The sequence below is a fragment of the Hyphomonas sp. ske169 genome (genome assembly GCF_056850855.1).
The window spans coordinates 282,127-339,797 of record NZ_CP096146.1 but is presented as its reverse complement, the minus strand read 5'-3'; the positions used below and the strand labels follow the sequence as shown (position 1 = coordinate 339,797).

Here is a 57,671-nt window from a genome sequence, read left to right as displayed (position 1 = left end):
CTGACGGGTGAACGACTCAAGGGCGCGGATGTTGCGGCGGCAAAAGTCGCGACCCATTTTTTGCCATCTGAACTTGTGCCCAATCTGAAAGCGCAGATATCCGAGGCGGATTTTTCAGGCGGCGCGGCAGAAATGCTCGGGGAAATTCTCTCACGGCTCACCCATGATGTGCCTGCAGGCAGCTATGAGGCCAATCGGGAGTTGATTGATGCCTGTTTCGCCCATGACCAAGCAGAAGAGATTGTGGCCGCACTGACGGCGAATGGATCCGAGTGGGCCGTAAAGCAAGCCGAGACCATCCGCTCCAAATCTCCGGAGACCGTCAAAGTCGCTTTGCGCCAAGTCCGCGATGGCGGGCGGTGTGAGACGTTTGAAGACAATATGCGAATGGAATACCGGATTGGCTGGCGGAAAGTGCAGTCGCCTGACTTTATCGAAGGCGTTCGCGCCGTAATCATTGATAAGGACCACGCGCCGAAATGGTCGCCGGGAACCTTGGAAGGGGTGAGCGAGGCAGATGTGGCGCGCTATTTCGAACCGCTGGGCGAAGATGAGTTGAGTTTTGACTGATTTACGTTCTGAATTGGAAGCTTGGTGCCGGTCCTATGTCGACGCATTTGAGCGCTATGATGCCAACGCCATCGCAGCCCATTGGACCTTTCCGGCGCTGACCACTCAAGCCGGGCGATCGTTCGCATTCCAATCAGAGGAGCACTTTGCGAAGAACACGTCACGATTGCTCGGCTTCTACCAGGCCCAACACGTTGAGCGCGTTCATCGAGAGGTGGACGATATTCTGATCATGGGCCCGAATGCGGTCTCGATGACCGTGAGCGACCAAATGATGGATGCTGCAGGTGCTGGGATCGCGTCCTGGCAAGCAGCCTATGTCCTTCAGCGCGTGGATGGCGGCTGGAAGGCTGTGGCGGCTGTGGCTGATGGTGAAGTCGATGCCTGGGCCGCGAGGGGAACACCTTTGGGTGGCTAAGTGGTTATTATGATGTGCTGGTAAGTAACCGGAATTCACGCTGAAACTCTCGGTTTCAGGTAAAACAGGTCGGATTCAGGGTAAAAAGTAACACTTTCGGCGCTTTTGTTAACCAAAAAGCGCTTCGAACAAGATCTGTTTAACGAAATATAAGTCTCGATCCTGTAAATCTACTCAAACTACAACAAAAGTTGAGTGGTGATGGTAATGACAATTTCTTATAACGCGGCTGAAGCCGTGAGCGAGCCTGTGAGCGTCGCTGAATCTTTCGTAAAGTCTCTTTCGCTTCTGGAGCAGGCACACCGCCGTCTTCATGATGTCGTCAAAGACGATCTTGAGCGGGGTGGCGAGCGTCACCTGACTGGTGTTCAAGCGCTTCTTCTTTATGAAATTGGTGAGCACGAAACACCAGCTTCTACCCTGCGTTCACGCGGTGCATTTGCTGGAACGAGCCTGTCTTACAACGTGAAGAAGCTTCAAGAAGGCGGTTACCTCGTACAATCGCGTTCAGAGCGCGACAAGCGTACGGTTCGTCTGAAGCTGACCGAGCGCGGTCACAAAGTTCGCCAGCGTGTGGTTGATCTGTTCGACCGTCAGTCTGCGGCGCTTGAGCCAACGGCCAGCGTTCGCCAGGACGATTTGAGCCAGTTGAACAAGACTGTATCCCGTCTCGAGCGTTTTTGGACAGATCAAATCCGCTTTCAACTGTAGATAAGTGTACTTTATCCCGAATATTATCTAAATATTCGGGATGTGGGGGAGAATACTTATCTTTTCCTGCGTGCTGCCCTGGCCTATGGCTGGGGCAGCGCCTTGGATTCAGGACGAAGGTGGCTGGTACACCCGTGTCTCCTTAGTGAGCGAAGAGGTTGAGGGCCTGCGAGGCTATCGCCGTGACGCTTATCTCGAATATGGCTGGACTGCGGACTGGACCCTCACGCTGAAAGGCGAAGAGGTTAGCTATTCAGAGGCTAATGGGTTTGACAGCAAAGGCTGGCGCGCGACCGCGCGGCGACTGCTCTACAGCTCAGATTCTATTAATCTATCTGCTGAGTTGGGTCTGCTTCAAGGCGCGGCGATTGGCGGGCGAAACGGCTGCGATCGCCTGGGGGTAGAGGCCCGCGGGGGGGTCTCTTGGTCCGGCACGTGGCGCAAACAAACAACTTTTGCTTTTGTAGAAGGCGCCGGTCGGTTTCACGATACCTGTGATCGCCAAAGACTTGAGGGCGGCTTTGGTGTTGAGTCCTACCCGACCGTCTGGACGATTACTCAAGTTTGGATCGAACGCGGCGCGCCGGATGCGCAATCGGACAAGATCCAAACCGAACTGCTTTGGCGGACCGATCTCGCAGACTGGTCCGCCGGATATCGTTACGAAGTTGGGAACACTTTCCAAGAGGAAGGTGTTTTCCTAGCCATCGCGAAACAGTTTTAGACCCGTTCGCCAGCGTTATTCTGCGGTATAGCCCGTTTCCGCCATGATATAGGCGATGACCGCGGTGCGGTCTTCAGGACGGCGAACGCCGGCAAAGCTCATTTTGTTGCCTGGAAGGAAATTGCGTGGGCTTTCAAGCCATTCCGCCAGAATCTCCGGAGTCCAAACTATGTCGGACTCCTCAACGGCTTTTGAATAAGTGAAGCCTTCGACTTCGCCGATGCCGCGTCCGAAAATGCCGTACAGATTGGGGCCGACCAGGTTCTGTCCGCCCTCATTCAGAGTGTGACAAGATTGGCAGAGTTTGAAGGTCCGGCGTCCTCGATTGTAATCTGCAGTTTGATACGGCTCAGGTAGCGCGGCAAACGCGTCTGTACCTTCAATCGCCTCCGCTTCAACTGGAGCGGTATTTTCCGAGGAAGCATCGGCAACTACCGGTTTTTCAACAGTTTTTTCTGGAGTTGCTTCGGTGTCGCTGCCACCACCTCCGCACGCTGTAAGGAGGAGGGCAGAGCTCGCAATGATGAGGCCGGGCTTCAAAAAAGTCATTTAAAAACGGTCCTTTAGGGGTAAATGCTGTTCTATAATGCCAGCATTCCCTAAGGGCGCAAGCGTCCATTCTGTCTCAGCCCGGCTTTTTATGAACGCGCCCATTTACGAGGCGGATCAGCCGCGATCACGGCCTTAAGGCGAATATTAACCATAGCCATGTATTCACGAAGTATAACAAAAAATACCGATGGTGGTTGAAAATGAGATGGGCGATGACGGGGTCTGCCGCGATAGCGGTGGCTCTTGCTGGGACGGCGTATGCCGGTCCCGAAAGCTCCGATGTATGGATCGGACTTTCAGACAATGTAAGCGGCTTTTTGCTGGACGAAGACACAGGCGAACTGTGGATGACAGGTCCGTGTTTAAAGTCTTTGAGTGCTGCGCAAGGCGTGGGCACGCAATGGTCTTCCAGAACGATTGAACTGGTCTCGATTGGGCGCGGCTATGCTCAGCTCGATCAGCATTTTGTGTTCGACTTGAGCGAAGGCGCTGCGCAAATTACGGTGACTTCTGCCGGGCGAGGTGGCGCGCAAGCGTTTCCAGCGCAGATTGATCGTGAATGCGAAACGGGCGGCCTATGTGCTAGCCTGATCGCCTCACAAAGGGCCTGTCAGGACTAATTCGCCGTAAAATGCGTCTTCCGTCCGGTCTTCTGTACGCAATTATTGCGGCTTACTCTGGTGCTCAGCTGAGCGCCGGAGCCCAGACTGTTGCGCCTGCGCCTCATGACGAGGTGGATGTTTTGGCCGCGCCAGTATTGGCTGTGCCGGAGCCAATCGAGTTTGAAGAAACGCCGGAGACCGCGGAAAGCGTTGAATATGTCGATCTGATCATTGAGGGCGCACTGACTTCTATCCGAAGTCGCGAAAGCGACGCAGGAGGGCGGCTCTACAACCTGACGGACATCTCCGAGCCATTGCTTAGCCGCATCGAGCTGCATGATACGCTGCTTGGCTATCACCGCCGCCAGGATGGCGTGCTGATGTCGATCAATATGGCCGATGGTAAGGTTCGTTCGAACAAGACGGTGCTTGGTAAGCTGCCTGGATTTGAGCCGCGCGAGACGGCTGATCCCTGGATCGACATCAATGCGGTGACCATTCTAACCGGCACCCATGCCTCTGAAGATGATCAGGGGCGCACCGTTCTGAAGCTTGATGAGCAGCTTTTGCCGAAATTCGGGCTTGAGCTCTGGGTGAATGGCGAGCCGATCGATACGTTTGGTGATGAACCTCGAACGGTCGGTCCGGTGCTGCTGGTGCCGCTCAAGCCGATCGTCGAAGCGCTTGGGCATGAGCTCACGGTTGAGAATGGAACGGTTACGGTTCGCCGCCAACAAGACCAAGCGGCGATTAGTTTGGAACTGGCGACCGGTTTGGTTTCCGTCAATACGACGCCGCGCGGGGTTGCGCAGGATATGCAGCTGGCTGATCGTGAAGAGCTGGTTTTGCCCGTCAGCGCGATTGAGAGCCTAACCGGCACCCACATCAAGCTCGTGCCGATGACCAGCCGCATTGAGGTCAGCCTAGACACGCGCCTGGATACAACGTCTTTGCCGGGCGCGGACATCGCCGAAGAGGCCAAAAACACCCCGCTGACGCTGGAGCAGTTGACCTATAATGTCAGCGACCGAGGCCCGGTGCGCGTCGAAACCGTCGGTCATTGGAGCAAATATAATTTCCGCACCCAAGTCGAAACTGCGGGCGGTTTGCAAAACCTCGCCAACAAACAGCCGGGTTGGGCGTCGGTAGACATCGCGTCGATGGACGGCTGGAGCGCGACGCTTGGCGATTATAATTCTGGCCTGCGTGAGCTAACCGGCGTTGGGGCTAATCGCGTGCGCGGTGCGGCTTGGCGCAAGCAGCGCGAAAGCGGGTCTGTCGTGGCGCTTGCTGCCGGTATGCCGCTGACGGGCGCGAGTGAAGACAGCGCTACTGTGTCTGTTCCTGAGTTTGGCGGGTTTGCTGCTGGCGGGCGCCTCATCTCCAAGGATCAGTCGCAGGATATTGGCGTTGCGGTCGGTCTGTCCGAAGATGGCGAGCGCGGTGCCCTGGTCGCCAATGGGCAGAAATCGTTTTACTTCGATAATCGCGAAAAGGGGCTGCAGTCGGCCTTTGTGTCAGGCGATGTCGGCGTATTTAGCGGTGAAGAGAGCGGCGTGGATCTGCAAGCACGCGGATCATTGAACTATGCGATCAATGAGCAGCTGGGGCTGACGGCTTCAGGCAGCTATGAAGGCGAAAAGTTTGCCTCTGGCATCAACCGTCCCTCATTTGATGGCGTGTTTGATCAGAGAAATGGCGCCCGGACCAATCTCGCGGTCGGTGCCAATTGGCGCGCAAAAGAAAAGATCGGCGCGTTTCACCGGGTCGCGATCAGCACCCGTGGTACGGTACGTCGGGAAAGTGGTGAGACGAGCAAAACAGCTACAGCGGTCAGCGCTGCGGTAAACGCTCAAATCGGCGAGCGCGGTCCTTTGGTTTCAGCGGTTGTTCAGCGTAGCAGCGATGATTCATCTGGAGAAACTCGCGAAACCGACTCCATCCGTGTGCGCGCGCTGCAGCGTTTCGATTATGGCTCGGTGACAGCGTCTTATGGGTACTCGGTGTCAGATGCGGCTGGAAAAGTGCAGCAATTTGTGGCGACGGCCCAAGGCAATGCGATCAAACGCAACTTGCCAAAGGGCGCGAGCGTCCAGGTTGTTCCAAACGCTGCCCTGAATTGGGATGGCGACAAAACCCGCGTTAATGCAGGCGCTTCTGTGATCGCTGACTCAGGGTTGGCGTTCGGCCAGCGTCTCAACGTCCAGTCGCGTCTTTCAAGCTTCGCTGATTTCACGGCCGAGGATGAGAATGCCCAAAACACCCGTTTCCTTGGGTCGGTTGAGGCGCGCTATCAAGTTTCGAAACACGCGCAACTAACTGCAATCTATACCGATGATTTCCAAGGTCGGTCGGATGTTTCGATTGGTCTGCGCGGTGCCATTCAGTTCAACCCGCCGCGCGTTCGCCGACTTCCGAGCGAGGGACGCGGTGTCCTAAATGGCCGAGTTTTCCTCGATCGAAACCGCGATGGGGTCCGCCAGGCCAATGAACCAGGCGTTCCTGGGGTTCGCGTGAAAGTCATCGGCACCAGAATGGGGCTAAACACCACGTCAGAAGGGTATTTTACGATCCAAAACATCCGTCAGGGCCTTTATGCGGTGACGGTTAGCCGAAAAAGCCTGCCGCTCGGCTATTTGGTGCCGGAAGATGCGCAACCTCGCGTCACTGTTGGCGATGGGCGGCGCACGGATGTCGATATTCCGCTCATTCTCTCTGGGCAGGTCCGTGGTTCGGTGTTCATCGACGACAATGCAAACGGCGAAACCGATCCTGGCGAACAGCGTCTTGAGGGGCAGTGGATTACGCTGATCCCAAAAGCGGGCGGCGAATCCTTAACCGTTCATTCGGCGGCGTTTGGACAATACGGCTTCGAGAGCGTGGAGCCCGGCGAGTATACCGCGCGGACGACCGTTGCTGGTCAGCCGGTTGATGTCGACATTGTCGTCGATTTGGAAACCCCGTTTGTCATCGCGCCGATTCCGGTTCCGCCGGGCTTTTCGGAGAAGGGCGGGGGGGTAGACCTTTCGGCCGGCGTTTTGGGAGCGCCATAAATTCAGGAACGAAAAAAGCCCGCTCGAAAAAGCGGGCTTTTGTGATTTCGTGGAGCCGATCGAGTGATTTACTCGTCGTCTTCTTTCAGGAGCTCGTCTTTAGAGACGGTCTCGTCTTTGACTTTCGCCACTTCAAGAATGTGGTCGACCACTTTTTCTTCATAGATCGGGGCGCGAAGTTGAGCCATTGCGTTCGGATCTTTCTGGAAGAATTCGATCACTTGGCGTTCTTGGCCCGGGAAGTTGCGGGCTTCGCGGATCAGCGCTTGCTGAACTTCTTGCTCTGAAATTTGAATGTCCGCGACGCGGCCGATTTCGGCCAAGACAAGACCGAGGCGTACGCGACGCTCGGCAATGGTGCGGTATTCTTCTTTTAGCTCGTCGTCAGACTTGCCTTTGTCCTCATCCGCTGTGCGACCAGCATCCATTTCAGCCTGAAGCTGCTGCCAGATTTGGTTGAATTCTTGATCAACCATTTTCGGTGGCAGTTCAAAATCGTGCTTCTCGTCAAGGATATCGAGCAGATTACGCTTGGCCTTCGCGCGAGACGCGCCGCCAAACTCATTTTGAATTTGCTCATTGACCAGCTCTTTGAGCTTGTCGAGATCGTCCAGGCCAAGGCCTTTGGCGAACTCATCGTCAATTTCTGGCGTTTTTGGCGCGCGAACTTCGTGAACTTTGACTTCGAAAACCGCGTCCTGACCGGCGAGATTTTCGGCCTGATAATTCTCAGGGAACGTCACTTCAACGTCTTTTTCGTCACCGGCTTTGACGCCAATCAACTGGTCTTCAAAACCGGGAATGAAGCTGTTTGAGCCAAGCACCAATGTGTGCTCTTCGGCTGCGCCACCGTCAAATGGCTCGCCGTTCAGCTTGCCAAGAAAGTCAATAACGACCGCGTCATCCTTGCGCGCTTTCGCTGTTTTGGCGCGCTTATCATATTTTGGATTCGCTTCCGCGATCTGGGTGAGGCGAGCTTCGACTTCTTCGTCAGTAATGTCAGCAACGGGCCGCTTTACCGAGATTTTCTTCACATCAACCGGCTCGAAATCCGGCATGACGTCGACATTCATTTCGTAGGCCAGATCCTCTTCGCCTTCGAGGACCTTTTCCATGTCGCTTTCCATCTTCATTTCCGGCTGCCCGGCAGGACGAACATCCGCGTCCTCGATGGTTTTTTGGCTGGTTTCTTGGACCAGCGCTTGAACGACCTCACCCATAATGTCTTTGCCAAACATCTTTCTGACGTGAGAGGCTGGAACCTTGCCAGGACGGAATCCTTTCAGGTTCATTTGCGGGCGGATTTCTTCGATCCGTTCGTCAAAGCGCTTTTGCAGGTCAGCTTTAGGGACGTTGACCTTATAAGTGCGGCTCAACCCATCAATGGTCTCAACGCTTTCCATACTGGTTATTCCTTGTTGCGGGTCGGGTTGGCAAATTTTAGCGAAAACCCGCGCCATGATTGGCGTTTTGTGATCTGAAACGGCGCTCTATAGGGCAGGGGAGCTTTTGTGTCCACGCTGTCTGTATGACCTTTTGCAGAGAAATGCAGAAGGAGGGGTTGAGGTGGCTTAAATCGCCCGCTAAATGCCCCCTTCTACCTGTGCGGATGTGGCGGAATTGGTAGACGCACTGGTTTTAGGTACCAGCGCCGCGAGGCGTGGGGGTTCAAGTCCCTCCATCCGCACCAAACTCACGTCGTGTGAGGGGTGTCTTTAGTAAAAATTTTGTCCCTAAATCTATGCATCGAGCAGCGTTCGGCGAGCGGCCTGGCGCATTAATCGATGCACCGAAGACAGCGAGTGCGGCTCAACCCAATCCGATATTGGCAGTTGAAACAGTCCGCCCGGCGCCACGCCAAATTCCCTTTTGACCATTCGATTAAAGCTCGCGCCAGACGAAAACCCCCAGCGTTCAGAGACTTGATGGATTTTGCCATAAGTGTGTGGTGTCAGCGCCAAGTCGGTGACCGCACGGTGCAGGCGTCGCCGACGAATATAGTTTCGAACGCCGTCCTCTGTTTCAAACATTCGATAGAGCGACGCGCGAGAGACTCCGAAATTATGCAATATGAGAGAAACGCAGAGATCGGGGTCATCCAAACGGAGTTCGACAAAGTCTTGGATCGCGCGTTTTAAGCTGTCTCTGGCCTGGGCTCTCGCGCTTTCATTGGCGGTTTGTGGTGACATGGCGAGTTCCACACAGCCGAGGAACCGATCTACGTCTTGCGGGTCGATGAAGGTCGCACCGTCGTCCAACGCCCCGAACAAAAAGTCCATTTCGCGCGTTAACAGTCGACCCAGGGAGCTGTTCGCAAGATAAACAAGCGCATGGCAGGCGTCGGAAGCCTGGTAATGAATGGCGCTGTGCGGCACAAAGATGCCTTCGCAGACATTGTCTTTGTGTAGCGCCGAAAAGGGTCGCGAAAAATCTAAGAGCGTTATGTTTCCCGGATGGCCTTCGATTGCGGTGCCGTCTGCGTCGAGCGCGGAAAAGCCTTGTTTAAGCCGATACACGTGAATAAGGCCGCCGATTTCTTCGACATGCCATCTCGAATGGTGATTCACCATGCCGCAATATTTCGACCGGCTGATGGTGATCGGCGCGACATGACAGGAGACGGTGCTGTACTCTTTTTCGGCGTCTTGTTGGTTGAGCGGGATAATTCCAAATAGGTTGCCGCAGGCGGCGATCCAGAAGTCCAGATTTCCGGAGCTCATCGATTTGTACACCGGAGAACCGGGAGCGATTTGGGCGTGATTGATTGCTTCCATGCGTTCGACCCCATGCCGACTCATGCGCTGTTTCACCAAATGAGCGGCGTCGTAATGCTAATCAGTTTACGTCGAGACCCGATGTGCTGTCGAGCACGCGTGATTATCCCAGCGTCTCATTTTAAGGCTGCTGCGTTTTTTTGCTGCCCGCGATTTGTGTGAATTGGGGGATGTTTTCTTCGCGAATCCTAGCGCTGTCAGGGTGCGCGCTTTCTTGTTGCAAATGGTTCTCAGCGACGTGACGCCTGGTCGCATCATAAGAGGGAAGAAAAGCCACTGAAAAAGGCTAGGATAAAGCAGCGAGTCTATGTTGCGCTGGATTCAAAAGCGTCTTATCCGGACGCAATCAAATGTCCGCCACACTCACTGGGAAGGTGCGCGAAATGTCTGAAGTTGAAAGCCTGGCATTAGATTATATGCCGGTCATCTTGTTTCTCGGCATCGGTCTAGCCGTGTCGGTACTGTTTATTGTCGGCAACGCGATCTTGGCGCCAAGCAATCCGGATCCGGAGAAAAACTCGGCTTACGAGTGCGGGTTTAACGCGTTCGACGATGCGCGGATGAAGTTTGATGTCCGATTCTATCTGGTCGCGATTCTGTTCATCATTTTTGATCTCGAAGTCGCGTTCTTGTTCCCATGGGCGGTAAGCCTCGGCGCAATTGGCGTGTTTGGCTTCTGGTCGATGGTGATTTTTCTCGGCGTGCTGACCATCGGCTTCATCTATGAGTGGCGTCGCGGCGCCCTCGAGTGGCATTAGGAGTTCTCAAGACATGTCAGGGGAATTCAAACCATACGCATTAAGCTCCGGTCGCGCCGGGATCGAAGGCGGATTCGATGTTCGGCAAGACGATCCGTTTTATGCGGGGCTGTCTGACGAGCTTGCGGACAAAGGGTTCTTCACAGCGAAAGCGGATGACCTCATCGCATGGGCGCGCACCGGCTCGCTGATGTGGATGACATTTGGTCTCGCCTGTTGTGCGATCGAGATGATGCAGGCGGGCAATCCGCGCTATGATCTTGAGCGGTTTGGAATGGCGCCACGTGGGTCGCCAAGGCAGTCAGACGTGATGATCGTCGCGGGCACGCTGACCAATAAAATGGCGCCAGCCTTGCGCAAAGTTTACGATCAAATGCCAGAGCCGCGTTATGTGATCTCCATGGGATCCTGCGCCAATGGCGGCGGTTATTATCATTATAGTTATAGCGTGGTGCGCGGCTGTGACCGGATCGTACCTGTCGACATCTATATTCCTGGCTGCCCGCCCACGGCTGAGGCGCTGGTTTATGGTCTTTTGCAGCTTCAGAAAAAAATCCGCCGTGAAGGCTCGATTGATCGCTAGAGGGCGTTGAACATGGTAGATCAAACCGAAGCGCTGACCGAGCTCGGCGAGCATATCGCCAGCAAAATGCCGGATGCGGTGCGCAAATTCGAAGTTCGGGTTGGCGAGCTGAATGTCTATGCAGAGCGCGATCAAATCGTCGCCTTGCTCGACTTCTTAAAGCGCGATTCAATGTGCATGTTTGAGATGGTCGTGGACGTTTGCGGCGTTGACTATCCTGAGCGCAGCCAGCGATTTGAAGTCGTCTATCACTTGCTGTCCATGCGCCTGAACCAGCGTATGCGCGTGAAAATTTCGACCGACGAAGACACACCTGTGCCAAGCATTGTTGGTCTGCATCGGGGCGCCGATTGGTTTGAACGCGAAGCCTTCGATATGTATGGCGTCGTGTTTTCCGGCCACCCGGATATGCGCCGGATCCTGACCGATTATGGCTTTGAAGGTTATCCGTTGCGCAAAGACTTCCCGCTAACCGGCTTCACCGAAGTTCGCTATGATGACCTTGAGAAGCGGATCGTGCATGAGCCGGTGCAGCTGACCCAAGAATATCGCAACTTTGATTTCCTCTCGCCGTGGGAGGGGATGACCTCAGAGATCCCGGGCGATGAAAAAGCGACCACCCAAGAGGAGGGCGCCTAATGGCTGATGATATGAAATCCGTGCCGGAGGAAGACCGAACCTTTACGCTGAACTTTGGTCCCCAGCACCCGGCTGCGCACGGCGTTTTGCGGATGGTGATGGATCTGGATGGCGAGTTGGTTGATCGGATCGATTGCCATATCGGCCTGCTCCATCGCGGCACTGAAAAACTACTCGAATACAAAACCTATCTGCAAGGCCTGCCTTATTTTGATCGGTTGCACTATTCCGCGCCGATGAACCAAGAGCATGCTTGGTGCTTGGCGATTGAGAAATTGATCGGGCTCGATGTGCCGCGCCGCGGCAGCTTCATTCGCGTGCTCTATTGCGAAATGGGCCGCATTCTCGAACACTTGCTGAATATCGGAACCTTCATTCTCGATGTTGGTGCGCTAACACCCATCACTTGGGCGTTCGAAGAGCGCGAAAAACTGATGGGTTTTTATGAGCGCGCTTGCGGAGCCCGCCTCCACGCCGCTTATTTCCGTCCCGGCGGCGTTCACCAAGACCTGCCCCAGGACCTGATTGATGACATCATGACCTGGTGTGAAGAGTTCCCGGCGGCCATGCATCGTCTCGAAAGTCTGATCACTGAGAACCGCATCTTCAAACAGCGCAATGTTGATATTGGCGTTGTGGATGAGAAGACGATCATGCAGTTCGGCTTCTCTGGCCCGATGGTTCGCGGTTCTGGGCTCGCATGGGACCTGCGCCGCAGTCAGCCTTATGAGATCTATTCAGAGATCCCCTCTTCCGTCTTCCCTGTTGTGGTCGGCAAAAATGGCGACAATTACGATCGTTATGTTGTGCGAATGGAAGAGATGTTGGTCTCTTGCGACATCATGAAATGGTGCATCGAGAATATGCCGAAAGGCCCTGTGCTCGCGCAAGGAACGAAAGTTTCGCCGCCGCGCCGGGCTGAGATGAAAAACAGCATGGAAGCGCTGATCCACCATTTCAAACTCTACACTGAAGGCTTCCACGTGCCGGAAGGCGAAGTCTATGCTGCGGTCGAAGCACCTGCCGGTGAGTTTGGGGTTTACCTCGTCTCTGACGGATCGAACCGTCCATATCGCGTGAAGCTGCGGGCACCGAGTTTCGCGCACTTGCAGGCGATGGATCACATGTGCAAAGGCCACCAGCTTGCCGATACGTCGGCGATCCTGGGCTCGCTTGATATCGTGTTTGGTGAGGTGGACCGCTAGTGCTGCCAATCCCAGCCTCTTCAGCCATTTACTTGGCTTATCTGACAGGCGCGTTCCTGGCGCTGCTCGGAATCGTGTTTGCGATTTCTCCGACGCGCGGTTTGGCGATGACCAAGCACCGTGCTGAGAATTTGCCGACCATTATGGCTGGTCGGTACTTCTTTATGGTTCTGGTCGCGGTTGGCGTCGCACTGACAGGAACGCTGCAACAAATCGCTTTTGTGTTTATGGGGCTTGCGGGTGTCGCATTCTTTGATGCGGCGACATATGCCCGCGCGAAGACCGCCGTCTTACCGCACATTCTCGCAGGCGTGGGGGCGTTGATCGTGGCCATCATCGCCTTGCAGGGGCAGGTCTGATGAGCGTTTTCCCTGAGCACCGCCTCTCTATCATCACGCTCGGGGTCCGCGATCGTGCCGCGATGACGGCGTTCTATGAGTCTGTGATCGGCTTTAAAAATGTCGGGCCTGAAGGCATGGCGATGTTTGATATGGGCGGATTTATTCTTGGGCTTTGGGAAGCGGATAAGCTGGCTGAGGATGCTGGCCAAGAGGCGCGTCCCGCCGAAGGGTTTCGGAATATGGCCCTCGCCGATAATGCCCGCTCGATCGAAGAGGTCGACGGTATTTTTGCTCGCTTGAAAGAGGCTGGTGTTGAGGTCACGACCCCACCGCATAAAGCCTTTTGGGGCGGATATTCTGGTTATTTTGCGGATCCTGAAGGCAATGCTTGGGAAGTCGCATTCAATCCATTTTGGAACTTTGACGAGGCAGGCCGCGTGGTTTTGCCAACCGGGGAGACAGCGTAATGGCGCTGAGACGATTTGATCTTGAAGCCGGTGGCGATAGTTTTGCCTTCAAGCCGGAAACCGAGCCAAATATCGCTTTTTGGCTGGGGAAATACCCTGAGGACAAAAAGCGCTCGGCGGTGATTCCGCTGCTCTGGCTGGCGCAAAAGGACAATGCCGGTTGGCTGTCAGAACCTGCCATGCGGGAAGTCGCTGATCGGCTGGAAATGCCCTATATCCGGGTCTACGAAGTTGCGACGTTCTACACGATGTTCCGCCTTCAACCGGTCGGCAAACATCACATCCAGCTTTGCGGCACGACCCCGTGCATGCTGCGCGGCGCGAATGATCTGAAAGAGGTTTGCTCTAAGAAAATTGGCAAGCCGATGCATGTCACCGATGATGGCCGGTTGAGCTGGGAAGAGGTCGAATGCCTCGGCGCTTGCGTGAATGCCCCGATGGCACAGATCAATGACTATTATTACGAAGACCTGACACCAGAGAGTTTTGGCGAGATCCTCGATAAGTTGAGCAATGGGGTCGATGTGCCGCCAGGGCCATTTGTGGACCGGCTGAATTCTGCGCCGGAAGGTGGTTTGACCAGCCTGACCGAAACGGACCTGTTCGATGGCTCTCGCAACGCGGTATCTGTTCTGCCGAACCTCCCGGCCGATGCGCCAGCGGAACCTGAGCCGGCCCCAGCGCCGGAGCCGAAGACCACGCTGATCAAAGATTCCAAGCCGGCGCCAAAAGCGGAAGACAAGCCTGAAATCCTTGAGATTGCCGCTGGCGAAGAAGATGATCTCAAGCGGATCAAAGGCATCGGCCCGGTCAATGAGAAGGCCCTGAACGAGCTCGGCATCTACAAATTCACGCAGATTGCGGCATGGACGCCTGCAAACGTCGATTGGGTCGAGGACTTTATGTCCTTCCCTGGACGGATTGAGCGCGAGGATTGGATCAACCAAGCCAAAACGCTCGCCGAAGGAGAAGAAACTGAATTCTCCAAACGCGTTGATGCGGGCGAGGTCGAGTCCTCGAAAGATGAGGGGGACGAATGATGGCCCTCGCTGAAAAACCAGACCCCCGCAAGAAATTGATGCTCGCTGGGGCGCTCGACGGAATCGTGATCCTCACAGGTGTCGGCCTGTTCGTCACTACGGGCAGCATGATGTGGATTATCGGCGCGGTCATCGCAGGCGCAGCGATCAGCGCGCCTTTGATCTTCTCCGCCATTCGCGAACTTAAGGAGCAAAGCAATGCTTCAGGATAAAGATCGTATTTTCACCAATCTCTATGGTGCGCATGATCCGGGCCTAGAAGGCGCCAAGCAGCGTGGCGCGTGGCATTTGACCCGCGAAATGCTCGCTCAAGAGCCAGATTGGTTGTGCAACCAGATTAAAGAAAGCGGCCTCCGCGGTCGCGGCGGGGCGGGCTTCCCGACTGGCTTGAAGTGGACCTTTATGCCGAAATCTGTCGGCGAACGACCGCACTATCTCGTTGTAAACGCTGATGAATCTGAGCCAGGCACGTGTAAGGACCGCGAGATTATGCGGCATGATCCACACCTCTTGATTGAAGGCTGCATGGTGGCGAGCCGGGCGATGCGCGCACACGCTTGTTATGTCTATCTGCGCGGCGAATATATCGCGGAGCGCGAGGCGCTCGAGAAGGCGGTTAAAGAAGCCTATGAAGCCAAACTGATCGGCAAAGACAACGTGAATGGCTGGGATTTCGATCTTTATGTCCACCACGGCGCTGGGGCTTACATTTGCGGCGAAGAAACCGCGCTTCTGGAAAGCCTAGAAGGCAAAAAAGGCCAACCGCGCCTGAAGCCGCCATTCCCGGCCAATGCAGGCCTTTATGGCTGCCCAACCACTGTGAACAATGTTGAGTCGATTGCGGTTGTGCCAACCATTCTGCGACGCGGCGCCAGCTGGTTCGCTGGCTTTGGTCGTCCAAACAATACCGGCACCAAGCTGTTCTGCGTCTCAGGGCATGTGAACAAGCCGTGCAATATCGAAGAAGAGATGTCGATCACGTTCCGGGATCTCATCGACACCCATTGCGGTGGTATTCGCGGCGGCTGGGACAATTTGAAAGCCGTAATCCCTGGCGGCTCATCTGTACCCATGGTGCCAGCTGAGCAGATCATGGACGCGCACATGGATTTCGATACTTTGCGCGACCTCCAGTCGGGTCTGGGGACAGCTGCGGTGATCGTTATGGATCAGTCGACCGATTTGATCCACGCGATTGCCCGGATCGCCTATTTCTACAAGCATGAAAGCTGCGGCCAGTGTACGCCGTGCCGGGAAGGCACCGGCTGGATGTGGCGGGTCCTTGAGCAAATGGTCAAAGGCGACGCCCATCACGACGATATCGACAAATTGCTCGATGTCTCGAAACAAGTTGAGGGGCACACAATCTGTGCACTTGGCGACGCCGCGGCCTGGCCTGTTCAAGGCCTCATTCGCCATTTCCGCCACGAAATCGAAGACCGGATCACGCAGTACCGCGCTCCACGCGCCCTCGTGCAAGGCCACACAGTGGCGGCGGAGTAAGAGATATGTCTGACGATCTTTTCAAACTGAATATTGACGGTGAAGAAGTCGAAGTGCCGCGCTCTTATACGCTCATGCAGGCGTGCGAAGAAGCCGGCGCTGAGATCCCGCGCTTCTGTTATCATGAGCGTCTGTCTGTGGCGGGCAATTGCCGGATGTGTCTGGTTCAGTGGCATGGCGCACCGAAGCCGATTGCGTCTTGTGCACAGACAGTGGGCGATATGCGGATGAACCCGGATGGGACTCCGCCAAATATCTCGACCAAAGGCGATTATGTCGAAAAAGCCCGCAATGGGGTGATGGAATTCTTGCTGATCAACCACCCGCTGGATTGCCCGATTTGTGACCAAGGCGGCGAATGTGATCTACAGGACCAAGCCGTCGCTTATGGCCGCGCCGATAGCCGCTATGAGCTGAACAAACGCGCGGTCGAGGACAAGAATATGGGGCCGCTGGTCAAGACGATCATGACCCGCTGTATCCAATGCACGCGCTGTGTGCGCTTCGCCGCAGAAGTCGCAGGCGTCGAAGAGATCGGTATGATCTCACGCGGGGAAAGCGCTGAAATCACGACCTATTTGGAAGAGAGCCTGACCTCTGAACTATCCGGCAATGTCATTGACCTGTGCCCGGTCGGCGCGCTGACTTCGAAGCCGTACGCCTATAATGCGCGGCCTTGGGAGCTTCGGAAGACTGAAAGTGTGGACGTGATGGATGCGATGGGCGCCAATATTCGCGTCGATGCAAAAGGCGATGCGGTGATGCGCATCATGCCGGTCATCAATGAAGCGGTGAATGAAGAGTGGCTGTCAGACAAGTCTCGCTTCATTTGGGACGGCCTGGCCCGCCAGCGCTTGGATAAGCCTTATGTTCGCCAAAACGGCAAGCTCACACCGGTGAACTGGGGGCAAGCCTTTGACGCCGCGAAGGAAGCGCTGTCTGTCGCGCCAGAAAAAATCGGTTTCGTCGCCGGTGACTTGATCGAAGTTGAGCAAGCAAAAGCCGCTTTGGATCTCGCCCGCGCGCTGGGTGTTCAAAACACGGACTGTCGTCCTGCGGGCGCTTCATATGGCGCTTCTGGCGTGCGAGAGCACTATCTCCTCAACGCGACGCTCGCAGCGGTCGAGGAGGTTGATGCGCTCTTCTTGATCGGCACAAATCCGCGGGTTGATGCTGCGGTTTGGAATGCCCGGATCCGAAAAGCCTGGCTGTGGAATGAGCTGAAAGTCTTCGTCGTCGGCGAAGCGGCAGACCTGACTTATGATTATACCCATCTCGGGACAGACCCGTCTGCGATCGCAGAGATTGCCAAACAAGCTGGGTTCAAAAAGCCAATGATCGTGGTCGGTGAAAACGCTCTGATCCGTGAAGACGGCGAGGCCATCCTCGCGGCGGCAAATGATGCGGCGCACGCGATCGATGCGATCAAAGAAGACTGGGCGGGCTTTGGTGTGCTGCACACGGCGGCTGGCCGCGTTGGCGCGATCGATACCGGCTTCATCCCGGGTGAGGGCGGTGCGGACACTGCGGCGATCCTGGGCGGCGGCATGGACACGATCGTCCTGCTTGGCGCAGATGAGGTCGACCTCACCAATACTGGCAACGCTAAGATCATCTATATTGGCAGCCACGGCGACGCAGGCGCGAGTAAGGCGGACATCGTCCTGCCGGCAGCCGCATACACCGAAATGGCAGCGACCTATGTAAACACCGAGGGACGCGTGCAGATGACGCGTCGCGCGGTGCAGCCGAAAGGCGAAGCGCGAGAAGGCTGGGCCATCTTGAGAGCGCTCTCCGATGTGGTTGGTAAGAAACTGCCCTACGATTCGGCCGACGAATTGAGAGCCGCACTCCGCGAAGCCAACCCGGTCTTTTCGGGTCTTGGATACGCGCCTGGGCATGAAGGCGCTGATGCGTTGAAAGAAAAAATCTCGTCAGGCGGCAGTTCAGTCAGCAACGCGCCATTCGCGGCGGCTATTGGTGATTTCTATATGACCAACCCCATCGCCCGCGCGTCAAAGACGATGGCCGAGTGTTCTCTACAGAAACAGGGTCTTGAAACCCCAGTGGCAGCGGAGTAGGGCGGCGCGATGAGTGGTTTGATCGAACAATATGGTGCGCTGACAGGCTGGCTTTTGGTGCTCGGTCAAATCGGCTTGTTCACGCTGGTCTTGTCGCTTTCGATTGCGTTCTTGCTTCTGCTCGACCGGAAGGTCTGGGCGGCGGTGATGATGCGCAAAGGCCCGAACGTTGTCGGTCCGTTCGGTCTGATGCAGAGCTTTGCGGATTTCGGAAAATTTCTTCTCAAAGAGATCATCATCCCTGCAGGTGCGAACAAAACAGTCTTCTTGCTCGCCCCGATCCTGACACTAACCCTCGCCTTCGCTGCGTGGGCCGCGATCCCCGTCGCTCCGGGCTGGGTGATCTCAGACATCAATGTCGGGATTTTGTACCTGTTCGCGATCTCATCGCTCGGTGTTTACGGCATCATTATGGGCGGCTGGGCGTCGAACTCGAAATATCCATTCTTGGGATCCCTGCGCAGCGCCGCGCAAATGGTCTCCTATGAAGTTTCTATCGGCCTGATCATCATTACCGTGATCTTGCTGGCGGGCTCTATGAACCTCACAGAGATTGTCGACGCGCAAGATGGTGGTCTGTTCACCTGGCACCTTTTGACGCTCGAACATGTGCTGGTCTTGCCGGTGATGGTTGTGGCGTTTGTGATGTTCTTCGTATCGGCTTTGGCCGAGACCAACCGGCCACCATTCGATCTGCCAGAAGCAGAATCTGAATTGGTCGCAGGCTATCAAGTTGAATATTCCTCAACGCCGTATTTGCTGTTCATGTTTGGAGAGTATCTGAACATCGTTCTGATGTGCGCGATGATGGCGCTGCTCTTCTTGGGCGGCTGGCATGGACCGGTTCCGCTCGGCGCCGATTTTGTGAACATGTTCCCAGCTTGGATCGTCAATCTTGGCCACTTGGCCTGGTTTATGGCCAAACTGGTCTTCTTCTTCTTTCTGTTCGCGCTCGTGAAAGCGGTTGTCCCGCGCTATCGCTATGACCAGCTGATGCGCTTGGGGTGGAAGATCTTCCTGCCGACCGCACTCGCAGCGGTCGTTATTGTTGGCGGATATGTTGTCTACGCTGGAGTTCAAGCATGATCTTTTCCAGCATTTTTGTCTTAGCACCTGTCGTGAAAGTGATTTACCCCGCCTGGTATCTGGTTGGGCATGTCGCCGTCACGTCAGCTTTCCTGGGAGCGCTATAAATGAGCCTCGTGCAAACCATTCGCGGCGCCTTGCTGACGGATTTCATGTCAGCCTTCGGCTTGGGTTTACGGGAAATGTTCCGCCGCAAAGCGACGGTGAATTATCCGTTTGAGAAAAACCCAGTCAGTCCGCGCTTTCGCGGCGAGCATGCTCTGCGCCGGTATCCAAATGGCGAAGAGCGTTGCATCGCTTGTAAGCTTTGCGAAGCGATTTGCCCGGCGCAAGCGATTACGATTGAAGCGGAACCTCGTGAAGACGGGTCGCGCCGCACAACGCGTTATGACATCGACATGGTCAAATGCATCTATTGCGGCTTCTGCCAGGAGGCTTGCCCAGTGGATGCAATCGTCGAGGGGCCGAATTTCGAATTCGCCACCGAGACGCGCGAAGAACTTTATTATGACAAAGAGAAACTTCTAGCGAACGGGGATCGTTGGGAGCGGCTCATTGCAAAGAATTTGGAACTGGACGCGCCGTACCGGTAGCGCCCATTAATGAGGGGCGGGTAACCGCCGGAAGGGAACTGGGGCTTAGCTCGTGGAACTGATCGCCTTCTATATTTTCGCGGCCATTGTGACCGTGTCGGCTCTGGCTGTGATTATGGCCAAGAACCCCGTGCACTCGGTGCTTTGGCTGATTTTGACCTTCTTCACAGCGGCGGGATTGTTCGTCCTGATCGGGGCTGAATTTATCGCCATGCTGTTGGTGGTGGTCTATGTCGGCGCGGTTGCCGTGCTCTTCTTGTTTGTTGTGATGATGCTCGATGTCGACTTTGTCGAACTCAAACAAGGGACGTTGCGATACTGGCCCTTTGCGACGCTGATCGGGCTCGCCTTTATCGCTGAAATTGCGCTCGCGAACTTTGCGCGTGAAGGCGGCAATACCGCGACATTTGACGCCGCACCTGGCGCGGACACAAATGCCGAGGCGATCGGGCAAGTCATGTACACCGATTACTTCCTGCTGTTCCAACTCGCCGGGCTTATCCTGCTCGTTGCGATGATTGGCGCGATTGTTCTGACGCTTCGTGAGCGTCCGGGCGTCAAGCGCCAGAACATTGCGAAGCAGACGTCGCGCCGCCGCGAAGATGCGATTGAAAAAGTCGCGGTTGAACCAGGCCGGGGGATCTAAACATGGACCTGACGATCAATCACTTCCTGACCATTTCGGCGATCCTATTCACGATCGGCGTGGTTGGCATTTTTGTGAACCGCAAGAACATTATCGTCATTCTGATGGCGATCGAATTGATCTTACTGTCGGTGAACATCAATCTGGTCGCTTTCGCCGTCTATTCGGGCACGATTTCAGGCCAGATTTTCGCTATGTTGGTGCTCACCGTTGCAGCCGCTGAGGCGGCTGTCGGGCTTGCCATCCTTGTCGTTTACTTCCGCAATCGCGGAGACATTGCGGTCGAAAGCGTCGACCTGATGAAAGGGTAAGGGGCACAGATGTTACCTGATACATTCATCGAGTTTATCGTTCTTGGGCCGGGCCTCGCGGCTTTGGTCGCAGGTCTATTGATGCGCTTTATTGGCGATCGCGGCGCAATGGTCATTACGACCGGCACCGTCGGCCTCGCCGGGATCTTGTCGCTCTATCAACTCTTCGTCTATGCCTCTGGCGCGGGCGGACATGGTCATGTCGAACATGCCGCGCTTGCAGCCGATACTGGCGGCGCAGCGAGCTATGTCGGCCAGCACGTGATTAAGCTGATGACATGGATGGATGTCGGCGGTTTCAAAGCCGATTGGGCGATCCGTGTGGATGCCATGTCCATCGTTATGATGGCGGTCATCACCAGCGTTTCCGGCCTCGTACACCTGTATAGCTGGGGCTATATGGAAGAAGATCCGCACCGGGCGCGCTTCTTCTCTTACTTGTCCCTGTTTACCTTCGCGATGTTGATGCTGGTGACCGCCGACAATTTCATCCAGCTCTTCTTCGGCTGGGAGGGCGTCGGCCTCGCCTCGTATCTTTTGATCGGCTTCTGGTATCAGAATAAAGCCCCGAACGATGCGGCGATCAAAGCGTTCGTCACTAACCGCGTTGGCGATTTTGGTCTCGCGCTTGGGATCATGGCGATCTTCCTGGTGTTTGGATCGGTTGAGTTCGAACCGGTTCTCACCGCCATCAAAGAGAACGCTGAAGTGGTGCCGCTCGCCTTTGCCGAGGCCGGCAATGTCCGCGACTTGGTGATCCCATTCTTGAACTGGAATGTGCCGGCGCTCGAATTGATCGGCATCCTGCTCTTCATCGGCGCGATGGGGAAATCAGCGCAATTCTTCCTCCATGTCTGGCTACCAGATGCGATGGAAGGCCCAACTCCTGTCTCCGCGTTGATCCACGCTGCGACTATGGTGACGGCAGGCGTCTACCTCGTATGTCTCGTCTCGCCGATTTACGAATATGCGCCTTTTGCCGCGTCAATCATTGCGCTGACCGGTGCCGTAACAGCGCTTTATGCGGCCACCGTCGGCATGGCGCAGAACGACATCAAGCGGGTCATTGCTTACTCAACCTGTTCGCAGCTGGGCTATATGTTCTTCGCTGCCGGAATTGGCGCATACGAAGCGGCGATGTTCCATTTGTTCACCCACGCTTTCTTTAAAGCGCTTCTCTTCCTCGGCGCGGGCTCAGTGATCCACGGCGCCCATCATGAGCAACACATGCGAAATATGGGCGGCTTCGCGAAATATATGCCGTTGACCTATGGCGCGATGATGATTGGAACGATTGCAATTATCGGCCTGGGTATCCCGCACGTTTGGGGACTTTCTGGCTTCTTCTCAAAAGATGCGATCATCGAAACGGCGTTCGCGGCCGGGATGAACGGCGTGCCGTTCGGCCAACTGGCCTTCTGGTTCGGGATTGTCGCCGCCTTGCTCACCAGCTTCTATTCATGGCGCCTAATCTACATGACCTTCCACGGCCCCCGCGCCGAGGTGCACCATGACGATGCGCAGGCGCACGATGACGAACACGCAGACGACCACGCTTCTGACCATGATCACGGGCACGATCATCACCATGGCGATCCACATGAATCGCCAATGGTCATGCTGATCCCGCTCGGGCTGTTGAGCATCGGCGCAGTGTTTGCGGGTTGGTATTTCTACGACGCCTTTGTCGGACATGACTATAAGGCCTTCTGGGACGGTGCGATTTACACCGCGAAAGAGAACACGGTGCTCAAGGACAAATATAATGTTCCTGAATGGGTGTTCTGGGCGCCGCTCTTTGTGACGGTGACCGGTTTCCTCATCGCGACCTTCACCTATCTGTTCAATCGCGGCGTCGGCAAACGGATTGCCGATGGCGGCGGACCATTGCACGCGCTGTTTGCCAATAAGTGGTACTTTGACGAGATCTATAATGCGACGCTGATCCGCGGATCGGCTTGGCTCGGCGATATCTTCAAAGCTGGCGATAAGAAAGTCATCGACGGCGCTGGGCCAGACGGCGTGGCCGCCTTGGTGCGTTGGGGATCTCGACGTCTTTCAGCAATGCACACCGGATACCTTTACCATTATGCGTTCGTGATCATTGGGGCAGCCTTGATCTTTGGCGCGATACTGTTCTGGCGCAGCGGAGGCGCGGGCTAATGGATTTCCCAATTCTCTCTGCGGTAACGTTTACCCCGCTTGCGGGCGCGATTCTAATCCTCTTGGTGCGGATGCTCACCGGAACAACGTTCCGGTCTGATGGCACTGAGGATAACCGCGCGCTTTATGCCGGATTAGGCTTTTCGATCGCGACGTTCATCATCTCGATTGTGATGTTCTTCAGCTTCGATACCCAAGGTACAGGCTATCAGCTCGTCGAAGAAGTCGATTGGTTCGCGAACATCAAATACAAGATGGGCGTCGATGGCATGTCGGTCTTGCTGATCTTGCTGACGACCTTGCTCACGCCAATTGCGTTGATCGCGAGTATCGGTTCGGTCAAGCACCGGCTGACTGAGTACACAGTTGCCTTCTTGGTGCTCGAGACTTTCATGATCGGCGTCTTCTGTGCGCTCGATCTGGTTGTGTTCTATGTTTTCTTCGAAGCTGGCCTGATCCCGATGTTTATCGTCATCGGTGTGTGGGGCGGGATCAATCGCATTTATGCGAGCTTCAAATTCTTCCTCTATACGCTGCTCGGTTCGCTCTTCATGCTGGCCGCAGTGGTCTATATGTACTTGGTCGCGGGCACGTCAGACATTGTGGTTCTGGAGCAGTTTGAGTTTGCCAAGTCGGCACAGATTTGGCTGTGGCTCGCTTTCTTCTCCTCGTTTGCGGTAAAGCTTCCGATGTGGCCAGTTCATACCTGGCTGCCCGACGCGCACGTACAAGCGCCGACGGCCGGTTCGGTCATCCTGGCGGCGGTACTCTTGAAAATGGGCGGCTACGGGTTCCTCCGGTTCAATCTACCAATGTTCCCGGATGCGAGTGTGTTCTTCCAGCCATTCGTCTTCACCATTTCCGTGATCGCGATTGTCTATGCCTCGCTCGTGGCGTGGCGTCAGACAGATATGAAAAAGCTGATCGCGTATTCCTCGGTCGCGCATATGGGCTTTGTGACGCTTGGCATCTTCTCCTTCACCGAAGTGGGCGTGCAAGGCGCGATCTTCCAAATGCTCAGCCACGGCCTGATCTCTGGCGCGCTCTTCTTGATTGTTGGCGTGGTCTATGACCGGATGCACACTCGCGAGATTTCAGCCTATGGTGGTCTCGTCCATCGAATGCCGGTCTATGCAACCTTCTTCATGTTGTTCACGATGGCAAATGTTGGACTGCCAGGCACCAGCGGATTTGTCGGGGAAATTCTGACCATGGTCGGCGCGTTCCAAGCCAATACTTGGGCGGCAGCAGGTGCGGCACTCGGCGTGATTTTCTCGGCCGTTCATATGCTCACGCTTTATCGCCGAACCGTATTTGGAAAAATCACCAATCCGGATCTCGAGACGATTGAAGATGTGAACACCAAAGAGTTGATTTGTTTGATCCCGCTCGCATTCGGCACGATCTTGCTTGGGATCTTACCGAACCTGATTTTCGACATTACGCGTGAATCATCGCTTCACGCCCTCGCTCAATTGGCGGGAGGATAGAGCTCATGTTTGATCTTGAATCGATTTTGAACGCGGTCGCCCCTGAGCTTCTTCTTGCTGCGGCGGGCCTTTTAGGCGTTACCGTTGGCGCGTTTCTGGGTGACCGGTTTAATGGCCTGTCCTTTAAGTTTGGTGCCGTGGTCTTATTCGCCGCTGCCGCGCTTGCTGGAAATTATTGGGAAGGCGGACGCGCATTTGAAGGCTTGGTTGAGACTTCAAGTTACGCCAATTTTGCGAAAACCGTTAGTTTCATCTGCGCCGGTATCGCGCTTTTGATGGCAGAGGGTTTCCTCAAGCGTCACGACACGATGCGCTATGAATATCCGCTGCTGGTGATCTTCGCCGCTTTGGGCATGGGCGTTATCCTGTCTGCGTCTGACTTCATGACGCTCTATCTTGGCGTTGAGACCCTCAGTCTGTCATCTTATGTGCTTGCCTCATTCCACCGCGACAGCCCGCGCTCAGCGGAAGCTGGGTTGAAATATTTTGTGCTGGGCGCGCTCGCCTCAGGCATCCTGCTTTATGGTATTTCGCTGGTTTACGGCTTTACCGGCAGCACCAGTTACGAAACCGTCGCCGACACAGACGCGTCGCTCGGCTTTATGTTCGGCATGGTCCTGATGATTACGGGGCTGGCTTTCAAGGTCTCAGCCGCGCCGATGCACGTCTGGACGCCGGATGTTTATGAAGGCTCGCCCAGCCCGGTTGTCGCGTTCTTCGCGACGGCACCAAAAATGGCCAGCATGGCTGTGTTTGCGATCATCCTGTTCACGGCCTTCCCGCAAGCGATGGCGTTTGACAATTGGCAGGTCATCGTCGGTATCATTGCTGCTGCCTCAATGATTATCGGGTCCTTTGGCGCGCTGCCGCAGAAGAATTTAAAACGGCTGCTCGGCTATTCTTCCATCGCCAATATGGGCTATGCGCTCGTCGCTGTGGCGGCTGGGGTTCAGTATGGCGCTGGATCGCTGCTGATCTTCATGACCGCCTATGTGATCGCCTCCCTCGGTCTGTTTGGTGGTGTGCTTTCAATGCGCCGCGAAGGCGGCATGGTTGAGAATACTGATGAGCTCGCCGGCCTTATTCGCCGTCAGCCAGGTCTTGCGACGGCGCTGACTGTGCTACTCGTCTCGGTGTCTGGTTTCCCGCTCGCCTTTGGGTTCTTGGGTAAACTGGCCGTGCTTGAAGCTGGTTGGAATGCGGGCTTGATGCCGTTGATCATTATTCTGATCCTAAGCTCAGTGATCGCGATGTATTACTATCTCCGCATCGTCAAAATCATGTGGTTCGATGAACAGGCTGCGGACTTTGAGCCAGTTGATGGCTGGGTTACGACAACGGTCTATGTCACCGCACTTGTCAGTATCGCGCTCCTCATCTTTGTCAGCCCATTCAGCGAGCTTGCAGCGTCGGCGGCTGAGAGCCTGATCTCGTGATCGAACGCGCACCAGTTTACTGGTATGATGATATTGATAGCACCAGCGAAGAAGCCAAACGGCGCGCCCGTCGCGGCGAGCTAAGCCCGGTTTGGATCGCTGCACGATCGCAATCGGCAGGTAAGGGCAGACTCGGCCGTAGCTGGGATTCGCCGGTTGGAAATCTGTTTTCGACGATTTTATTTCCAGAGCCAGACGGCCTCGCCATGGCGGCGCGGGTGCCGTTTGCGGCAGCGCTGGCGGTTAGAGAGGCTTGCGCGCGGGCGGTGCCCAGCCTTGAGGCGCAGCTGAAATGGCCAAATGACGTGCGGGTCCGTGGTCACAAACTTTGCGGCATTCTCACCGAGTCGGGCGAGACCAATAATACAGTCTGGATTGCTCTAGGTATCGGGATCAATGTGCAAACAGCGCCCGATGGCACCGGACAAGAAACAAGCTCCCTGGCGAAAGAAGGCGCCCCGTCTGGGCTGACGGCTGAAATGGTGCTTGAAGACCTCCGCGAGACGTTGAGCGCGCGCTTAGAGCAAGCGCGACAAGACTTTGAAGCCCTACTGACAGACTGGATGCGATACGCTGAAGGCCTCGGTCAGACCATACAGGCTGGGCCGGTTCAAAACCGGGTCGAAGGCGTATTTGAAAGCCTCGCGCCGGATGGAGGTTTAAACCTGCGTTTGCCTGATGGCGCGCTGCACACCATAAGGGCGGGTGATGTTGAACTGGTGAAACGGGTAAGCTGATGCTGTTAGTGATTGATGTCGGCAATACAAACACGGTGTTCGCGCTGCATAGCGGCACCGATTGGATCTCTAGCTGGCGGAGTGCGACCGACGCCACCCGTACGGCAGATGACTATGCGGTTTGGCTCGGAACGCTGATGCGGACGGAAGACCTCGAGCTGTCGCAAATAACTGGCTGTATCATTTCGTCTGTGGTGCCGCAGGCAAAGTTCAATTTCCGGAACCTGTCGCGTCGCTATTTCGATGCAGAACCAATTTTTGTCGGTGAACCCGAAACAAAACTTGGCGTGCCGATCCGGATCCGCCGCCCAGAACAAGTCGGCGCCGACCGCCTCGTCGCCGCTATTGGCGCCCACATACTGTACGAGGGCGCAAAGCTTGTGATTGATAGCGGCACGGCCACAACGTTTGATGTCGTTGGCCCAGATGGCGGCTTTGAGGGGGGGATCATTTCGCCCGGGATCAACTTGTCGATGCGCGCGCTACACGATGCGGCGGCGCAATTGCCGCGGATCGCCATCCAAAAGCCGCCGCAAGTGATTGGGCAGGACACGGTCTCGGCGATGCAATCCGGCGTCTTCTGGGGCTATGTCGATTTGATTGACGGGCTCGTAAACCGCGTGAAGGAAGAATATTCCGGACCGCTAAAAGTTATTGCAACTGGCGGGGTCGCGTCCCTATTTGAGGGCGCCAGCGACACCATCGACCATTTTGACCAACGCTTGATGGAAGTCGGCCTGCTCGAGGTCTATCGCCGGAACAAGAAAGACTGACGGTATATATGACCAAAAAAAGCGACGCAGAACTCGTTTTCCTGCCCCTCGGGGGATGCGGGGAAATCGGTATGAATCTGAATGCGTATGGCTATGGCCCGGCGCATAATCGGCGCTGGATCTTGATTGATGTAGGTGTCACTTTTGGCGGTGAAGATACGCCCGGCATTGATTTGATCACGCCAGATCCTGCTTTTCTAGAGGATCAAGGTGATCAGATTGATGCGATCTTCCTGACCCACGCCCACGAAGATCATATCGGCGCGATCGGGCTGATCTTGCCGCGCCTGCAAACCAAAGCGCCAATCTATGCGACACCGTTTACGGCGCACCTGGCGCAGGCCAAGTTGATTGAGCGCGGGCAGAAGAATACCAGCATTAATGTCTTACCGCTCGGGGCTGAAGTCGAAGCCGGGCCTTTCAAAGTCCGCTATATCACACTGACCCATTCGATCCCTGAGCCCAACGCGCTCGCCCTGGAGACGCCGCTTGGGACGATCCTGCACACCGGTGATTGGAAGATCGATCCGGAGCCTCAACTGGGTGACGAAACCGATATTGATGCGCTCTCGCGTCTCGGGGATGAGGGCGTGCTCGCTATGGTCTGCGACAGTACCAATGTGTTCGTGGACGGCGAAAGCGGGTCAGAAGGCACGGTCCGTGAAAACCTAATCAAACTGATCGGCAGCCTCACCGGTCGCATCGCAGTGACGACATTTGCGTCTAATGTGGCGCGGGTCGCGAGTGTGATCGAAGCGGCGCGCCAAGCTGGGCGAAGCGTCTGCTTGGTTGGGCGCAGCATGCACAAAATCACCGATGCGGCGATCGCAACCGGCGTGATTGGCGAATTACCTGATCTGATCAGCGAAGATCAGGCGGGCAGCCTGCCGGATGACAATCTGCTTTTCCTCTGCACCGGATCTCAAGGTGAACCACGCGCCGCGCTGGGGCGTATTTCGCGAGACGATCATCGCCATATCAGTCTCGGCGAAGGCGATACAGTGATCTTCTCGAGCCGGGTCATTCCCGGCAATGAGAAGGGCATCTATGACATGCAAAATGCCCTTGCTGAGAAGGGCGTGCGGATCATCACCGATCGGATGACAGAGGGGCCAATCCATGTCTCTGGTCATCCCGCGCGCGACGAGTTGCGCCAGATGTATCAATGGGTGCGACCTAAGATTTCCGTGCCTGTGCATGGTGAAAGACGCCACATCGTAGAACACGCCGCTTTTGCCAAAAGCTTGCAAGTGAGCGAAGCGGTCACCCCGCGCAATGGCGATCTTATCCGATTGGCGCCCGGCAAAGCGCAGATCATCGACAATGTCCCAAACGGCCGGTTGTATCTTGATGGCAGCCGTTTGGTGCCGGCCGAAAGCGAAGGCATTCGCGATCGCCGCGCATTGGCCAATTGGGGCTATGTCAGCGTTGCAATCGCGATTGATGAAGACGGCGATGTGGTCGATGGCCCGCTTTTGGCCGCGCGCGGCCTGTCAGAGCCGGACGGCAGCACGGCCGATGAAAGCCTGATTGATGTGGATGAGGCCGCTGAGCTCGCCATCAGCGAAATGAAGCGCCGCAAACGCCAAAGCGATGAAGAAGTGGAGCGCGTCCTCGCTCGCGCCGTCAAAAAAGCCTGTGACCGGACGTTCGGTCGCAAGCCTATCGTCGATGTGAGTGTGCTACGCGTATAAGTCAGGAGAATTCTGGTGACACAAGATTTCAAAATCGGCCCGCTTAATCATGTCGGCGTGGCTGTGCCCGATATCCAAGAAGCGATGGAGACCTATCGCTCGCTGTATGGTGCAACGGATATAACCGAGCCGTTTGATATGCCCGCGCAAGGTGTCAAAGTTTGCTTTGTGAACCTGCCAAACAGTCAGATCGAACTGATCGAGCCGCTGAATGAAGACAGCCCGATCCATAATTTCATTCAAAAGAACCCCAGAGGCGGGCAGCACCATGTCTGTTTCGAAGTTGACGATATCAATGTCGCTGTTTCGGAAATGAAGGCGCGCGGCGCAACTGTGCTCGGCGAGCCACGGATTGGCGCGCACGGGACTATGATCATATTCGTCCACCCTAAGAACTCGAATGGCGTTCTGGTCGAGTTGATGGAAACGCCAAAGGACGGCCAGCATTAATGGACCCGGTTGGTTTCATCGTTGTCTTTATCATCACCTGGTGGCTGAGCTTCTTCTGTGTGCTTCCGATTGGCGTCCAAGGCCAGTTCGAGAATGATGGCGACGTGATCGAAGGCACCGAAGCGGGCGCTCCTAAACAGCCCATGCTGAAGAAGAAAGTGCTCTGGGCCAGCTGTGGTGCAATTGTACTGACCTTGATCGCCCACTTTGTCGTCGTGCCTTGGCTCGCCAGCCAGTAGAGCTGATTCAGAGAGAAACTTAGCTGGCTGACCGACGCCGCCGAACTGTTGGGTGCCTATAGTTGCGCTCTTGGTGATGACAACGATATCATTTTAGGGTCTGATAGAACTGAGTTGGACCCTCCAACCAATCCAACATTCGCAAGAACGGGTGTCGATGTGAGCAAATTATCGAATGTTTGCATTCTAGGCGGTGGCACGGCCGGTTGGATGACGGCCGCCGCGCTGTCCCATAAGTATGGCGGCCTCGGCGTCAATATTACCTTGATCGAGTCCGACCAAATCGGAACCATCGGGGTTGGTGAGGCCACCTTGCCGCATATCCGGTTCTTCAATGAAACGCTTGGGATCGACGAACGCGCCTTTATGAAGGCGACAGAAGCGACGTTTAAATTGGGGATCGAGTTTTGTGATTGGGGGCAGCTCGGTGACCGGTACATTCACCCATTTGGTGATTATGGCCTGCCTCTAGAGGGGATCGATTTTCATCAATACTGGCTGCGCCTCAATAAACACGGACTTGTCTCGCGTATGGATGACTATTCCTATCCTATTCTCGCGGCAGAGGCGGGGCGGTTCCAGATCCCAAAATCCGATCCCAATAAGATTGGCTCAAACTTTGGCTATGCCTATCAATTTGACTCAAGCCTCTATGCCAAATTCCTGCGCCGGTTCAGTGAACAGAATGGCGTGACGCGGATCGAAGGCAAGGTGACCCACACTGCGCTAGACCCAGAGTCTGGGAATGTCGAAACGCTGACGTTGGAGTCGGGAAAGACGGTTCAAGCCGATCTATTTATCGATTGCTCTGGGTTTCGTGGTGTGTTGATCGAGCAGGCGCTGGAAACAGGCTATGATGAGTGGACACAGTGGTTGCCGTGCAATCGCGCTGTTGCGGCGCCAAGCGAGGCGATCGGAACACTCTTGCCATACACCCGCGCCACGGCTCGAAAGGCTGGGTGGCAGTGGCGCATTCCGCTGCAGCATCGAACCGGCAATGGGCACGTCTATTGGAACGAGTATATCTCTGATGATGAAGCCGCTCATCAATTAATGAGCACGCTTGAGGGACCCGCGCTCGCGGATCCCAAACAGCTCTTTTTCAAGACCGGGCGGCGAAAGAAATTCTGGAACAAGAATGTCGTCAGCATTGGACTATCCGGCGGCTTTCTCGAGCCGCTTGAATCGACCTCAATCCATCTCATTCAAGAGGGGATCACAACGCTGGTCGAACTGTTCCCAGATGAGAAAATTCATCCGCTCGATGTTGAGGAATATAATGCGCGGATGGCGCTCAATTTCGAGCGTGTTAGAGACTTCTTACTGCTCCATTACATCGCGACCCAGCGCGACGATAGCGAGATGTGGCGCTACTTCCGCAACATGATCTTGCCCGACAGTCTGCAGGAAAAAATCGATGCCTGGACGCAGCGCGGATATGTGCTCCGCTACGAGTTCGGAGTGTTCTTGCCGCCGAGTTGGGTGGCGGTCATGCTGGGCCAAAACTTGGTGCCGAGCGCTTATGATCCGCGCGTCGATCGATTGCCGATAGAGGCGGCAAATGCCGAACTCGCCAAAATAAAATCCGCAACCGTGGCCGCAGTTGGATCAACACCAATGCAGAGCGATTTCCTAGAGCGATATGGCGCGGCCTCTGAAACAAAGCCGTTGATGGCGTCTTAGCGTACAGGGACCGAAAGATTGGCAGTAGCGACCCAAGATTTTGACGATACGATCGTGGTTTGCGGGGGCGGTTTGGCCGGCCACATGGCGGCCTTGTATCTTTCAATCCGATTGGGGCGGGCAAGACGCCTTGTCTTGCTACCGGATGCAGGCACGTCAGAGCACGATGGCATGTATGGCAGCGTGACCGCACCCAATGGCTACGAGTTTTTCCGCCTACTCGGATTGGATGAACCGCGCTTGATCCAGCAGTCTGCCACCTCGTATTCATTCGGGACGCATTTCAGAGCGTGGCCAGCGCCAAACCGTGAATGGGTGCAGTGCCATCATGCACCGCTTGCGGGCGTTAAAGGCGTGGCATTTCAGGACCATCTCACACGCCAGAAGCTCGACTTGCAGACCTTGCTGGTCTCAGCCGCAGCGGCGCGCGCGGGTGTGTTCGCCCACCCGCCTCAAGATCCGAGAATACCGCTCTCTCGCGCCGAATATGGTTATCAGTTTGATCCGGCGGAGCTGGCGGGTCTGCTCGCAGGTCGAATCCCGTCCGCAGACATTAATGTTGTTTCTGGCGAGATTGCGGATGTGACTGTGTCGAATGGCTCGATTGAAGCGCTCACACTCTCCTCGGGCGACAGAATTACTGGCGGCCTCTTCCTCGATTGTTCAGGACCTTCGCGCCTGCTTTTGAGTGCTCTGCCGTCGGCATTTGAGGCAGAGCGATCCGTATCCGCGGAAAGAGAATCGACCCCATCCGAAACCCTTGGAGGTTCGGCGCGTTTGCTTGAAGCGACCGACACAGGCTGGGCCGCCACGACCTATCTTCAAGACAGATCTGTGCGGCTTTATATTTCCGATGCCGATCACGGGAACGGCGTCGAGATCGGACGCGTGCCCGAAGCGTGGACGGGAAACTGCGTCGGCATCGGTCATGCCGCTTACGTCATCGAGCCGCTTACACCCGCCCCGCTTATGCTCTTACAGGCTGATCTTGAGCGTCTGATAGAGTTGATCCCTGTTGCGCCAAATATGCAGATGGAGCGGCAGGAATATAATCGACGGTTCGACAATGATGTCCTGCATGCTGGCCTGTTTCAAAGCGCGCTGTTCACAGGACTAAACCCGCCAACATCTCCATATTGGCAGACGGTCGTCGCGTGCGCGCCGTCAGAGGCGCTCGATCGCAAGATCTCGCAATTCGAGCATCGCGGCGGGCTTGTCCGTTACGACCTCGAACCCTTCGATGATGCCGACTGGCTGATCCTCCACAATGGGATGGGGCGCAAGCCAAGCCAATATGACCGGCAAGCGAACGGCACACCTCAAGATGTGATGAATAAACAGTTCGCGGGCTTACAGAATTCTATTCAGCAGGTCGTCTCCCGCATGCCCTCGCACCATGACTATGTTCTTAATCTCAAGCGCTATTTGGCAAAGCAATCGAAGTCCTGACTCGCGCGCGCAATCAGCCCTATGCCAACCCCTATCCAGCATCGTTCCGGATAGGGGCTGTTCTCCAATCAGTGAACGCAGATGGATTAACCCGCGCAGTTTTGGGCCGCGTCTTCGTCTTCCTGCAGACCGATGTCTGAGATGCCAATTGTTTGACCGGTCTCACCCGCAATCATGATCGCACTTTCAACACTCGTCATGTCCACGCCGAGCTCCTCGAAGCAAGAAAGGCTGAGGCGAACTTCGCTCCAATCCTCTTCGAACGTGACCGGGAGGTATGCGTCGCAGTCGTCGCCTTCGCAGCCCATGCCAACTTCGAAATCGTTGGCGCCAGCGATCGTTTTGGCTTGGAAAACCAGTTCCATCGCGCCATTGGCTTCGCGAGAGAGGTCGACGCCATAGCCGGAGGCAATGACGAAGTCTTCTTCACCCGTCTTGAAGTCGACCTTGAGAGCGTCTTCTTGGGCCGCACGATCATAGGCGGCTACGATCAGACCCGCCGATTCAAACGGCAGAGCGGTGACCGGAGACCCGTAGCGGTTGATTTGCCATGGCGCGGGGAATGTGCCCTTCGAGAAGAATACGCCCTTATTGGTCGACGTGCCTTCTTTAAGTCCGGAATCTTCAGATAGGCGCTCAAGGTTGCCATCGTCGCCATAAGACAATCCGTACCCAAAAGCGAAGAGCGGATCATAAGGCTCTTTGTTTACGTTCAGCTCAACTTGAGTGGCATCTTTCGGCCAAGAATAGGACAAGCGCCCGGTGAAATCGAAGGATGGATCGGATTGGAAGAGCATGTCCGCAATACCGCCGCCTTCGCTGCCTGGGAGCCAAGCTGCCACAAACGCATCTGAGTCATTGATCTCAGGATTGGTCCAAAGCGGACGCCCAGAGAGGAAGACAGAGACCGTCTTCATGCCCTTTTCCTGATACGTGCTCAAAAGCTCGGTATCGAATCCATTGGGCTGGAAATCCATATTCGCAACATCGCCTTGGAATTCCGCATATGGATCTTCACCATAGACCGCGATGACGACGTCGGCCTCCGCGCTTGCTGTGCCGTCGGCATCAAACAAGAGCGTGCCGCCCGCAGCGCTAACGGCTTGAGAGAGTCCAGAAAGGATCGTCTCGCCATTCGGGAATTCTTCGTTCGGATAACCGCCGCCCTGCCAGGACAGGGTCCAGCCGCCTGCCACTTTTGAGATATTATCGGCACCATCGCCAACCACCAAGATCGTCTGGCTTGGGTCAAGCGGCAACAAACCGTCATTGTTTTTCAACAGAACCAGCGACTCGCGAACCGATTGGCGCGCAATCTCGCGATGTGCTGAACTGCCGAGAAGGCTTTCATCGCCAGCGAGCGGCCGCTCACTAGGTTTGACCTGGTTGTCAAATAGACCCGCAGCGATTTTAACTCGCAAAATGCGCCGGACGGCATCATCCAAGCGTTCCATCGAGATCTCGCCGGATTGAACATGGGCGTAAGTCGATTCCCAAAGGCCCTTCCAGCTATCGGGGGCCATAAACATATCGACCCCAGCATTAAATGATTCAGGGCAATCGGTGGCCGTACAACCTGGAATTAGGGCATGTCCGTTCCAGTCGCCGACAACGAACCCATTAAAGTTCATTCGGCCTTTGAGGACGTCGGTCAGCAACTCTTTCTGGCCGTGCATGCGCTCGCCATTCCAAGCTGAAAAGCTCGCCATAACAGTTTGAGCGTTCGCCGCGATTGCGGTTTGGTATCCAGCGCCGTGAATGTCGCGAAGCTCTGCCTCACTGATTTGCGCATCACCTTGGTCGACCCCGTCAGCGGTGCCGCCGTCGCCGACAAAATGTTTCGCGCTGGTCAAGACGCGTTCGGCGCCAAGATAGTCATCATCGCCAAAATGACCTTGCAGACCAAAAACAATCCGGTCGCCATAAGAGGCGACAATATCAGGGCTTTCAGAGAAGCCTTCATAGGTGCGGCCCCAACGATCATTCTGTGGCACGGCCAAGGTTGGCGCAAAGGTCCAGTCATGACCGGACACGCGAAGCTCTTTCGCTGTGACCGTGTAGATCTTCTCAATTAGGTCGGGATTATTCGCTGCGCCGAGTCCGATATTGTGCGGAAACACTACGGCGCCTTTTAGATTGGCGTGCCCGTGGACAGCATCAATGCCCCAAATTGTTGGAATTGCGATTTCGACCCCTTCAGGATCGATGGAAGCTTCATAATAGGCATCTGCCGCTTCGAGCCATGACTGCGCGTCCGCATAGGGATGCGGGCCAGGGGCTGAGTTACCGCCGCTAAGAACAGAGCCGAGTCGGTATTGTTTGACCTCTTCTGGCGTGACCGAACCACTATCCGCTTGAATGACTTGTCCAACTTTTTGCTCAAGCGTCATTTTTGCCATGATCTCAGTAATCTGAGCTTCAATCGCCGGATCGAGCGGCGCTGTTTCAACCGTCGGCCAATTTTCAGGCGTAATCGTTGGCTTTGCATCTGCGACGACAGTTTCGGTTTCTGTCGGCGCGTCGGCAGGAGCGGATGTGTCGGCCTCGACATCGCCAGCCGGAGCAGGGGCCACACTCGTGCATGCGGTCAGCATTGCGGCAGCGGCTAAAGTCATGGCTGAAGCGGTTGCGGTAAATTTGAGTTTCAAGCGTAAGCTCCTGGATCGGTGTTCTTATTGGCTTCTAGTTTTAGAAGCATGGTTCGATTTCGGGGAGGATATGCAGGGTCGATCGGACAGGAGCCCGCCGACATTACTTCCTCCCAAGTTGGGCGCCTCAGTGAGGCGCGATCGGTAAGCTTCGGGGCTCACTCATGTTCTGGTTTCACTGCCTTCCAGCAGCACGAAGTCCTTATAGCAGCAAAAATTGATAGCGCTATCAATTTGTTCGGTGCGAATGGTTTTCGGGGCAAAAACACTGCGTCAATGCCAATGAATACGGGGCAATGCGGCTTGTGTGCTTGGGGCTGAAATCGAACGGCGCGGCCCTCTAACATGCCGATTCTTTCGACCGAAATCAGCTCGTTTTTAAGTGCGCGACCAAGGCATTGAACACATCAACGCCCTGGCTGAGCTGAGCTTTGTCGATGAACTCATTCGGCGTATGGGCCTGGTCAATCGATCCCGGCCCGCAAATCACGGCCGGCATTCCGGCTTGATGAAATTGTCCTGCTTCGGTGGCGTACGCGACCGCGCGTAGCGCATTGTCTCCGGTGAGGGCCCGCACCAAAGATTCTGCGGCATTGCTTTCGCCTGGGGTCAGAGGCGGGACATCCGTGTATTTGGTGACCGTCACGCCGCACTCAGGAAATCGCGATTTCAGCGCCGCGTCTTTCTCAGCAGCCGCCTCAAGAAACGGCGCTAAGATTGCGTGAGGATCATAGCCAGGGGGGCAGCGTAGATCGAAATGGAACTCGCATTCCCGCGCTAGAATGTTGGTTGCTGTCCCGCCATTTAGTTCGCCAATGCTCAAAGTCGGGTAGGGTGGTTCGAATGGGGAGTCTGGGTCAGCGTTCGAAGGCAAGTCGCGTTCGATGTCGCGCAGGACACCCATCAAGTCGACCGCTTCCCAATTTGCTGACACACCGAGATGCGGCAGGCTTGAATGCGCTTCGCGTCCTGAGACGACGGTCTTGGTGAGCAGGATGCCCTTATGCCCTGACACGACTTGCCACAGCGTCGGCTCGCCCACCCAAACCGCATCCGGGCGTGCGCCGCGTTCCACCATATCCGCAATCATCAAAGGTGCGCCTTGGCAGCCGACTTCCTCATCATAAGAAAACGCGAAGTGAATAGGGCGCTCAAGCGAGAGGCTGGCAAATTTCGGCGCAAAGGCCAAGCATAGCGCGATGAAGCCCTTCATGTCCGACGTGCCGCGGCCGAACAAGCGACCATCAATCTCCTGCATGTCGAACGGGTCCGTGTCCCATGGTTGTCCGTCGACAGGCACGACATCTGTGTGGCCAGACAAGACGAGCCCGCCTGGAACATCCGGTCCAATCCGCGCCCAGAGATTGGATTTATCGCCGTCACTGTTCTCGATCCGCCGACACTCAAACCCTAAAGGCTTCAGCTGATCTTCTATCCAGGCGATCAACTCGAGGTTTGAATTGCGCGATGTCGTGTCGAACGCGATTAGTTGAGTGAGCAGGTTTGTGACGGTGGTGGTATCAGTCATATAGGTGCCTATCGCGGAGCGCGGCCAAATATCAATCGATAATTCTTGTTAGATCAGGCGTTTGATCTGCGGCTGAAGATATCGAACCAGCGCTCGACACAGCTGCAGCGTCGTGAGAAGGGCACGTCTCTTTCCAGTCGAGGTTTCTCTCCATGGTCACCGTACTTGCCGCGTTGTTCCCAATCGCCGCCATTCTGGCGCTCGGAAAATTCTCAGCATCGCTCAATTTGCTCAGCCGGGATGGGTGGATTGGGCTCGAACGGATCACTTACTTTGTGCTGTTTCCGGCTTTGATTGTTAGCAAGCTCGCGGTCGCAGACTTTACCGGGATTGATTGGCGTATGCCGACCGCATTGATCGGCGCGCAACTCTCCTTGTCGCTATTGACGATCATTGCGGCGGGCGTTCTGGGCGCGCCGCGGGACCGCATTGGCGTTTATGTGCAATCGGCGGCGCGGTGGAACACATTTATTGCCTTGGCGCTGGCGCAAGAACTCTTCGGGGCGCAAGGCTTGGCTTTGGTCGCGGTGAGTGCAGCGGTGATGATCCCAACCGCGAACGTGGTTTCGGTTTCAGCCTTGATGCACTTTTCGAATGAGGCTGTGAAACCGGTTCAGATGCTGAAGCAGCTGGCGGTCAATCCACTTGTACTGGCTTGTGTCATCGGGATTGGCCTCAATGTCTCGAATGTTCCCGTGCCCGGTCAAGCCTTCGAAATCTTGGATTTGCTCGCCCAGGCGACAATTGCCTTGGGGCTGCTGACCACGGGCGCGGCGATCGAATTGAAGGGGCAAACGCGGTCTCTGGCCGCCGTCACCATCTGGTCGGCGGTGCGGTTGATTTGCTTACCTTTGATTGCTGGCAGTATCGCCGTCGCGCTTGGATTATCTTCCGAAATCCTTTTCGTGATCCTGATCGCGACAGCCGTGCCCACCGCGGTAAACGGCACCATTCTCGCCCGCCAACTCGGCGCGGATGCTACGCTCGCCGCGAATCTTATCGCGTTTCAAACGATCGGATCGATCGCTTCAATCTCAGTGGTTCTTTGGATGGCGGGTATTGGTGCGTGATGAGTATTTATTGGGTGGTAAACAAACCCAATTTTGCTTTCATTGCCTCATTGTGTTTGCAGGTTGAGGCGTTACATCCCGGGCGATCATGCTGACAATATCAAACCTCGATTTTCGCGTCGAAGCGCGGCCGCTATTTGAAGGCGCGTCAGCGACTATTTCTAGGGGATGGAAAGTTGGTCTTGTCGGCCGGAATGGCACCGGCAAGTCAACATTGCTTAGGCTGATAAGAGAAGATGTTGAAACCCCGACCGCCGATAGTTCCATTCGGTTGAGCACTGGAGCTCGGCTCGGCTGGGTGGCGCAAGAGGTCGCTCCCACTGATGACACGATCCTAGATATCGTCTTGGCTTGTGATGAAGAGCGCGCCGCGCTGATGGCTGAGGCCGATACGGCGACGGACCCGAACCGGATTGCCGATATTCATACGCGATTGATCGATATCGATGCGTGGTCAGCCGAAGCCCGCGCGGCAGAAGTTCTGATGGGCCTGGGATTCAAGCATGACGACTTGGCTCGGCAAACGCGAGAATTCTCTGGTGGTTGGCGGATGCGCGCAGCGATTGCGGGGGTGCTGTTTTCTGAGCCTGACCTTCTATTGCTCGACGAGCCGACCAATTATCTCGATCTAGAGGGCGCGGCGTGGCTTGAGACTTATATCAAGCGCTACCCGCACACGGTGATCATCGTTTCGCACGACCGTGAATTGCTCAATAGATGCGTCACTCACACGATGGCGCTCGAGCACCGAAAACTCTCACTCTGTCCCGGCGGCTATGATGACTGGCTAAAATTGCGAGCGGCGAAGGCTGCGCAATTAGAAAGCCAGCGCGCCAAACAGGAAGCGGACCGGGCGCACTTGCAAGCCTTCGTAGACCGGTTCCGCGCCAAAGCCTCGAAAGCCCGTCAGGCGCAGTCTCGGGTTAAGATGCTAGAGCGGATGCAAGACATCACCGTGCCGATCAGCGAACGGACAACGCCTTTCTCATTCTCGACACCGGAGGGAAAGCTTGCGCCGCCTATGCTGGAATTGCAGGAAGCGACTCTGGGCTATGGCGATGACGCTATCATTCTAGAGCATGTGAACCTGCGGCTTGATCCTGATGATCGCATTGCAATCGTTGGCACCAATGGCCAGGGCAAGACCACTTTGGTCAAATCCATCGCGGAACGATTGCCGTTAATGGGTGGAAACCGCGTTGTGCCGAAAGCCATCAAGATTGGCTATTTCTCTCAAGATCAAATGGATGAGCTGACGCTCGGCGAAACCGTTTTGGATCACGTCCGGCGCGCATTGCCGCGGGACACTAGTATTGCTCGCCAACGGGCAGTCGCGGCCGGTATGGGGTTCTCGCACGAGAAAGTCGAAACCAAGGTGGAGAAGCTCTCTGGTGGAGAGAAAGTTCGATTGCTGCTCGGGCTGATGGCCATCGAACAGCCGCACGTCTTGATCTTAGACGAGCCAACCTCCCACCTTGATATCGATAGCCGTGAGGCGCTGATCTATGCGCTGAACGATTTTCAAGGCGCTGTCTTACTGATCACCCATGACGTGTATTTGGCCGAGGCCACCGCTGATCAATTATGGCTCGTCAAAGATGGCGAGGCGACCCGCTATGATGGCGACTTGCAAGACTATCGCGCCCTCGTGCTGCGAGCAGACCGCGACCAAGCGGAACCAGTCTCCCAAAAAAGCAAACCCAAGACGCAGGCCATCGAAAAAACCAAGGCCGCCACTTCTGGGAGCGAGAGAGCGGAAGCCCGGCGCCGCGCCTCGGACGCCCGCAAGGCGGCGCAACCTTTTAAAGACAAAGTCAAGCAGGCTGAGCGCAGAATGGCGCAAGCGTCGAAGCGAATCGAAGATATCGATTGTGACCTTTCAAAGCCGGGCCTCTCCTCCGAAGCGTTGCAAGAGCTTATGCGCGACCGCGCAACTTTGGTCGGCGACTTAGAACAAGCAGAGATAGATTGGCTTGAAGCGTCAGAAAAATATGAGGAAATTGTCGGCGGATCGTGATGGCGTGAGGAGAAGAGGTTCTCATCTCTTTGCGAGCGACATCTATGAGCTGCGAGCCCTTTATCGCGTCAGGTTCTCTGCGGAATCAGAAAATTATTCCGTTTATGATTTTTGTATGTTACCGCAAACCAAACCGAAAGTTTGGGAGGACTTTTTATGGATTTGCGGACCCTCTTATTCGCGACAGCCAGCGTGGTCTTGGTCGGCTGTGGGCAAAGCGGAACAGACACAAGCACAAACACCGAAACTGCTGAAGTTGAAGCCAGCGTCGAAGAGCGGCTGATGGAGCAATTGATCGACGCCAAAGCGGGCGATGTGATCGAAATTCCAGAAGGCACGTTCAACTTCACACGCGGGCTCAGCCTCACCGCGGACGGCGTCACCATTCGCGGGCAAGGCATGGACAAGACCGTGCTCAGCTTCGCCGATCAAATCGCGGGCGCCGAGGGCTTGCTGGTTACGGCGAGTGATTTCACGATCGAAGACCTCGCCATCGAGGACGCAAAAGGCGATGGCCTTAAGATCAATGAAGGCGAGAATATCACCATTCGTCGGGTTCGCGCCGAATGGACCGGCGAGCCGAAAACCGAAAACGGCGCTTACGGGATCTATCCCGTTCAAACAACGAACGTTTTGATTGAGGATACAGTGACTATCGGCGCGTCCGATGCCGGGCTCTATGTCGGTCAATCCAAGGACGTGATCGTGCGCCGCAATCGCGCGGAGTACAATGTCGCTGGGATCGAGATCGAGAACACCGTGAATGCGGATGTTTATGACAATGTCGCAACCAATAATACGGGCGGCATCTTGGTCTTCAACATGCCTCAGCTGCAGCAGGAAGGCAAAGCGACGCGCGTGTATAATAATCGAGTCTTTTCCAATAATACCGGAAATTTCGGCCACCCCGGAACCCCGGTCGCGAGCGTACCAGCGGGCACGGGGATCATCGTAAACTCAAACGATTTGGTTGAGATTTTCGAGAACGAAATTTCAGACAATCAAACCGGTAATATTATCGTCTCGAGCCTACATACGACCGGCTATTCTGAAGAATCTGCGAGTGCATCCTTCGATCCGTATCCGGAAGGCATCTATATCTATGACAACACCTTCTCTGGCGGTGGGGATGTCCCGGACACGCCCGAATTGCAAATGGCTTTGCAATTGATGTTTAGTGATGAAGGCCGTCTACCGGACATCGTTTGGGATGGCTATTTTGACGAAGCCAAGATGGTGGATGGTGTGATGCCGGATGCGCTAAAGATCTGTATCGATAATGGCGATGTTGGTGTTCTGAATGCCAATGGACCAAGCGGTTTTACGCAACCGTCCACCGACATGTCGCCGTTCCAGTGCACCTTGGAAAAGCTGCCAGCTGTCGATCTCGGGCGCTCATAAGCCGGCAATTCGCAGCAATAGGAGCGATCCATGAAGGCAGCGATTTCGTCTGTGCTAGGTGCCCTTTTGGTTGGCGCTTTGGCGGCGTGTGGCGGGTCTGGCACACCATCTGAAGCCGTGCCAGTCTTTCACCCAGACGAGAACCCTGCCGCTATAAGCGACTGGCAGTTGATGAATTGGTCCAGTGGTGCACTCGAGTTGAACGAGGGCGTCGTCCCCTATGATCTGAATTCTCCTTTGTTCACAGACTATGCGCACAAGCTGCGGACGATCTGGGTTCCCGCGGACGCCGATCCGGCGGCCTATCGCGCGTCGGATTATCCGGATTTTCCAGTCGGCACGGTGATCAGCAAAACCTTCTATTATCCCAAGGGTGAGGCTGAAGGCTCCGTCCTGAAAGCCGAAGATCCGATAGGGCGCCTCAATCCGATTTTGGAAACGCTTGACCAAGTCCGACTTATGGAAACGCGGCTTCTCGTGCGTCGTGATGTGGGATGGGAAGCAGTGTCTTACGTTTGGAACGAAGAACAAACCGATGCGAAATTGACCAAGATTGGGGACGCACAAGCTCTGACGCTGATCAATCAAGATGGGGCCGAACAAGAATTCACCTACATCGTTCCCGACATCAACCAATGCGCAGGGTGTCACGCGCCAAACAATACCAGTCGTGAGATTGCGCCTTTAGGGGTTCGACCTCGGCACATAAATAAAGACTATCGCCATGATGGTCAGGCGGTGAATCAGCTCCAGAATCTCCAACTTGTTGGCTATCTAAGCGGGTATGATGCAACGGCGCCTGTGGTTCGAAATGCGGATTGGAGCGACCCTTCCGCTCCGATAGATGCGCGGGCACGATCCTATCTCGATATCAATTGTTCGCATTGCCATAACCCGGTCGGTCCGGCGGATACGTCGGGTCTGGATTTGACGATGGAGGCCAGCACAGGGCCTGAACTCGGGGTTTGTAAATTGCCAATCGCTGCCGGATCGGGAACCGGCGGGCGAGCGTTCAGTATCGTTCCTGGGGCTCCAGACGAGTCCATTCTGGTGCACCGATTGGAAACCACCAAGCCCGGCGCGATGATGCCAGAACTGGGCCGTGCTTTATCGCATCAAGAAGGCGTCGAGCTGATCAGAGCTTGGATCACCGAAATGGATGGTGCATGCGCCTCTTAACGCTCATCGCTGAGATAGTTTGCCAAATAACTTTCGAGGTTGAGAGAAAGTTCGCTCAAATAGGCATCCACATCCGTCGGCGCGATATTCGAAGCAACAAAGCCTTCGATGGCCAAGAAGGTTTGCATGGTAATATGGGCGACGATTTTCGGGTCTCCACCGCGAAATCCGTCTCCGCCCTCAGCCCAACGACTGGCCAAATACCCGGTCAGGCCTGGGCGCTCCGTGAAATCGATGGTTTCCGGCCCAAATCGCGAAATCGAGTATTGCAGCAAGCTCATATAATAGGGGTGTTCCCGGCAAAAACTTCGGAACGCGGTGTAGACGCCCCGATGGCGATCGCGCCAGCCAGGATAGGTTTCGGAGTCTTCCAACAAGCTAAACACTCGCGCTTCAAAATCGCCGCTGATCTGCTGATACAGTTCTTCGAAAATGTCTTCGACTTTCGGAAAATACCGATAAATCGAGCTGACAGGGATGTTCGCACTCTTAGCGATCATGAGCGCAGAGACATCATGCGGCGGGCTCGAGCACAATTCATCAGCCGTCGCGTTGAGGATTTGATGTACGCGCTCCTGCGCCCTCAACTGGCTTGGCGTAATGCGGGTTTTCAAAGACCCAAACCGAATCTGCGTTTTAGTTGGCATCAGCTTTCTCGTCCCAATGTCGATCAGTTTTACCGATCCGACAAGGTCTTTCCATTACGGAAAAATCTATTCTCAACAAGGCGATTGCTCAGCTGGTGCTCCGAGAAAATACCAGCACACGAGAGAAGAAATCAATGAAGTCAATCGGTCAAAAGCTAAGCACAGCATTAGCGATGAGCGTAGCAAGTGCCGCCCTTGTCGTCCCGACAGTGCACGCACAAAGCGATGATGAAGCGTCTAATTCGCGGATATTGGATAAGGTGACCGTCACCGCCCAACAGCGAGAGCAAAGTCTGCAAGATGTTCCGATTTCGCTGCAAGTCGTCAGCGCGGATAATCTTGAAGCGCTGGCCGCCGATGATATTGGCGACATTGATGTTTTCATTCCGGGCTTAGAAGTTTCGAATGGCAGCCCAACCCAGCCAAGATACCGCATTCGCGGCGTCTCAACATCCGATTTTGGTGTCGGTACCGACCCGGCTGTCGGGATCTATGTCGATGGTGTCTACGCCGCGCGGTCTGGCGCATCGCTTCTGGCTCTGAATGATGTCGAGCGTATCGAGGTGATCAAAGGTCCACAGGGAACTCTGTTTGGACGAAACAGTGCCGCTGGCGCCGTCTCCATCACGACGCGCAAGCCGAGTGATGAGTTTGAAGCCGAGCTCGGCGTTCGGTTTGGCGAGTTTGATAAACGCCGCGTCGAAGGACTGATCAATCTTCCGATTAGTGACACGCTTGCCTTGCGTTTCAATGGCGTGATCAATCAGCGCGATGGCATATTCGAAGATGCCGTCACCGGCGAAGACTATAAGCGTGAAGACAATTGGGCGCTCAAAGGCGCCTTGCGCTGGGACGTGACGCCAGACACACGAGCCATTCTGAGCTACACACATGATGAGCTGGACCAAGACGCCCGGCCCGCGATTGGGATCGTGAATATTCCCGATGCTCCCGGTCAGCCGCCTGTGCCGGTTGATACGGATACATATCTGAACCCGTTCAATGTCGATATTCGTAATGACGTGATTGGCAATAGCGAAACTCGCGAGCTCGACGAGATAGTCCTTTCAATTTCTCATGACTTCAATGGCATTACGCTGACTTCGCTGAGTTCATATCGCACCTTCGATACGAATAACCGCGAAGACGAAGACGGTACCAATCGGATCGACCTCTATTTCGACACCAATAATGTCGAGAGTAATGAGAGCTTTTACCAAGAGTTTCGCGCGGCCGGTGAGACCGGCGCGTTTAACTGGATCATTGGCACGAGCTTTTATGATGAGCAGGCTGATCAGCGCAGCGACACATTCACTTTCACCGATACGGTCAATACAACGCTTGGAAATGTCGGTGCCGGTACACCGTTTACCGATTTAGAGTTCGGTCTTCTGGTGCCGTTCGACGCGCCTGGTACCGTGCTCGGCCACGGCTGGGCAGAGAACATGATCAATAGCGGCGATTTCCAAGCATTCGCCGTATTCGGCGACGTTATATGGCAGGCGACAGACAAGCTTAGCCTGACTGCAGGTGTGCGATACACCAAGGATGAGAAGTCTTTCACATGGCTAAACGGCCCACGCATCGCGCCGGAGCTTGATGCCAATCTGCAGGCCCTAGATCAAGCGGGTGTGCTCGGCGTCGCGGGCGTTTCTCCAGATGATTTTGGGTTCGATTTCATCTTTGACCTAAGTTCTCTCGCTGGCGTGCCATGCGATAATGGTGTGACCATCCGGGAAGGCGTGACATGTCAACTCGATGATGACTGGTCTGACGTCTCACCGCGTTTTGTTGCGGATTATAAGATCAATGACGATGTGTTGCTTTATGCTTCTTACGCAAAGGGCTACAAAGCCGGCGGGTTTAACAGCGTTGAAGTTGCATCTCGGTTCGACAATGAAGATGTTACAAACTTCGAATTCGGCGTTAAATCGACCTTCCCCGAAGCCGGCGTTCGGTTCAATGCGTCCGCCTTCCAATATGTTTACAAAGACAAGCAGGCGATCCGCTTGGTTGCCGAGGCTGGCGGATCTGGCATTCCGCAATATCTCGTCGAAACCAGCGATGAAGAAGCGTTCGGGCTTGACCTTCAGCTGGAATGGGCAGCGACGGATGAGCTGTTCCTGTTCGGAAATGCTCAGTATATTGATGCGACGTTTAAAGAGCGAGTGACCCGTTCCGGTACCGATCTTTCCGGAGAGCCGACCGGCGAACCGGAGTGGTCCTTTGCGGTTGGCGGAAACTATACATTCGACCTCGGTGCGAACGGTGAGATCGATCTTTTGGCGTCGCACGCCTATACGGGGGAACGTCGCTGCAACTCAGAGGCGCTCACGCAAGGCGACTGTTTAGGGTTCCCGGCATTCGCGGTCGGCAAAAGCCAAGAACGCACAGATATTCGCGTCTTCTGGAACAGCGACAGTGGCCGCTACAAAGTCGGCGCGTTCGTGAATAATTTGTTCGACAATCAATATGTCGGCGGCGTCAACAATCTCACTTCCGCAACCCTCGGCACCCCGTTTGTCAGTCTCACGGAACCGCAAACCTGGGGCGTGGACCTCAAATGGACCTATTAGTCAGAGACGTCGCCGGGACCTCATAAATCAATCGTTTCAGCGCCGCGGCAAGCCGACACAAGCCGATCTGCGGCGCTGATTTCATTCTGCTGCACCTCAGCCACGGTCGGGGATCAATCGCCTGACGACTTCGATCAAGAATGCCGTGTTTAGACTAAACAGTATAAGTCCGTTCGCGGCCATGAGCGCCGAGGCGAGGCGCCAATCTTCGCCCAGGGTTATGTCGCCAAACCCCAGTGTGGTGAAGGCAACCGTGGAAAAATAGACCGCGGTCTCGAGCGAGTCGAAGACCCCGAGCCAAAGATACAGAAACGCCCAACACCAAACCGCGACGGTGAGGCCAGCGAGCAGCCAGAGTGTCAGCGCCAGTAGGGCGGAAATGCGTTTTGCGCTTGCCCACCGTGATTGAAACCAGGGCCCGAGCGCGATCAAAGTTTTCATCGCTACTCCAATGAAAACCACCTGCACCAATAGGGTTATGATGACCACTGATGACGCAATGAGCAGTTGAGCAATCAAAACCTATCTCCTCCTTCGCGTCAGGCAAAAACCTATGCAACACTTTCAACTCGTTTATAGCAAATTGGAACGTTCGAACGGCAAAAGGATTTCTTATGATTGAGTCGTCAAACCGCCCAAAAATTCTCGCATTTTCAGTGACCGCAGCGTTTTCCATGCTTCTCACGGCCTGCGGAGGACCCGCAGAGGTCGAATCACCAGACCCAATCCGGCCGGTAAAACTGGTTGAGGTCGAATCGAGCTCCAATGTGTTTCAATTGAATCTGCCGGCGGTGATCGAAGCTTCGAATACCAGCATCCTAACGTTTCAGGTCGGTGGGACACTCGATCAGCTAAATGTCACCGAAGGCCAGGAAGTGACGCGAGGCACCGTGATCGGGCGCCTCAATCAGCGCGATTATCAAAACGCCTTACAACAAGCGCAGGCGCAGTACAGTTCAGCGGATTCCGAATTTCAACGCGCGGCGCTTCTTTTGGGCGAAAATGCCATCTCCAGGAGTGTTTACGAGCAACGTGAAACCCAAAGAGACATCGCGCGTGCGTCTTTGGACACCGCTCAAAAAGCACTCGACGACACAGTTCTGAGAACACCCTTTGAAGGGATCATCGCGACGGTTTCAGTCGAGCAATTTGAAAATATTAGCCCAACCCAGGAAATCGTCACCTTGCAAACGACCGGGGCTGCAGAGGCGCTGGTTCAGCTGCCAAGCACCTTGGTCGCAAATGTGGAACGCGTTGTTCCGTCAGACGCATACATCTCCCTAGATGCGGTTCCCGATTTGCGTGTACCGGCCGAGTTTCTATCCATCTCGACACAGGCAAACTCATCTACCCAAACCTTCCCCGCGCGGTTTAAGTTTACCCCTCCTGATGAGATCAATATTCTTCCGGGCATGTCCGGCTCATTGCATGCGCGAATGGAGATCTTGGACGAAGAGGGCACTTCCGACGCTCAAATTAAAGTCCCGCTCGGCGCGATCCTTTCAGAAGGGGGTGAAACATTCGTTTGGGTCGTCGACACAGAGGCTTACACCGTTTCAAAGCGGAACGTCGTCATTGATGCCGGAATTGGCGAGGAATTGGTGATCCTGTCTGGCTTGGAAGAAGGCGAGACGATTGCAGGTGCAGGCGCGTCCTACTTGTTCGACGGCATGCAGATCCGTCCCCTCGAAGAGTAGGGGCTTAGACCATGGGTATCGCAGAATTTTCGATCAAGAATCGCTTGATCATGTTCATCGTCATCGCTGCATCTCTGATTGGCGGTTGGTTCGCGTATGAGAATATGGGACGGTTTGAAGACCCGGAATTCACGATCCGGACGGCTGTGGTCGTGACCCAATATCCCGGGGCTTCGCCGGAAGAGGTTGCCCGCGAAGTCACCGATCCATTGGAAACTGCGATCCAGCAACTCCAAGAAGTTGATGAAATCAGCTCCGTGTCATCAGACGGTCTGTCGCGGATCAATGTCGATATCAAATACGAATTCTCGCCAGACAAAGCGAGCCTTCAGTCGCTTTGGACGAAATTGCGGAACAAAGTGGCGGACGCATCGGCTTCGCTGCCGCCTGGCGCCGAGACGCCAATTGTAAACGACGATTTTGGCGATGTTTATGGACTTTATTATCTCGTCACCGGTGAAGGTTATTCGATGCGAGAGCTTGAAGACTATGGCAAGCGCTTGCGCGGCGAGCTGTTAACGGTCGACGGTGTCGCCAAAGTGACGCTGCATGGCGTTCAACGCGAAGCGATTTATGTTGAAATTTCGCGAGAGCGGGCCTCTGCGCTCGGCGTTTCCGTCAATCAAGTTTATAGCGATCTAGATCAGCAAAATGCGGTTGTCTCTTCGGGCGATGTTCAAGTGGGCAATCGCCGGTTGATCATCCAGCCTTCTGGCACCGTCGATTCGGTCTCGGCCATCGAAAATCTTGAAGTGTCTACGGGGGCGGAGGGCACCGTCGTCTACCTCAAAGACATTGCCACGGTCACGCGCGATTATGTCACGCCGTCATCGCTTGAGCTGCGCTGGAATGGCCAGCCAGCAATTGGGTTAGGGGTCTCCAACGTCTTAGGCGCGAATGTCGTCAAAATGGGCGAGGGGATTGACGAAAAGCTTGTCGAAACGCTCGAAAGCCGCCCGCTCGGCATCGAACTGCATGAATATTATCATCAAGGCAAAATCGTTGAAAAATCGGTCGCGGACTTTGCGCTCAACGTATTGGCGGCGCTGGCAATCGTCCTGGTGACGCTGTTGATATTTATGGGTCCGCGATCGGCGATCATTATTGGCGGAGTTCTTATTCTGACCATCGCGGCGACGCTCTTGATCATGTTCCTATCGGGTATTCCGATGCACCGGATCTCGCTCGGGGCTTTGATCATCGCGCTTGGCATGTTGGTCGACAATGCGATTGTCGTGACTGAAGGGATATTGGTTGGCGTTCAGCAAGGCCGCAAGAAAATCGACGCGGCGAAAGACATTGTCGGACGCACAATCTGGCCGCTTCTTGGTGGGACGCTGGTCGGGATCATTGCCTTTGCTCCGATCGGCTTCGCGCCTGGATCAACGGCGGAATATACCGGGCATCTCTTCTGGGTGATTTTAATCTCCCTCCTGTTGAGTTGGGTCTTCGCGTTGACCGTGGTTCCGCTGTTCGCAGACTTATTGTTTAGCGAAGTAAAATCCGGAACAGAGCCGAAAGGCGACGGCCGGTTTATGCGATCATATAAGAATTTCATGCGTTTTGTGCTCGGCGTGCGCTGGATTGCAATCGCTGCGGTCGTTGGCTTATTCGCGACAGCAATCTGGGGATTCCAGTTTGTAAAATCTGGGTTCTTCCCATCCTCCACCACGCCGCAAATCGTCGTCGATTATTGGCTGCCGCAGGGCACGGATGTCAGCGTGACGAAAGCGGACATGCTGGATCTCGAGCCCTATATGCAAAGCCTTGAAGGGGTTGAGGATGTTCAAACCCTGATCGGCGCGGGCGGGCTTCGATTCATGCTCGTTTACTCAGCAGAAAGCGGGAATTCCGCTTATGGGCAGTTCCTGCTGAAAGTTGAAAACTATGACGCGGTCGCGCCGCTCATCCCAAAAATTCAGGCCCATATCGATCAGAACTATCCTGATGCACAGGCGAAGGCCTGGCGGTTCCAATTAGGGCCAGGTGGCGGTTCGAAGATTGAAGCGCAGTTCAGCGGGCCAGATCCGGCTGTGCTGCGCAATTTAGCCAGCCAGGCGAAAGCCATTCTCGCGGCGGACCCCAAATCCATTGCTATCCAAGATGATTGGCGCCAACCGGTCAGCGTAATCGTTCCTGAATATTCAGAAGCGCGCGGCCGGCGATTAGGAATCTCAAGAGAAGACCTTTCAAACGCGCTGCAAACAAATTTCTCGGGCAAGACTGTTGGTGTTTATCGCGAAGGCGATCGGTTGGTACCGATTGTCGCGCGGGCGCCTGCGAATGAACGCTTAGATGCGCGAGAAATGCCGGGCATCCAGATCCCGAGTTCAACCACTGGCGGAGTTGTGCCGCTGATTGAAGTGGTCGATGGCGTTGAAACTGTTTGGCGTGATGCCATCTTGCGCCGGATTGACCGGCAATGGACGATCAAAGCTCAAGCTGACCGCACCGCGGGCGAACTCGCTTCAGATTTACTGGATCGAGTGAGGCCGCAAATCGAGGCGATCGAACTTCCACCTGGTTACAGCTTCAAATGGCAAGGCGAGTATGGCGATAGTGCTGAAGCCAATGGGAATCTGGCATCGACATTGCCGCTTGGCCTCCTGGCCATGGTATTGGTCGTTGTGATCTTGTTTAACGCCCTGCGCCAACCTCTATTGATTTTCCTGGTCGTGCCACTCGCTCTGATCGGCGTGGTTCTAGGGCTTGTCATGACTTACACAGCTCTGGAATTCATGGCGATCTTGGGGCTGCTTTCGCTCTCCGGACTATTGATCAAAAATGCGATTGTGCTTGTCGATCAAATGGATCTCGAAATCAAAGAAGGTATCCCGCGGTTTGACGCTATTGTTGATAGCGCCGCGAGTCGTGTGCGACCCGTGATGATGGGATCTTTGACCACAGTCCTTGGCGTGATCCCTCTTTTTGGCGACGCCTTTTTCAAATCCATGGCGGTTGTGCTCGTCTTCGGTTTGAGTTTCGCGACCCTGTTGACCCTTATCATCGTGCCTGTGCTGTATGCCGTTTTCTTCAATGTGAAATCGTCCGAAACCGCCATCGTCTCCAGCGAAGGAGCTCCATAAAATGCTCAGAATTTCTCTTCTTGTATCGACAACGCTCCTGATAGGCGCCTGCGCCACCGTTGAGCCTGGCCGCGAAGAAGCCCGTGAGATCGCCTCAGAACAGATTGCTGACCGCCCTGATGCGTGGACCGCGGCAGCGGCTCGCGTCGGCGATGTGGAAGCGGGGTGGATCGCTGCGTTTGATGACGAGCAGCTCTCGGCACTGGTGGAAGAAGCACAAGCCAACAATCGCGATCTCCGCGCGGCTGCACTAAATGTCGAACGGGCCTGGCTCCTCGCCGATCAATCGGGTGCCGCGCTTAGTCCGCAAGTCAACGCGACGCTTGGAAGTAACTCGCAGGGGAATTTTGATGGCCAGAATAGCGACAGCCTCAGCCTCGGTACTCAAGCCAGCTGGGAGTTGGACGTTTGGGGGCGCATTCGTTCTGGTCAACAAGCCGCGATAGAAAGTGCCGAGGCCGCGGATGCTGATTATCGGTTCGCCCAATATTCCATCGCCGCGGGTGTCGCGCGCGCCTATTTCGGGACAATCAATGCCGAACAGCAAAGGCAAATTGCCCAGGACATCGTCGATGCATTGGTAGAGACCGATCGGATCGTAAATGTGCAATTCGACAATGGGTTTGCATCGGCGCAAGACGTTGCGCTGGCGAAAGCGAACCTCGCAAGCTCCAATGACACGCTTGAGAGTGCAACAGCGGCGCGCGACAGCGCTATTCGGTCGCTCGAAGTTCTGATCGGCCGCTATCCCGCGACTGATCTCTATGTCGGCTCAGAATTGCCTGCAAAACCGAGCGAACCGCCCGCGGGGCTGCCATCTGATCTGCTTGAGCGCCGACCGGATCTGATCGCCGCGGAACGTCAGATCGCAGCGGCAATAGACTCTGTTGACCAGGCGAAAGCGGCGCGGCTTCCCAGCATCAGCCTGACCGGCGGTGTTAGCGGCGTATCACCTGAGCTCTCCAATATCCTCAATCCAGCCAACCTGGCATGGCAGGCGGCCTCCAGTCTCCTCGTTCCGGTGCTAGATGGCGGCGCGCGTGAAACTCAAGTCGAGCTGAGCACGGTCGAGCAGCGTGCCGCGGTTGAGGCTTATGCGAACGCCGCCCTAACGGCATTCTCTGAGGTTGAGTCGGCGCTGGCTGATGGCGAAACCTTGCAACGCCGCAAAGGGTTCTTGGAACAGGCCTCAGTGGCTTCAGACGAAGCCCTTCGCTTAGCGCAATTACAATATGACGTTGGTGAGATCGATTTGCTGTCCGTGCTTCAATTGCAACAGTCGGCATTCGTCGCGCGCAGCAATTTGGTAACGCTCCAGCGGCTGGAGCTGGATCAATATATCGATTTAAATCTGGCATTGGGCGGAGATTGGCAGACGGGCTGATCGATACAAATCCTGCAAATTTCGCGGTCTAATCAAATGTGATTGTCCTGTGATTGCAGCGACGTATAGACAAAGCTTCAATTTGACTCACGTCTTGGAGCCCCTGCAGAGATCTATCAAATGTTGAGAGACTTGAACGAAAATGAACCCGGTGACGCTGTCCGCGCTGATGTTTGCGTAATTGGCGCCGGGGTCGCTGGGCAGACACTGGCGATGCGATTAGCGAGCGCCGGTCGACGTGTCATATTGGTCGAAAGCGGCGGTCTTGAGTTTAGCGACAAGTCTCAAGCTCTGTCCGATGGCGATGTGAGCGGCGAGCCATATTATGATTTGATTTCGTCTCGCCTGCGCATGTTCGGCGGCACGGCAGCGATCTGGGGTGGGCGGTGCGCCGAGCTTGATCCAATCGATTTCGAAAAGCGAGACTATCTTCCTCATAGCGGCTGGCCGATTGGGAAAAGTGACCTTCAGCCCTATTATGATCGCGCTTATGAGGCCTTGAATATCGAGCGACCTCGGACGACACCACCGCTTCCTAAAAACAGCGTCGAACAAGCGTGGGCACGATCAGAGGCCCTTGAAGTAGGGTTCTGGAGATTTGATGAGAATGGCGAGCGCTTCACCAATATTCAGCGCGGAAATCTCTCAGACGTCGAGATCCTCATCAATGCAACGATGACCGAAATGGATGTCGCTGAGTCCGGCAAGGTCAACGCGATCACCGTCTCGGGCTTGGGCGGACGGACTACGCAAATCGTAGCCGATGATTTTGTATTGGCCGCCGGCGCCATCGAAACGGTTAGGCTGCTCATGGGCGCGGTCCCTAATCGCTCCAACGGATTAGGAAACGCGCAGGATATGCTCGGCCGGTTCTTCATGGAACACCCCCACGCGAGAGGGGGGGAGATTGTCTCTGACAGGCTGAAGATCCCACTGCGGGCTATGCCGCGCATGAAATGGTCTCAAGGACAACGGTTTGCAGCTTATCTGAGGTTGTCTGAATCTGAACAACGCCGACAGGGCGTGTTGAATAGCGCGCTCAGCCTCGCGCCACGCCGGCATGAAGGCAATTCTCCCGAACTGATCAGATCTATGAAAGAGAAACTGAAACACGACCTCCCGAGCACGCGGTTTTGGCGGACCAGTTATAAAGGGCTTAAAAACCTTGCGACGCGGGCGAGAGAAAGCGTTGATCCTTGGGCGTCCGTGTGGGCGGTGAAACAGCCTGGCAGCAAACGCGGGCTCTACGCCGTAATTCGCGCTGAACAGGCGCCGAACCCGGACAGCCGTATCCGCTTGAGTGAGAGAACAGATGGGTTTGGACTGCCATTGGCCGATTTAGATTGGCAGTTTTCTGACATCGACAAGCAGAGTGTGAAAACCCTCATGCAAACCCTCAAGGCTGTGGTTCAAGATGCCGGTTGGGGAGATGTTGAGCTAGCGAAATGGTTGGATCAAGAGTCCGGCAAATGGCATTTCGATCCGCTCATTTCTTCGCACGCTATTGGCGGATACCATCATATGGGCGGAACACGCATGTCGGATGATCCGAAGACGGGCGTCGTCGACAAAAACTGTAAACTGTTCGAAAGTCCCAATCTCTATGTTGCCAGCAGCTCTGTCTTCCCCACAGGCGGCTGGGCCAACCCAACCTTGACAATCATGGCGCTCGCTGAACGGCTCGCGGATCATTTGCTGTTAAAGGCGGAGCGGGTGTAAACCTTAGGGAGATTAGCGATCTCTCGCGTCGCCCGCTACGATCAGAAACTTTGCAAATCGTCCCACCAAGTTTGCAAAATTGCTCGAAGAGCACAATTTCCCTTCGCAGGATCAACAATCTGTCGAATGATATGAGATTGTCTTAATTTACGCTGCCGGTGCTCGTGATGGATATTTTAGATGATGTGCTCAAAACGCTCGATATGCGGGGGGCGCTATATTTTCGAACAAACTTTAGCGGCAGCTGGGGCACGACGGTGCCGGACTATGAACAAGCCGCTCGCTTCCATTTGGTCGTTCAGGGAACCTGCCACGTCACCTTCCCGACCGGGGAGCATGTTACATTAAGGCCTGGTGATCTGATTTTAATTCCGAATGGGGTCAGCCACGTCTTATCCGACAGTGGATTGGCGAAGGCGCCACCTTTGGAGACAACTCTTAAAGATGCTGGGTATGATGGGCGAGGCGTGCTTCGGGTTGGTGAGGGCGATCCGGCTGCCGCAACGCAAATGATTTGCGGTCACTTCACTTTTCGCAAGGGCGGTGATCATCCATTGATCTCGACCTTGCCAAAATTCATCCATGTCACCGGCGCTGGTCGAGCGCGTGAGCCTTGGCTCGATGATACGCTCAAATTGGTGAGCCAAAGAATGTTCTCGCCAACGCCGGGAGCAACAGCGACGGTCACACGGCTCTCCGAGATCGTGTTTATTGAGCTCCTGAAATCAAGTCTGGTCGATACGGATGAGGCGCAATCGGTTATTCAGGCTCTAAAAGACCCGCAAATCGGCGCGGCTTTATCGGCGATCCACGAGAATCCAGCATCGAAGTGGAGCGTCGACTCTTTGGCCCAGCACGTGGGCATGTCGCGCAGCAGATTTTCTGATCGCTTCAGCGATCTTCTGGGCGTCGGGCCGATGCGTTATCTCGCGGATTGGCGTCTTCAGAAGGCCCTCGTCTTGCTCGATGAAGAGAGAGCCAGCGTGCAAAAGATCGCCCGGGAAAGTGGCTACCAGTCTGTCGCCGCTTTTAGTCGCGCCTTCTCTCATAAGTTCGGCATGTCTCCCCGGAGCTTTCGGCGCCAATTGGCTCACTAATTTGCAGTAAGTACCAAAAACTTGCTTCATCATACCAATAATAGCGCGGATTATTGATAATAACGCCCAACCGAACTTTCTCAGCCGTGTCGGATGACCGACCAAACAATTTGGAGAAAGTTATGAAACAAATCCTCGCTATTTCAGCCATCGCCCTGTCTGTCGCATTGAGCGCAGCTCCGGCTTTCGCCGCGGACGAAAACAATACCGCACCTGGCCTAACAGCAGCAGGCGCACCTTTGGGTCTGCATGGCGTCGACCCTGTCGCGTTCATTGAAATCGGTAATCGTGTCGAAGGCCGCGCCGAGTACACCGCCGTGCATGACGGTGTTGCTTATTATTTTTCAACCGAAGCCAATATGCGCAAATTTAAGCGCAAAGCCGCAGACTATACCCCTCAGAATGGCGGGTTCTGCACATTTGGTGTTTCTGTCGGCAAAAAATTCGATGGTGACCCGCAATTCGCGGACGTGCGCGATGGCAAGCTGTTCGTTTTCCTGAACGAAGAGATTTATAACGCGTACCAGAAAGACAAAGCTGGTACGATTTCTAAGGCCGATACGCAGTGGACCAAAATCATCCACACCGCGGCCACTGATCTCTAAGCCAACATGACGTCGATCGATCCGAAGGTTTGCCTTGGATCGATCACAACAAATCTAGGTCGGCGCGGAGCTTTCCTTTGATGGGGAGCGTCCGCGCCCACCAAACTTCCGAGGACATTATGGAAACCGCTTATACTTATCTGGCGTTGAGTGGCATGCTCACGCTGCTACTTTGGACGCCCTACATTCTCGCCCGCGTATTCGTGTGGGGGCTGCCAACCTTTTTGAACAATTACCCTGAGGGCTTCCCAGCCCAAGCACCGGTGCCGCCGCTTTGGGCGCAACGAGCACAGCGCGCTCATTTGAATATGGTCGAGACTCTGCCCGCTTTGGTCGCGGTTATCGTGGCTGCAACTTGGCTTGCAGGTGACGCGAAAGGCGCGTTGATCGGGATGCTGACGCAAGTCTTCTTCTTCGCACGTGTTGCGCACGCGATCGTCTATACGGCAGGCATCCCGTTTCTGCGTACCCCCGTTTACTTGGTCTCTTGGGCGAGCGTTCTAGCAATCGGCTATCAAGCGATTGCCTAGTTCAAAGAAACGAACACTGATGAAGAAGTGTCGGGGCAGGGGAGCCGCGTCCCGACATTTTTCAAAATGGCCTAAGCGCTTTGTTTGAGCAATTGATCCCGAACCGCGCGTTTGAGGAATTTTCCGCTCGCATTTCGCGGAAATGGATCAGCACAAATCCAAACATGGGTTGGGACTTTGAATTTGGCCAATCGGCTGGCGCAATGGGCTTTGAGTTCTTCGACCGTGATTGATGTGCCCGGTTTCAAATAAATCGCGGCGCCGACTTCTTCGCCTAAGCGTTCGTCTGGCACGCTAAAGACACAGCATTCCGCAATGGCGTCGTGGTGATAGATCGCAGCCTCGACTTCCACGCAGTAAATGTTTTCGCCACCGCGCAGCACCATATCCTTCTTACGATCCACCAGGAAGATAAATCCATCCTCGTCCAAATAGCCAATATCACCGGTGTGCAACCAGCCATCGGTAATTGATTCAGCAGTGGCTTCGGGGCGATTGATGTAGCCTTTGATCACCGAAGAGCCGCGCACCCATAGCTCGCCGAGCTCTCCCGTCGGTACCGACTCTCCAGCATCATTGACGCATTTGACCTCGAAGTTTGGCATGGCGGGGCCAGCGGATTCTGGTTTGTCGACGAAGAAATCACCACTGACAGATGTGATGATCCCGCACGTCTCTGTCATGCCATAGCCGGTGCCGGGGCGCGCGGTCGCGATCTGGTCATCAATCTTTTGAACTTGATCCGGCGGAACTTGCGCGCCGCCGCAGGAGATCGCCATCAAGCTCGACGTATCGGTTCTGTCGAAGTCTGGATGATTGATTAGCTCGCGCCCCATCACCGGCACGCCGCCTGCTGATGTCACCCGCTCGCGTTCGATCAAGCGCAATGCTTCTCCTGCATCCCAGCGATACATCAGCACAATTGTGCCGCCGACTGCGGTCACACGGTAGGCGCCGCAATTATTTGCCGTGACATGAAAGAGGGGCGTCGTGATTAAGGCGACAGGAAGCGGCGGGTTCTCTGGAGGGCCGACCCCGGTCGCGCTCTCGACCGCATGCATAGACGATGCAGCGGCGTATTGCATGTTGAGAAGGTTCGCGACGCATCCGCGATGGGTCAATTGGGCGCCTTTGGGAAACCCGGTTGTGCCGGACGTGTAGAATATGCACGCGTCGCTGTCGGGATCGACATCGATTTCGGGTAAGGCCCGGGTCTCTCCGATGATTGTGATCCAGTCGGTTGCCCCGTCCACGTCGCCATCAACGCGAACCGTGATCAAGCCAGGCGGAGTCTCAATTTCCGGATTATCCTTGATCCGCACCAGTCTTTCGGCGTCGACAAAAACGAACTTTGGCTGCGCATCATTGATGCCATAAGCCATTTCGGACTCGGTCCACCATGCATTCATGCCCACCACGGCGACACCGATCGCGGTGCATGCCCAATAAATCAGCATCCATTCGGGGTAGTTGCGCATCGCGATCGCGACGCGGTCGCCCGGACGCACGCCGTGTTCAAACAGCCAGCCAGCGACGCTGCCAACGATCTGGTGCGCCTCACCATAAGTGATCCGCTCTTGCTGATAGACGATGTAATCACGGTCAGAAAACTGGGCTGTCGATAACCAAATCTCGCGGACACTATTTGGGCGATTTTTAAAATCTCGAATACGATTGCCCAGGATCTCCGTTTCTATGATTTCAAAAGCGCCGCCA

The 57,671-nt window shown here is 55.2% G+C and carries 50 protein-coding genes and 1 tRNA gene (2 of these 51 only partly in view); 43 read left to right on the top strand and 8 right to left on the bottom strand.

Features of this window, described 5'->3' with window-relative positions; translation table 11 throughout:
• The 4 genes from MY069_RS01695 to MY069_RS01680 form a co-directional block, all read left to right on the top strand.
• Positions 1–570 carry the 3' portion of an enoyl-CoA hydratase/isomerase family protein gene (locus MY069_RS01695; RefSeq protein WP_482795345.1) on the top strand. 492 nt of this gene lie to the left of the window's left edge, so only the last 570 of its 1,062 coding nucleotides appear in the window; its start codon lies beyond the left edge, outside the window; it ends in the stop codon at positions 568–570.
• On the top strand, positions 563–988 hold the full coding sequence (locus MY069_RS01690) for a hypothetical protein (protein WP_482795344.1): 426 nt from the start codon (positions 563–565) through the stop codon (positions 986–988). The genes MY069_RS01695 and MY069_RS01690 overlap by 8 nt, the downstream gene beginning before the upstream one ends.
• A gap of 207 nt (positions 989–1,195) precedes the next feature.
• Complete coding sequence (locus MY069_RS01685; RefSeq protein WP_482795343.1) at positions 1,196–1,699, top strand: MarR family winged helix-turn-helix transcriptional regulator; 504 nt, start codon at positions 1,196–1,198, stop codon at positions 1,697–1,699.
• 85 nt (positions 1,700–1,784) lie between these two features.
• The gene (locus MY069_RS01680) at positions 1,785–2,423 is read left to right on the top strand and encodes a hypothetical protein (RefSeq protein WP_482795342.1); all 639 of its coding nucleotides are present in this window, start codon (positions 1,785–1,787) and stop codon (positions 2,421–2,423) included.
• A 15-nt stretch (positions 2,424–2,438) separates the two neighbouring features.
• On the opposite strand, the gene MY069_RS01675 is transcribed toward MY069_RS01680, so the two are convergent.
• Positions 2,439–2,972 carry a c-type cytochrome gene (locus MY069_RS01675; RefSeq protein ID WP_482795341.1) on the bottom strand — a complete coding sequence of 178 codons (534 nt, stop codon included), beginning with the start codon at positions 2,970–2,972 and terminating at the stop codon, positions 2,439–2,441.
• Between the two features lie 215 nt (positions 2,973–3,187).
• Here MY069_RS01675 and MY069_RS01670 point away from each other — a divergent pair, with 215 nt between their 5' ends.
• On the top strand, positions 3,188–3,595 hold the full coding sequence (locus MY069_RS01670; RefSeq protein ID WP_482795340.1) for a hypothetical protein: 408 nt from the start codon (positions 3,188–3,190) through the stop codon (positions 3,593–3,595).
• A gap of 11 nt (positions 3,596–3,606) precedes the next feature.
• Positions 3,607–6,630 (top strand): SdrD B-like domain-containing protein, encoded by a 3,024-nt coding sequence (locus MY069_RS01665; RefSeq protein WP_482795339.1) that lies wholly within the window; start codon positions 3,607–3,609, stop codon positions 6,628–6,630.
• Between the two features lie 68 nt (positions 6,631–6,698).
• On the opposite strand, the gene tig is transcribed toward MY069_RS01665, so the two are convergent.
• Positions 6,699–8,033, bottom strand: a complete 1,335-nt coding sequence (tig, locus tag MY069_RS01660) for a trigger factor (protein ID WP_482795338.1) — start codon at positions 8,031–8,033, stop codon at positions 6,699–6,701.
• A 202-nt stretch (positions 8,034–8,235) separates the two neighbouring features.
• On the opposite strand from tig, the gene MY069_RS01655 reads away from it, so the two are divergent.
• Positions 8,236–8,320, top strand: a tRNA-Leu gene (locus MY069_RS01655).
• Positions 8,321–8,369: 49 nt separating this feature from the next.
• Here the strand turns inward: MY069_RS01655 and MY069_RS01650 are convergent.
• Entirely contained in the window at positions 8,370–9,428 is a 1,059-nt protein-coding gene (locus MY069_RS01650) for a helix-turn-helix domain-containing protein (RefSeq protein WP_482795337.1), read from the bottom strand.
• Positions 9,429–9,787: 359 nt separating this feature from the next.
• Between MY069_RS01650 and MY069_RS01645 the strand changes: the two genes are divergently transcribed.
• The 24 genes from MY069_RS01645 to MY069_RS01530 all read left to right on the top strand — a co-directional run bounded on the left by MY069_RS01645 (position 9,788) and on the right by MY069_RS01530 (position 32,771).
• Positions 9,788–10,162 (top strand): NADH-quinone oxidoreductase subunit A, encoded by a 375-nt coding sequence (locus MY069_RS01645; protein WP_482796739.1) that lies wholly within the window; start codon positions 9,788–9,790, stop codon positions 10,160–10,162.
• Between the two features lie 13 nt (positions 10,163–10,175).
• The gene (locus MY069_RS01640) at positions 10,176–10,745 is read left to right on the top strand and encodes a NuoB/complex I 20 kDa subunit family protein (RefSeq protein WP_482795336.1); all 570 of its coding nucleotides are present in this window, start codon (positions 10,176–10,178) and stop codon (positions 10,743–10,745) included.
• 12 nt (positions 10,746–10,757) lie between these two features.
• On the top strand, positions 10,758–11,384 hold the full coding sequence (locus MY069_RS01635; protein WP_482795335.1) for an NADH-quinone oxidoreductase subunit C: 627 nt from the start codon (positions 10,758–10,760) through the stop codon (positions 11,382–11,384).
• On the top strand, positions 11,384–12,589 hold the full coding sequence (locus MY069_RS01630) for an NADH-quinone oxidoreductase subunit D (RefSeq protein ID WP_482795334.1): 1,206 nt from the start codon (positions 11,384–11,386) through the stop codon (positions 12,587–12,589). Before MY069_RS01635 ends, MY069_RS01630 begins: the two co-directional genes overlap by 1 nt.
• Positions 12,589–12,948 (top strand): hypothetical protein, encoded by a 360-nt coding sequence (locus MY069_RS01625; protein WP_482795333.1) that lies wholly within the window; start codon positions 12,589–12,591, stop codon positions 12,946–12,948. Before MY069_RS01630 ends, MY069_RS01625 begins: the two co-directional genes overlap by 1 nt.
• Entirely contained in the window at positions 12,948–13,397 is a 450-nt protein-coding gene (locus MY069_RS01620) for a VOC family protein (protein ID WP_482795332.1), read from the top strand. Before MY069_RS01625 ends, MY069_RS01620 begins: the two co-directional genes overlap by 1 nt.
• On the top strand, positions 13,397–14,437 hold the full coding sequence (nuoE, locus tag MY069_RS01615; RefSeq protein ID WP_482795331.1) for an NADH-quinone oxidoreductase subunit NuoE: 1,041 nt from the start codon (positions 13,397–13,399) through the stop codon (positions 14,435–14,437). The genes MY069_RS01620 and nuoE overlap by 1 nt, the downstream gene beginning before the upstream one ends.
• Positions 14,434–14,649, top strand: coding sequence for a hypothetical protein (locus MY069_RS01610; protein ID WP_482795330.1), 216 nt, complete (start codon positions 14,434–14,436; stop codon positions 14,647–14,649). The genes nuoE and MY069_RS01610 overlap by 4 nt, the downstream gene beginning before the upstream one ends.
• Positions 14,636–15,940 (top strand): NADH-quinone oxidoreductase subunit NuoF, encoded by a 1,305-nt coding sequence (gene nuoF / locus MY069_RS01605; RefSeq protein ID WP_482795329.1) that lies wholly within the window; start codon positions 14,636–14,638, stop codon positions 15,938–15,940. Before MY069_RS01610 ends, nuoF begins: the two co-directional genes overlap by 14 nt.
• Before the next feature lie 5 nt (positions 15,941–15,945).
• Positions 15,946–18,021 carry an NADH-quinone oxidoreductase subunit NuoG gene (gene nuoG, locus MY069_RS01600; protein WP_482795328.1) on the top strand — a complete coding sequence of 692 codons (2,076 nt, stop codon included), beginning with the start codon at positions 15,946–15,948 and terminating at the stop codon, positions 18,019–18,021.
• A gap of 9 nt (positions 18,022–18,030) precedes the next feature.
• Complete coding sequence (gene nuoH, locus MY069_RS01595; RefSeq protein ID WP_482795327.1) at positions 18,031–19,107, top strand: NADH-quinone oxidoreductase subunit NuoH; 1,077 nt, start codon at positions 18,031–18,033, stop codon at positions 19,105–19,107.
• A 107-nt stretch (positions 19,108–19,214) separates the two neighbouring features.
• Positions 19,215–19,700: an NADH-quinone oxidoreductase subunit NuoI gene (gene nuoI, locus MY069_RS01590; protein ID WP_482795326.1), complete on the top strand. Its 486-nt coding sequence runs from the start codon at positions 19,215–19,217 to the stop codon at positions 19,698–19,700.
• Between the two features lie 52 nt (positions 19,701–19,752).
• A complete protein-coding gene (locus MY069_RS01585) occupies positions 19,753–20,346 on the top strand; it encodes an NADH-quinone oxidoreductase subunit J (RefSeq protein ID WP_482795325.1) in 594 nt (197 codons plus the stop codon).
• A gap of 2 nt (positions 20,347–20,348) precedes the next feature.
• Positions 20,349–20,657, top strand: a complete 309-nt coding sequence (gene nuoK, locus MY069_RS01580) for an NADH-quinone oxidoreductase subunit NuoK (RefSeq protein WP_482795324.1) — start codon at positions 20,349–20,351, stop codon at positions 20,655–20,657.
• 9 nt (positions 20,658–20,666) lie between these two features.
• Positions 20,667–22,820, top strand: coding sequence for an NADH-quinone oxidoreductase subunit L (gene nuoL / locus MY069_RS01575; RefSeq protein WP_482795323.1), 2,154 nt, complete (start codon positions 20,667–20,669; stop codon positions 22,818–22,820).
• The gene (locus MY069_RS01570; protein ID WP_482795322.1) at positions 22,820–24,310 is read left to right on the top strand and encodes an NADH-quinone oxidoreductase subunit M; all 1,491 of its coding nucleotides are present in this window, start codon (positions 22,820–22,822) and stop codon (positions 24,308–24,310) included. Before nuoL ends, MY069_RS01570 begins: the two co-directional genes overlap by 1 nt.
• A 5-nt stretch (positions 24,311–24,315) precedes the next feature.
• Positions 24,316–25,746: an NADH-quinone oxidoreductase subunit NuoN gene (gene nuoN / locus MY069_RS01565; protein WP_482795321.1), complete on the top strand. Its 1,431-nt coding sequence runs from the start codon at positions 24,316–24,318 to the stop codon at positions 25,744–25,746.
• On the top strand, positions 25,743–26,483 hold the full coding sequence (locus MY069_RS01560; RefSeq protein ID WP_482795320.1) for a biotin--[acetyl-CoA-carboxylase] ligase: 741 nt from the start codon (positions 25,743–25,745) through the stop codon (positions 26,481–26,483). Before nuoN ends, MY069_RS01560 begins: the two co-directional genes overlap by 4 nt.
• On the top strand, positions 26,483–27,256 hold the full coding sequence (locus MY069_RS01555; RefSeq protein WP_482795319.1) for a type III pantothenate kinase: 774 nt from the start codon (positions 26,483–26,485) through the stop codon (positions 27,254–27,256). Before MY069_RS01560 ends, MY069_RS01555 begins: the two co-directional genes overlap by 1 nt.
• Before the next feature lie 8 nt (positions 27,257–27,264).
• Positions 27,265–28,950 carry a ribonuclease J gene (locus tag MY069_RS01550; protein ID WP_482795318.1) on the top strand — a complete coding sequence of 562 codons (1,686 nt, stop codon included), beginning with the start codon at positions 27,265–27,267 and terminating at the stop codon, positions 28,948–28,950.
• A gap of 15 nt (positions 28,951–28,965) precedes the next feature.
• A complete protein-coding gene (gene mce / locus MY069_RS01545) occupies positions 28,966–29,400 on the top strand; it encodes a methylmalonyl-CoA epimerase (RefSeq protein ID WP_482795317.1) in 435 nt (144 codons plus the stop codon).
• On the top strand, positions 29,400–29,639 hold the full coding sequence (locus tag MY069_RS01540) for a DUF1467 family protein (protein ID WP_482795316.1): 240 nt from the start codon (positions 29,400–29,402) through the stop codon (positions 29,637–29,639). Before mce ends, MY069_RS01540 begins: the two co-directional genes overlap by 1 nt.
• 159 nt (positions 29,640–29,798) lie before the next feature.
• The gene (locus tag MY069_RS01535; protein WP_482795315.1) at positions 29,799–31,322 is read left to right on the top strand and encodes a tryptophan halogenase family protein; all 1,524 of its coding nucleotides are present in this window, start codon (positions 29,799–29,801) and stop codon (positions 31,320–31,322) included.
• An 18-nt stretch (positions 31,323–31,340) separates the two neighbouring features.
• The gene (locus tag MY069_RS01530) at positions 31,341–32,771 is read left to right on the top strand and encodes a tryptophan 7-halogenase (protein WP_482795314.1); all 1,431 of its coding nucleotides are present in this window, start codon (positions 31,341–31,343) and stop codon (positions 32,769–32,771) included.
• A gap of 86 nt (positions 32,772–32,857) precedes the next feature.
• Here the strand turns inward: MY069_RS01530 and MY069_RS01525 are convergent, their stop codons facing one another.
• A complete protein-coding gene (locus tag MY069_RS01525; RefSeq protein WP_482795313.1) occupies positions 32,858–35,419 on the bottom strand; it encodes a glycoside hydrolase family 3 protein in 2,562 nt (853 codons plus the stop codon).
• 367 nt (positions 35,420–35,786) lie between these two features.
• Positions 35,787–36,947 (bottom strand): acetylornithine deacetylase, encoded by a 1,161-nt coding sequence (argE, locus tag MY069_RS01520; RefSeq protein ID WP_482795312.1) that lies wholly within the window; start codon positions 36,945–36,947, stop codon positions 35,787–35,789.
• 152 nt (positions 36,948–37,099) lie between these two features.
• Here argE and MY069_RS01515 point away from each other — a divergent pair, with 152 nt between their 5' ends.
• From MY069_RS01515 to MY069_RS01500, 4 genes are all read left to right on the top strand, one after another.
• The gene (locus MY069_RS01515) at positions 37,100–38,017 is read left to right on the top strand and encodes an AEC family transporter (RefSeq protein WP_482795311.1); all 918 of its coding nucleotides are present in this window, start codon (positions 37,100–37,102) and stop codon (positions 38,015–38,017) included.
• A gap of 88 nt (positions 38,018–38,105) precedes the next feature.
• Positions 38,106–40,034 (top strand): ABC-F family ATP-binding cassette domain-containing protein, encoded by a 1,929-nt coding sequence (locus MY069_RS01510; RefSeq protein ID WP_482795310.1) that lies wholly within the window; start codon positions 38,106–38,108, stop codon positions 40,032–40,034.
• A gap of 156 nt (positions 40,035–40,190) precedes the next feature.
• Complete coding sequence (locus MY069_RS01505) at positions 40,191–41,435, top strand: parallel beta-helix domain-containing protein (protein ID WP_482795309.1); 1,245 nt, start codon at positions 40,191–40,193, stop codon at positions 41,433–41,435.
• Positions 41,436–41,465: 30 nt separating this feature from the next.
• A complete protein-coding gene (locus tag MY069_RS01500) occupies positions 41,466–42,614 on the top strand; it encodes an SO2930 family diheme c-type cytochrome (RefSeq protein WP_482795308.1) in 1,149 nt (382 codons plus the stop codon).
• Here the strand turns inward: MY069_RS01500 and MY069_RS01495 are convergent.
• A complete protein-coding gene (locus MY069_RS01495) occupies positions 42,611–43,261 on the bottom strand; it encodes a TetR/AcrR family transcriptional regulator (protein WP_482795307.1) in 651 nt (216 codons plus the stop codon). The genes MY069_RS01500 and MY069_RS01495 overlap by 4 nt on opposite strands.
• A gap of 134 nt (positions 43,262–43,395) precedes the next feature.
• Between MY069_RS01495 and MY069_RS01490 the strand changes: the two genes are divergently transcribed.
• The gene (locus MY069_RS01490) at positions 43,396–45,837 is read left to right on the top strand and encodes a TonB-dependent receptor (RefSeq protein WP_482795306.1); all 2,442 of its coding nucleotides are present in this window, start codon (positions 43,396–43,398) and stop codon (positions 45,835–45,837) included.
• Positions 45,838–45,933: 96 nt separating this feature from the next.
• On the opposite strand, the gene MY069_RS01485 is transcribed toward MY069_RS01490, so the two are convergent.
• Positions 45,934–46,278: an ion channel gene (locus MY069_RS01485; protein ID WP_482795305.1), complete on the bottom strand. Its 345-nt coding sequence runs from the start codon at positions 46,276–46,278 to the stop codon at positions 45,934–45,936.
• A gap of 173 nt (positions 46,279–46,451) precedes the next feature.
• Here MY069_RS01485 and MY069_RS01480 point away from each other — a divergent pair, with 173 nt between their 5' ends.
• The 7 genes from MY069_RS01480 to MY069_RS01450 all read left to right on the top strand — a co-directional run bounded on the left by MY069_RS01480 (position 46,452) and on the right by MY069_RS01450 (position 55,955).
• Positions 46,452–47,534, top strand: coding sequence for an efflux RND transporter periplasmic adaptor subunit (locus MY069_RS01480; RefSeq protein ID WP_482795304.1), 1,083 nt, complete (start codon positions 46,452–46,454; stop codon positions 47,532–47,534).
• An 11-nt stretch (positions 47,535–47,545) separates the two neighbouring features.
• Positions 47,546–50,620, top strand: a complete 3,075-nt coding sequence (locus tag MY069_RS01475) for an efflux RND transporter permease subunit (protein ID WP_482795303.1) — start codon at positions 47,546–47,548, stop codon at positions 50,618–50,620.
• Between the two features lies 1 nt (position 50,621).
• Positions 50,622–52,004 carry an efflux transporter outer membrane subunit gene (locus MY069_RS01470; protein WP_482795302.1) on the top strand — a complete coding sequence of 461 codons (1,383 nt, stop codon included), beginning with the start codon at positions 50,622–50,624 and terminating at the stop codon, positions 52,002–52,004.
• 120 nt (positions 52,005–52,124) lie between these two features.
• Positions 52,125–53,723 (top strand): FAD-dependent oxidoreductase, encoded by a 1,599-nt coding sequence (locus MY069_RS01465; RefSeq protein ID WP_482795301.1) that lies wholly within the window; start codon positions 52,125–52,127, stop codon positions 53,721–53,723.
• A gap of 167 nt (positions 53,724–53,890) precedes the next feature.
• Complete coding sequence (locus tag MY069_RS01460) at positions 53,891–54,820, top strand: AraC family transcriptional regulator (RefSeq protein WP_482795300.1); 930 nt, start codon at positions 53,891–53,893, stop codon at positions 54,818–54,820.
• 122 nt (positions 54,821–54,942) lie between these two features.
• Positions 54,943–55,425, top strand: coding sequence for a YHS domain-containing (seleno)protein (locus MY069_RS01455; protein WP_482795299.1), 483 nt, complete (start codon positions 54,943–54,945; stop codon positions 55,423–55,425).
• Positions 55,426–55,505: 80 nt separating this feature from the next.
• Positions 55,506–55,955, top strand: a complete 450-nt coding sequence (locus MY069_RS01450; protein WP_482795298.1) for an MAPEG family protein — start codon at positions 55,506–55,508, stop codon at positions 55,953–55,955.
• Between the two features lie 71 nt (positions 55,956–56,026).
• On the opposite strand, the gene MY069_RS01445 is transcribed toward MY069_RS01450, so the two are convergent.
• Positions 56,027–57,671 carry the 3' portion of a class I adenylate-forming enzyme family protein gene (locus MY069_RS01445; RefSeq protein WP_482795297.1) on the bottom strand. It continues 47 nt past the right edge of the window, so only the last 1,645 of its 1,692 coding nucleotides appear in the window; its start codon lies beyond the right edge, outside the window; its stop codon occupies positions 56,027–56,029.

Coding starts and splice junctions, on each gene's coding strand:
- MY069_RS01685 (WP_482795343.1), top strand. CDS start 1,196: ATGACAATTTCTTATAACGCGGCTGAAGCCGTGAGCGAGCCTGTGAGC.
- MY069_RS01680 (WP_482795342.1), top strand. CDS start 1,785: ATGGCTGGGGCAGCGCCTTGGATTCAGGACGAAGGTGGCTGGTACACC.
- MY069_RS01675 (WP_482795341.1), bottom strand. CDS start 2,972: ATGACTTTTTTGAAGCCCGGCCTCATCATTGCGAGCTCTGCCCTCCTC.
- MY069_RS01670 (WP_482795340.1), top strand. CDS start 3,188: ATGACGGGGTCTGCCGCGATAGCGGTGGCTCTTGCTGGGACGGCGTAT.
- MY069_RS01665 (WP_482795339.1), top strand. CDS start 3,607: ATGCGTCTTCCGTCCGGTCTTCTGTACGCAATTATTGCGGCTTACTCT.
- tig (WP_482795338.1), bottom strand. CDS start 8,033: ATGGAAAGCGTTGAGACCATTGATGGGTTGAGCCGCACTTATAAGGTC.
- MY069_RS01650 (WP_482795337.1), bottom strand. CDS start 9,428: ATGAGTCGGCATGGGGTCGAACGCATGGAAGCAATCAATCACGCCCAA.
- MY069_RS01645 (WP_482796739.1), top strand. CDS start 9,788: ATGTCTGAAGTTGAAAGCCTGGCATTAGATTATATGCCGGTCATCTTG.
- MY069_RS01640 (WP_482795336.1), top strand. CDS start 10,176: ATGTCAGGGGAATTCAAACCATACGCATTAAGCTCCGGTCGCGCCGGG.
- MY069_RS01635 (WP_482795335.1), top strand. CDS start 10,758: ATGGTAGATCAAACCGAAGCGCTGACCGAGCTCGGCGAGCATATCGCC.
- MY069_RS01630 (WP_482795334.1), top strand. CDS start 11,384: ATGGCTGATGATATGAAATCCGTGCCGGAGGAAGACCGAACCTTTACG.
- MY069_RS01620 (WP_482795332.1), top strand. CDS start 12,948: ATGAGCGTTTTCCCTGAGCACCGCCTCTCTATCATCACGCTCGGGGTC.
- nuoE (WP_482795331.1), top strand. CDS start 13,397: ATGGCGCTGAGACGATTTGATCTTGAAGCCGGTGGCGATAGTTTTGCC.
- MY069_RS01610 (WP_482795330.1), top strand. CDS start 14,434: ATGATGGCCCTCGCTGAAAAACCAGACCCCCGCAAGAAATTGATGCTC.
- nuoF (WP_482795329.1), top strand. CDS start 14,636: ATGCTTCAGGATAAAGATCGTATTTTCACCAATCTCTATGGTGCGCAT.
- nuoG (WP_482795328.1), top strand. CDS start 15,946: ATGTCTGACGATCTTTTCAAACTGAATATTGACGGTGAAGAAGTCGAA.
- nuoH (WP_482795327.1), top strand. CDS start 18,031: ATGAGTGGTTTGATCGAACAATATGGTGCGCTGACAGGCTGGCTTTTG.
- nuoI (WP_482795326.1), top strand. CDS start 19,215: ATGAGCCTCGTGCAAACCATTCGCGGCGCCTTGCTGACGGATTTCATG.
- nuoK (WP_482795324.1), top strand. CDS start 20,349: ATGGACCTGACGATCAATCACTTCCTGACCATTTCGGCGATCCTATTC.
- nuoL (WP_482795323.1), top strand. CDS start 20,667: ATGTTACCTGATACATTCATCGAGTTTATCGTTCTTGGGCCGGGCCTC.
- MY069_RS01570 (WP_482795322.1), top strand. CDS start 22,820: ATGGATTTCCCAATTCTCTCTGCGGTAACGTTTACCCCGCTTGCGGGC.
- nuoN (WP_482795321.1), top strand. CDS start 24,316: ATGTTTGATCTTGAATCGATTTTGAACGCGGTCGCCCCTGAGCTTCTT.
- MY069_RS01555 (WP_482795319.1), top strand. CDS start 26,483: ATGCTGTTAGTGATTGATGTCGGCAATACAAACACGGTGTTCGCGCTG.
- MY069_RS01550 (WP_482795318.1), top strand. CDS start 27,265: ATGACCAAAAAAAGCGACGCAGAACTCGTTTTCCTGCCCCTCGGGGGA.
- MY069_RS01540 (WP_482795316.1), top strand. CDS start 29,400: ATGGACCCGGTTGGTTTCATCGTTGTCTTTATCATCACCTGGTGGCTG.
- argE (WP_482795312.1), bottom strand. CDS start 36,947: ATGACTGATACCACCACCGTCACAAACCTGCTCACTCAACTAATCGCG.
- MY069_RS01515 (WP_482795311.1), top strand. CDS start 37,100: ATGGTCACCGTACTTGCCGCGTTGTTCCCAATCGCCGCCATTCTGGCG.
- MY069_RS01510 (WP_482795310.1), top strand. CDS start 38,106: ATGCTGACAATATCAAACCTCGATTTTCGCGTCGAAGCGCGGCCGCTA.
- MY069_RS01505 (WP_482795309.1), top strand. CDS start 40,191: ATGGATTTGCGGACCCTCTTATTCGCGACAGCCAGCGTGGTCTTGGTC.
- MY069_RS01500 (WP_482795308.1), top strand. CDS start 41,466: ATGAAGGCAGCGATTTCGTCTGTGCTAGGTGCCCTTTTGGTTGGCGCT.
- MY069_RS01495 (WP_482795307.1), bottom strand. CDS start 43,261: ATGCCAACTAAAACGCAGATTCGGTTTGGGTCTTTGAAAACCCGCATT.
- MY069_RS01490 (WP_482795306.1), top strand. CDS start 43,396: ATGAAGTCAATCGGTCAAAAGCTAAGCACAGCATTAGCGATGAGCGTA.
- MY069_RS01485 (WP_482795305.1), bottom strand. CDS start 46,278: ATGAAAACTTTGATCGCGCTCGGGCCCTGGTTTCAATCACGGTGGGCA.
- MY069_RS01480 (WP_482795304.1), top strand. CDS start 46,452: ATGATTGAGTCGTCAAACCGCCCAAAAATTCTCGCATTTTCAGTGACC.
- MY069_RS01475 (WP_482795303.1), top strand. CDS start 47,546: ATGGGTATCGCAGAATTTTCGATCAAGAATCGCTTGATCATGTTCATC.
- MY069_RS01470 (WP_482795302.1), top strand. CDS start 50,622: ATGCTCAGAATTTCTCTTCTTGTATCGACAACGCTCCTGATAGGCGCC.
- MY069_RS01465 (WP_482795301.1), top strand. CDS start 52,125: ATGTTGAGAGACTTGAACGAAAATGAACCCGGTGACGCTGTCCGCGCT.
- MY069_RS01460 (WP_482795300.1), top strand. CDS start 53,891: ATGGATATTTTAGATGATGTGCTCAAAACGCTCGATATGCGGGGGGCG.
- MY069_RS01455 (WP_482795299.1), top strand. CDS start 54,943: ATGAAACAAATCCTCGCTATTTCAGCCATCGCCCTGTCTGTCGCATTG.
- MY069_RS01450 (WP_482795298.1), top strand. CDS start 55,506: ATGGGGAGCGTCCGCGCCCACCAAACTTCCGAGGACATTATGGAAACC.